Below are 55,724 nucleotides of genomic sequence, written 5' to 3'. Positions count from 1 at the left end.
ACGCCGGGGCCGGCTGGGAAGTCGGCGCATCGCTTCCCGATAATCTACAATCATATCGGTCGTGATCTGGGAGACGTCGCGGTCACCAAAGAGTTCAATAAAGCGGCGAATGGCGACCCCCCATTCGTCACAGAGCTTTCGGGATTCGCTTGGCTGCTCCGCAGTCCAAGCCTCGAAAACCTCGGAAAGGGTCCGAGCGTTGCCGGTTTGTCCCAAAATGCGCTCGCGGAGTTCGGAGTTTGGTATGGTGGTTTCAGGAACTGCGCGTGGGGAAGTCCGCTTCACTGTTTCATATTCTTTTCGCGTCGTAGAAGCCGTTGGCTGAATGAAGGCCGGGAGAGGAAACGCGGTCTTCAGCGATTCAAGATCGGGCAGGGGATGCTCGGCTAGGCGCCTTAGATAATGTTCGGCTGCGATCGCAAACAGTCGCTCGTCCGCATCGATCTCCAGGCCAGCAGCTTCAAGGGCGTCCGAGAGAAAATTGGTAGCAATGTGCCACGCCTCAATCGAGCGTGCGCGCTTGACCGCTTCAAGCCCAGGAAGAATCGCTGCGGTGCCACGAAGCTGAGCCTGACGAAGGAAGATGGCGTCCCGCTCCTCTTTCTCAAGATAGTGCGGGTAAGAACCATCTAGTAAAGGGTGAGACGTGCCCGGCGGCAGACCTAAATCCTCGGCGCACAGACACGGGATCATAGCCTTCTCCGTGACCGCGGCACATTCGAGTTCGTAGGAGACCACCTTATCGAGGCCGCCATGGCGCTCGCTCTCTGCCTGAAAGTGAGAATTAACGATCTCCCGCGCCCGGCGTCCAGCATCGACTTCGATATTCGCATCGATAGCCTCGAAACGCGCCAGCCATTTGCTCTGGTTTATGGCGCACAGCCGCCTTGCTTCGCCAATATCGGCGGTCTGAAGGGACTGCTTGATTTCGCGTTTCCCCACCGCGGCGCGATAACGCGGCGGTACCACCATGCGAAACCAAAAGAAGGAAGAGTTTGGCCGTTTCCAGGGGGAGACGAGTCGAGTGTTCATATGGACCACCTAAATGGACCACCTGATCTCAAATAAGGGTCGGACCCCCGGGGAGTACCGGGCATTCTGCGATTTTTGCAGAAATGGTGACCCCTACGGGAATCGAACCCGTGTTTCAGCCGTGAAAGGGCCGCGTCCTAACCGCTAGACGAAGGGGCCACGTGTGCCGTGGGCGGCGGAGCGGCTCACCTAGCGATGGAGCGTTCCGGGGTCAATGCCTTGCCTGCACGCTTTTGCGCGGCGCCGGCCTGGCGTCGCCAGCTAGCCGGCGCCATCCGCCCATGCGGCATCCTCCAGGTGCAGTTCGGCCCTCGGCGTCTGGTTCCAATCGTCGCGCTTGATGCGTCCGGCGACGAACAGGCGCCGACCGCCGGCATTGAGCAGCGCGGCGCCCAGCGGCGTTTCGGCGGCGCGGAAGGCGATGCCCTTCACCCGCCGTCCGTCCGCCCCGGCCAGAAGCGTGCGAACATGGCCGCTGCCGACGACGGATGCATCGATGACGGAGACGGGGCCGGCGGCGACGCGCGGGTTCGGCCAGCCCGCGCCGTAAGGCCCGGCCGCGTCCAGCTCTTCCGCCAGCGTCGGCGTCACCCCGCCCGGCGCCAGCGCCAGATCGAGGTCGAGCGTCCGCTGGCGCTGCGCATTGCGTCACCGCGCCCGACAACCGCTCGCACAGAAATTCGGTCAGCCGCGCAATGTCGGCGTCCGCCACCGTCAGTCCGGCCGCCATGGCATGCCCGCCCCCTGCCGAGATCAGCCCCGCCTCCCTGGCCGCGAGCACGCCTGCACCAAGGTCGACGCCTGCCACCGACCGGCCGGAGCCCTTGCCGATGCCGCCCTCGTCGACGCCGATGACGATGGCGGGGACGCCGAGGCGGTCCTTCAACCGGCTCGCAGCGATGCCGATGACGCCCGGATGCCAGCCCGCACCCGACACCACCGCCACCGGCATGTTCCCCGCCCGTTCGGCGGCGGCAATGGCGGCCTCCGTCACATCGGCCTCGATTCCGCGCCGCTCTGCGTTCAGCCGGTCGAGTTCGGCGGCGATGGCCTCGCAGGCCTCGTCCTCCGCACCGCACAGAAGCCGCACGCCGAGATCGGCCTGTCCGACACGGCCGCCGGCATTGATTCGCGGGCCCAGCGCGAAGCCGAGGTCTGAGGCCAGGGGCGCGCGTTCCAGCCTGGCGGCGCCCGCAAGGGCCGCAAGCCCGCGATTGCCGCGCCGCGCCATCACCTTCAGCCCTTGCGCCACGAAGGCCCGGTTGAGACCCGTTAGCGGCACCACGTCGGCGACAGTGCCGAGCGCGACGAGGTCGAGAAGACCCATCAGGTCGGGCGCCGGGCTGGGCAGGGCCCCCTGCGCGCGAAGCTCCCTCTGAACCGCCACTGCGAGAAGAAATGCCATGCCGACAGCCGCAAGATGACCGTAGCGGGAGCCCTCTGCGCTTTCGTCCAGACGGTTCGGGTTGATGATGGCATGGGCGGGGGGCAAGGCGGTCGAGGCCTTGTGGTGATCGACAACGATCACCTCCAGGCCGGCGTTCGCCGCGGCCTCCAGCGCCTCGAACCCCTGCGTACCGCAATCGACGCAGATGACGAGGTCCGCGCCCGCCCCCTTCAGCGCCACCAATGCCTCGGCGCTGGGGCCGTACCCCTCCAGCAGCCGGTCCGGGATATAATGCCCGGGCCGCGCGCCGCAGGCGGTCAGGTGACGGATCAGCACGCTGGCGCTGGTGGCGCCGTCGACGTCGTAATCGCCGAAGACGACGATGCGCTCGCCCGCCGTTACGGCCCTCGCAATGCGCGATGCGGCGCGGTCCATGTCGACGAAGATACTGGGGTCGGGCAGCAGGTCGCGGATCGTTGGGGCGCGCAGCTGCTCGATTTCGGCCTCCGCCGCGCCGCGCGAGAGGAACAGGCCGCGCACGAGGTCGGGGCCGCTGGCCGGCTCGCGCCCGCCGCGCCAGACCCACGCCCGGCCCCCGATCGAGCTGGAAATACCGAATACAGGAGAACTCATGGCGCCAGCATAGTGGCAGGAGCGCGGTATGGGAATCTGCGTCAAGCGGGAGCCGTGCGCGCGGTTGCGGCGGTGGCCCGTCGCTAACTATGCGGGGCGCCATGATCGACCAGGAGCATCGTCGTCGGCGCCCATCTGACCAGATCGGGCCGCACCCCCAATGGCTCGACAGGCACTCCGTATTGGCGGCGCTGCTCATCGGCCTCGCGGCGCCGGCGCACGCATCTTCGCCCGATATCGTCCTTGTCGAGGATCATCGGACGGTGCCGGAAAGCGAGCTGTGCCATGTGCCGGGCCGCGATCGTTTCACCGGCTTCGTCGATCTGCGGCGCCAGGACGGGTCGTTGATGCGGCAAGTGGCCTGCCGCGACGGGCAGAAGGACGGCACCGACCGTCAGTTCCACAAGAATGGCCGGCTGGCCCTGGAGCGCCATTGGAAGGCCGGAGCGCTCGATGGCCGCTACCGCCGCTGGTTTCCCCACGGCACGTTGAAGGAGGAATGGACCTATGGTCCCGCCGGCCTGGAGGGGGAGTATCGCATCTATCACGCCAACGGCCGTCCGGCCTCCATCGCGCATTGGCGCGGCGGCAAGCGTGACGGCGACTATGTCAACTCTGACGAGGCGGGGAACGTCCTCGAAACCGGCCATTATTCCAGGGGTAGGCCGGACGGGCTGACGACCGAATATCGGCCATCGGGAAAGCCGAAAAAATATCAACGCTACGATCACGGCCGCCGGGTGGGCGTTCAGGCGCTATGGGGCAGCAACGGGCGCTTGCTGCGCCGGTACGAATATACGCCGGACGGGCAGTTCGTGCAGGGTCATGTCTGGAATGCCGACGGGACGCTGCGCCGCGTCACCCGCCCCATCACCATTCCGAAATACGGGCGCGGACTGAAAATGGTCCGCTATGAAGGGTGCCTGACCGAAACGGTCATCCAGAGCGGCACGGACGATCCTGCACGACTGCCGGAGATCGGCTATTCCTTTACCCCCGGGCTTTACAAGCTGGAGACGGTGCGCAGGGGGGGCGAAATCGTCGAGCGGGTCGAGGCATATGATCACGAGCTGCTGGCGCCGGTCATCCGCAAGGACCGGGGCTGCGGGGCGGCAGACCCTTCCGCGAACCGGTAGCTGGCGGCTCTCGTCTCTAGCGTCGCGGTTCGCCCGGGGGTGCTGTCCCGAAGGCTCCTGCCTCCGGCGCCGGCGCTGACGTCGCGTCAGCCTCGGCGCTGCCACGTTCCTGCATTCTAGTGGCGCGTTCGGGGCCGCTATCCGGCACCATCCGCCAGACGGTGTTGGAAAGGTCGTCGCAGATGATCAGCCCGCCGCGCGGATCGACTGTGACACCGACGGGCCGTCCGCGTGTCATCCCGTCCTCGCTGCGAAACCCGGTCACGACATCGACCGGCGGCCCGGCCGGCCTGCCATTGCTGAACGGGACGAAGACGACCTTGTAGCCGACGGGTTTGCTGCGATTCCAGCTGCCATGCTCGCCCACGAACGCCCCCTCGGCGAAGCGTCGTCCCATGACCGCGCTTGAAAAATCGAGGCCAAGCGCCGCCACGTGCGACCCCAGACCATAATCGGGCTTTACCGCTGCTGCGACCTTTTGCGGGTCCTGGGGTCGCACACGCTTGTCGACGTTCTGGCCCCAATAGCTGTACGGCCAGCCGTAAAAGGCGCCCTCCCGCACGGAGGTCAGATAGTCGGGCACGAGATTGTCGCCCAGCTCGTCGCGTTCATTGACGACGGCCCACAATTCCTCGCTGTTCGGTTTGAAGGCCAGAGCAGTCGGGTTGCGAATGCCGGTGGCGAAGGGCCTGTGCATGCCGCTTTCCGCATCGATCTGCCAGATCATCGCCCGGTTGGCTTCGACAGCCAGCCCGCGCTCGCCCACATTGCTGTTCGACCCGATGCCGACATACAGATAGCGCCCGTCCGGGCCGACCGTCAGCGCCTTTGTCCAGTGGTGATTGATCTCCTCGGGCAGTTTGGTGACGCTGATCGGCGCCGCCTCGGCCCTGGTCTGGCCGTCGCGATAATCGAACCGCACGAGTTCGCCCTGATTGGCGACGTAGATGCGTCCATTGGCGTAGGCGAGGCCGTAGGGGGCATCGAGCCCGTCCGCGAAGACAGCGCGCCCTTCGTAAACCCCATCACCGTCGCGGTCCCTGAGCAGGGTCAGCCGATCGCCGCCTTCGACCGAACTCTTGCCGCGGCTTTTGATCTTGGACGCGATGACATCCTTGGGCGTGAGCTTCGGAGCGTGACCTCCGCTCCCTTCGGCGATGAGGATGTCGCCATTGGGAAGCACGAGGGACTGGCGGGGAATCTTGAGATCGGTGGCAATGGCACTGATCGAATAACCCTCCGGCACTTGCGGCACCTGATCCCCCCACTCTGCGGGGTTCGCGATCTCCATGTTCGGAAAAAGGCCTCGTTGCGGCTCGGGCAGGGCGGGTGTCTCTCCATAGCCCGGCTCTTCCGGCGTGTCGGAGCATGCGAGGAGGGCGACCGGCAGAAGCGCGGCGAGAATGAAACGCTTGGGCATCATGCTCTCCCTTTGGCCTTGGCTGCATAGGGACGCAGGGTTCGCAGTCCCGCCCATGTTGCCGCAGCGGACAGAAGGGCTGTGATGACCGAAAGGATCAGCGCCGCGGGCATGGCCCCCCAGGCGTCCTTTGCATGGACGAACGCGTTGACGAGGCCGATCGCGAAGGTGGCAAGCAGCAGCAGACCATAGATGATTCCGCGCCCCGCCCCCCGGATCACGTCGATCGCGGCGAGAAGCAGCGCCAGACCGCAGAAAAGCAGCGCGCCCGCATTCAGCCACGCCGCGAAGTTGGTCCATTGGACCTGATAGCTGGCGGCATAGGTCCAATCCGCCAGCGCGCAGCCGAGAAACAGGGGAAAGCTGCCGGCGAGCAAGAGCGCGTGAAGCGGGTGCGGCGGTCTGGTGGGGCTAAGCGAGAGCGTTCTGGCAGGCATTCGGCATCCTGAAAAGACGTTGCAGGGGCGGCAGTTTTCACAGCTCTTTGTCTTGAAAGCCTTCGGCCGCCTTGCGTTCCTTCTGAGGGACATAATGTGCGCCCGTGCACCTTCGTCTATGCCAGGGGCCGGGCCGGTTTCCTGTCCTCCGCCCTCGCCTCGGTCCGCCCTGCACAATCGTGTTGCATATGAGAACGACTCTCATTAGTGACGGCGGCCATCGCAAAAGGGGGTTTATGTTTAGAACGGGAAACAGCGCGCTTCTGATCGCGCTTCTTTGCTCGGCGGCACCGGTAGGCGCGCAGGATCGCGGTCAGGATGAGTCCGCTGAGGCTGCCGGACGCGACCGTACCATCGTGATTACCGCCACGGGTCTTTCCTCGGCGACCTCCACCACCAAGACCGACTCCCCGATCATCGAATCGCCGCAGAGCATCTCGATCATCAATCAGGACGAAATCGACCTTCGCGCGGCGACCACCGTCAGCGAGGCGCTTGCCTATACATCGGGTGTCCAGGCCAGCCAGTTCGGCATCGACAGCCGGACGGATGAAATTTCCATTCGCGGTTTCGGCGCCGGCGGTTTTTCCTCGAACAACAATTTCGTCGACGGACTCCGGCTTCCTGCCGGCGGGCAGTTCACCCGCTTCTCCTTCGATCCGTTCGCGCTGCAACAGATCGAAGTTCTGAAGGGGCCGTCCAGCGTGCTGTACGGCCAGACCGCGCCCGGCGGCATCGTCAACATGGTTTCCAAGCGCCCGACGTCCACCTTTCAGGGGCACCTGATCGGCCAGGTGCAGGGCTTCAGCGGGCTAGACGACTGGTCGGGACGCATCGGCGCTGACGTCAGCGGTCCGCTGAACGGGCCGGGAAGCCTGCAGGGACGTCTCGTCGGCCTCGCGCAGTCCGGCGGAACGCAGATCGAGGAGGTCGAAAACAGCCGCTATTATGTATCGCCAAGTCTGACGTTCGCGCCGGATTCCGACACCAGTTGGACGCTGCTGGGCCAGTATCAGCGGGACGAGGGCAATGCCACCTACCAGTTCCTGCCGGCGACCGGCACGTATTTCGAAACGAATGGCGGCTATATCGCGAACGACGCGAATCTGGGCGAGCCCGACTGGAACACATTCGACCGCGACCAGATCCTGATCGGCAGCTTCTTTGAACACCGGTTCGACGATACGCTGACATTCCGTAGCAATGCACGCTACACGCACATCGAATCGCTCTACCGCGTTTCCGTGCTCTCCGGCGACACCGTGCAGGACTGCGACACCGAACCGGCCGGCATCGCTGCCGGCGAGAACTGCATTCCCGGCCGCACGATCGGGCGCCGGGCCATTCAGGCGGAGGGCACCAGCGACGGGATCGCGCTCGACAACCAGTTGCAATTCGACCTGTCGACGGGTCCGATCGAACACACGTTGCTGGCAGGCGTCGACTATTTCCATACGGAATGGGAGCATTTCCGCGATCTGGTAACGCTGCCCGGTCTGCCGCCGGGGCAGGTCGACCCGCTGTTCGATATTCTGAATCCGCAGCCTCGCGGCAGCGACAATTACGAAGCGAACCTCGCCCCGCAGATCTACGGCGCGGCCGAAAGCGACCAGACCGGCATCTATTTCCAGGATCAGCTTGCGCTGGGCGGTCTTCGGGTCACCGTGGGTGGCCGCTTCGATTCCGCGACGGACGACAACCGCAACCTGACAAACGACACAGCCTACCGCACGAAGGCGGACGATTTCACCTGGCGGGCCGGCGGTGTCTATCTGTTCGACAACGGCCTCGCGCCCTATTTCAGCTATTCGGAATCGTTCCTGCCGCAACTCGTCGACCCCTCCAGCACATTGACGGGCGAACCGTTCCTGCCGACCACGGGCCGCCAGTATGAGGCTGGTCTGCGCTATCAGGGCGGCCGCGGCATCTATCTGTCGGCCGGCGCGTTCGACATCACGCAGCAGAATGTGCCGACCCGCGATCCCGGTGGAACGCTTTGCGGGCGTCTGGTCTGCCAGATCCAGGCCGGCGAGGCGCGCGTGCGCGGCCTGGAATTCGAGGGGCGCGCATCTCTGCCGACGGGCACGACCCTGATCGCATCGGCCACGCATCTCGATTCCGAGGTGACCGAGGACACCAACGAATCCATCGTTGGGAATGCGATCCCGCAGGTTGCGAAGTATCTTGCCTCGCTGTTCGTCAACCAACGTATCGACGGGGGTGCGCTGGCCGGGCTGGGGTTTGGCGGCGGCGTTCGGTACACCGGCCGCAGTTACGGCGACACGAACAATGTCTTCCACATGCAGGATTACACACTGTTCGACCTGTTCCTGCGTTACGACCTCGACAATGCCGCAGCGATGTTCGACGGCGTATCGCTCTCGCTCAACGCCCAGAACATCGCGGACAAGCGCTACGTGGTGACCTGCAGTTCGCCGCAGTCCTGCTATTACGGTCAGGGCCGCACGTTGACGGCGCGCGTACAGTATCGGTGGTGAGGGGCGCCCGCCTTCTGGCCTCCGCCGCGCTTCTCGCCGCCGCTCCGGCTGCGGCGGCGCCGTGGCAGCTACCCGGGTCCGACGTTGTCAGTGTCGAGGCGCCCGGTGGGGAGACCTACCGCGTCCTCGTCGCGTGGCCCGACGGGCCGGCGCCCGCCGAAGGCTGGCCCGTCCTTTGGCTGCTGGACGGAGAGGACCATTTCGCGGCCGCCGCCCAGACGGCGAGGCGTCTTGCGCGGGGCAGGGGCGCGCCGGATGTCGGTGCGGGTCTCGTCCTCGGCATCGACGCCGGGCCGCTTTCCCGGCGCGTGTTCGATTACACGCCGCAGATCGGACAGGAAACCATATCCGAGGGTTTCCCCGCGCAGGGATTGAAGCCCGGAGGCGTGGGCACGTTCCTGGCGTTTCTCCACGATCGCGTTCGGCTCGTCATCGCCGACCGCTGGCCCATCGACGAGAGCCGCCAGACCATCGCCGGACACAGTTTCGGCGGGCTTGCGGTGCTGCATGACCTCAGGACCGTCGGCGGCTTCAATGCCTATGCGGCGATCAGCCCCTCGCTATGGTTCAGCGACGAGACGGAGCGGGCGAAGGGGCGCGGTTCAGACTCCGTGGAGCTTCTCCTCGCAGTCGGAACCGAGGAGGGCGGCCCCTCCGGAAATTCCGTCGCCGCGGCCAGGGACTACGCTGCCCGCGCACGCGAACAGGGCGTCTCGACCACGGTCCTGACCCTTCCCGGCGCCGCGCACGGCGATACGATGCTGCATGCCATGGGGGCTATCGTCAGGCTGGCTTTCGAAGCGGCAGGCGACGAGGGGCGGACCCAGAAATGAACGGGCTGCTGGGATGCGGAATGGTGCTTGCAGCGTGCGTACTCATCTATGCGGCGGCCCCGCATCAGGAACTCGCTGGCGGCGAAATGCCCCGCAAGTCTCTCGGCCTTCTCGGCGCGGTCCTGATGGGCGCGGGCCTGCTGGTGCTCCTGACATGGGCGGGCAAGGCCACCGCGGTCTTTATCGGGCTGACCGTGGCGATGCTGATCTGGTCGCTCCTGCCGCTGGCCCTGGCCTGGAAGCGCGCACGCCGGGACGGCGCATCGTGAAGCCGCTCAGCAGCAAGGACTGGTTCGGGAAGGCGAGCGCCGCTCTTGTCCTGGGCTTTACGCTGGCGCTGGCGGTCTCGGGTCTCTTCAAGGCGGCCATGGGGCTGAAGGACACGTACTTCTCTACGCCGGGTCAGTTTTCCATGTGGATCATGGGGCCCGTCTGGGCCTTCACGCTCAGCCTGTCGTTCCTGTTCGCGTCGGGCCGGCGGGCCTGGGTCTGGCTGGCGCTCGCAAATCTTGTGCTGTGGTCGCTGCTTTGGCTGATCGGAGGAGTCGCCCGATGAAGGTCCGCACGGACATCGTGAAGATGTACAAGGAGATTCACGGATGGGTCGGAATCGTCTCCGGCCTCGCTCTCTTCATCGCCTTCTATGCCGGCGCGATCACGATGTTCGAGGAGCCGTTGCAGCGCTGGGCGACTCCGCCGGCTCAGCTTGCACCGCCCGTTCCGCTGGAACGAACGCAGGAGCTCATCGACCGCGTTCTGGCCGCGCACCCCGAGGCTGCGGATGACTACCAAGTTCACCTGCAGACCGGGCCGGAGCGACCGGCCCGCATGACGTGGGAAACCGACCTGCCGGGCGGCGGCGGCCATCATGAACATGAAATCTGGTATGCAGCCCTGTCGCCGGACGGCGCGCTGCAGGTCACGCGGCAAGGCCCGTCTCCGGTGGCCGAACTCGTCGACGTCCTGCATCAGCAGGTCGGCCTGCCCTTTCCGCACGAGGTGGCGATGCCGATCATGGGGGCTGTCGCGCTTCTCTACACCATCGCCATCGTTTCCGGCCTCATCGTGCTGCTGCCGAGCCTGGTGAAGGACCTCTTCGCCGTTCGTATCGGCAGGAACGTGAAGCGCATGTGGCTGGACGTCCACAACGTGCTTGGCCTTTTCAGCCTTCCCTTTCACCTGATCATGGCGCTGACGGCGATCATATTCGCCTTTCACGATCAGTTTTACGACGCGCAGGGCGCGGCCTTCGGGGGGGCGCCGCCGCCCGAGGCCGCGGTCGCCGGGCCCGCACCCGAGGCCGATCGCTCCGTCCTCGGACCTATGGGCGTGACGGCTCGGCTCGCCGAACAGGCCCCTGGGTTTCAGCCTGTCGAGATCGGCTACGGTGTCGGCAGGAACGGGATTCCGACCGTGCGGGTGTCCGGGCGGGACGAGCGCTATGGCCTTCGCGGTCCAACCCTGGGTTTTGCGGAGCTGGACCCCTATACCGGCGACCTGACGGGCACCGACTATATGCCGGGGCATCAGGATGGGTGGTCCGCGACCGTTACCAGCTTCTTCGCGCTCCACTTCGGCAATTTCGGCGGGGCGCCGGTGCGCTGGTCCTATTTCCTTCTCGGGATCGCCGGTGCGTTCCTGTTCTACACCGGCAATCTTCTCTGGATCGAGTCCCGGCGCCGGCGGGAGCGGAAGGCGGGGGCGGTGCAGCAGACACGGTCGACGAAGGTTCTGGCCGTGCTGACCGTGGGCGTCCCGCTCGGCTGCGTCGCCGGTATCTCGGTGACGATCGCGGCTGCAAAGCCGTTCGGGGCGAGTGCGACCGAGGGGCTGCACAGCGTGGTTTATTATGCCGTGTTCTTGGCGTTCACGGGTTGGGCCCTGGTGCGGGGAGCATCGCGCGCTGGCAGTGAACTGCTTGCAGCGACGGCCCTTGCGGCGCTGTCTGTTCCGGCGACCACGCTCTTGACCATGGGCCTTCACCCCCCGGTCGTGCCGATCGTCGATTTCCTTTCGCTGATCCTTGCGTTCGCCCTGCTCATCATGTTCCGGCGTACGGCGCTACGAGCCCGGGGCGGCCCGGCGGACAGTGTGTGGGCGAACACACCCCAGCTTGCCGCGACGCAGCAAGGATAGGGCCGACCGCAGCCTACGCGCGATCCCGTCGTGCGTCCGGCTGCGGGGGTGGGAATGAAGGGTGCCGCGGCATGGAATCGCCCAAATGTCCTTTATAGATTAACATATGAAAACTGTTGATTTATACATAGATTGGTCGTTGCGATCACTGTAACGTTACTTGTGTTGGTACAAGTGTCGACTGATTTTACACCTTCTGTGTTTGTTGCGTCTGTGTATCGTAAATTGCGGCATGTCTTCCAAAACATGGTTAACTGGCACGATCTTTGCTGCTCTTTGCTTGCTCAGTGGAGCACGCACGTTCTGAAGGGAGCAGTTCGATGAACAGGCATCTTCTCGCATTGGCAGTTTTCTCGGTTCCAGCCGCAGCGGCGGCAACACCGCTCCCCCCTGGCAGCACCGTCATTATTTCAGACTTTGCAGGAACGCTCGGCACGCAGATTGCGCAATCGAGCGAATCCCCGGGCCTCGGCGTTGCGACCTTCGAGGGTACGTTCCGTTCCGCGGTCTATCAGAACGACGACGGTACGCTCGACTTCGTGTACCAGTTCACGAACGATACCGGCCCCTCCTCCGTTCAGCGGTTGACTTTCTCCGCCTTCGACAATTTCGCTGTCGACATCTTCCGGACGGGTGCGGATATCGACGGCGCCGATGATCTCTTTACTGTCGGAAACCAGATGGCGCTCAATGCCGATCGCTCGATCAGCGGGGAAGCCATCGGCGTCAATTTCAGCGATGGGTCGTTAGCCGGCAGGATAAACCCGGGCGAGAGCTCATTCACCTATATTCTGCGAACGAGCGCGACCAGCTTCACGGACGGGGTGTTCGGTGCGATAAACGGCGGCGCCCTCTCCGTCGTTTCCTTCGCCCCTGAAGAGGCGGACGTGCCGGAACCCGGCGCCCTCGGCCTGCTCGGGCTCGGTGCGCTCGCCCTGGCGTATTCCCGCCGCGCAAAGCGCCCGATGGCGCGATAATCGGAAGCTTGCCGCGCCGGGAACCCACGATCCTGCAGGCTGGGAGCGCCTAGGCGGCCGTCCAGCTTGCAGGATCGTGCCAGCAGTCAGGGCGCTCGCTCCATGAACGGCGCCCTTCAGGCCGGGATGGGTGCGTTTTCTTCGATCAATCTTTCGCTGCGCAGGGCATTCCAGAACGCGCCGTCGATCCGCGACCGCAGGGAATTCGCGTTCTGGACGGCCTGCGTCGCCGACCGCGCTCCGGGAATGATTGCTGACACCGCCGGATGTGCCAGGGCGAAGTGCAGCGCCGCCGTCCTCAGATCGGTGCCGTGCTCCTGCGCCAGCGCTGCGATCCGCGCCCGCTTGACGCGCATCTCCTCTGGCACAGGGCCATAGTTGAAGCGCTCCTTGCCGGCCAGGAAACCGTCGTTCAGCGGCGCGCCGACGACGACGGAGGCGCCCCGCTCTTCAACCACTGGCATCAGGCGGTTGAGGGCGTCCCTGTGCTTCACCAGCGAATATTGCGTGGCCGACAACATGATGTCGGGATCCGCCACCTCGAAGGCGCGCAGCGCGGGTTCGATCGTATTGACGCCCATGCCCCAAGCCTTGATCAGCCCTTCCTCTCGCATCCGCGTGAGTTCGGGAAACGCCCCTTTGGCGGCGATCTCGAAATGTTCCGTCCAGTCCTCGCCCAGATCGGCGTTGTCGGGCGACAGGTCATGGACGAAGACGATGTCGATTTGCGCCAATCCCGTCCGTTGCAGGCTCTGCTCGATGGATCGCCGCGTGCCCTCCGCGCTGTAATCATATTCATGCCGCATGGGCGGGACCTGCGCCCAGTTCCCGACTTTGGTGCCGGCCACGCTGGCATCGGGCACCAGCACGCGCCCGACCTTCGTCGACAGGGTCCATTCGTCTCGCGGCTTGTCGTCGAAGAAGGTGCCGAAGCGTCGTTCCGAAAGACCGAGGCCGTACCAGGGGGAGGTGTCGAAATATCGCACGCCCTCGTCCCACGCCGCCTGCAGCGTCGCTGCGGCCTGCTCTGCGGGCGTGCGGAAATGATTGCTGCCGACCTGCGTGCCGCCCATGCCGAGCCGCCCTTCGGGGCGATATCTCGAGCTCTCATTGCCATTCCGCGGCAGCGGCGCCGCGCCGCCACGCTGCGCCAGGGCCGGAACGGTTAGCGCTGCCGCGATTCCTGCGGTGGCGCCCAAGAATCTACGCCGGGTGGTCATTGGATTGTCTCCCCTTAAACGCGCGGCAGGCATGCTGCTTGGACTATAAGGGCAACGGCTCAGCATTCGGCTGGTTTCAGGAGTCCGTACGAAGCCCCGGAAAGACGCGGCGGTGGCGCCCACCCGGCTCGCCGCTATCCGTCATCTCCTGCAGCAAAGCGTGCGGCCCGCGCCGCCAGTTCCGGGACACCGCTTTGTGCGCGCCCGGATAAACGCTACCGTCCCATCCGCATGGCGCGTGCGGCCGGATGGCGATGCCGGGTTCGGGTATCAACGACGTTGGGAACGGCAGCCTCTATGGCTGCATGGGGGTATGAGGATGAAATTGAAGCGTTCGATTTTGGTGATGGCCGCTGCACTTGGTGCTTTTGCGTCCACTCCCGCCCCGGCGCAGCGCGCGCGTGAGGCCGGTGTCGTCATCGGCATCCTCGACCCCGGGCCGCTCAACGCGATCACCGATGTTGATGGAGTCCAGGTCGGGCATGTGACGATCCGGGAAGGGCGTGACATCAATACCGGCGTCACCGCGATCCTGCCCCATGACGGCAATCCCTTTCGTTCGCGCGTGCCTGCCGGTTTCGTGGCGTTCAACGCGTTCGGAAAATTCATCGGCTCCACCCAGGTCGTGGAACTGGGCGAGATAGAGACGCCGATCCTGCTGACCAACACGCTGAACGTGGCCGAAGCCGCAGCGGCAGCCGTCGAATGGACGCTGGACCAGCCGGGCAACGAGGCCGTGCGCTCGGTCAACGCCGTTGTCGGCGAAACCAATGATGGCTTTCTGAACGACATTCGCCGGCGCCGCGTCACGATCGCGGACGCGCGCCGCGCGATCGAAAACGCGAAGGGGGGCCGGGTGGAGGAGGGGGCAGTGGGCGCGGGAACCGGCACCATCAGTTTCGGCTTCAAGAGCGGCATCGGAACCGCCTCCCGCAAATTGCCGGACTCCCTGGGCGGCTGGACGCTGGGTGTGCTCGTTCAGGCCAATTATGGCGGCGTTCTCGACATCGCAGGCGTTCCGGTCGGGGTGCGGCTGGGCCAATATGAGTTCAAGGATGATGTCGACCGCGGGACCGCCGACGGCTCCGTCGTCATCGTCGTCGCGACCGACGCGCCGCTTTCCGACCGGAATTTGCGCCGCGTGGCGGAACGGGCCTTCATCGGGATTGGCCGCACCGGGTCCTCCTTCTCCAACGGATCGGGCGATTATGCGATCGCATTCTCGACCAGCATGGACGTGCGGCGCGAACGCGATGAGGGGCGGATCGCGCAGATCGGCGACCTGTCAAACGCGGCGATGACGCCGCTTTTCCAAGCCGCCGCGGAAGCGACGGAGGAGGCTGCCATCAACGCGCTCTTTGCGGGCGAAACGGTGGCGGGGCACCGGGGGACTGCCGAGCGCTTGCCGGTGGAAACCGTGCTGCCGTGGTTGACGTCGGCAAGCGACTGAGCGCGCGCCGCCCCGCCTTCGGCCAGCAAGCTGGCAACGGCAATCGCTTCAGGGTCATTCTGCCCGCGCCGAAGACGCACCCTCTCCTGCGGGCAAGGCATAGGCTATGACTTCGTCACCGACGGGCGTTTCCATGAAGTGGTGGCCGCCCGCCATGATGACGACATATTGCCGCCCGTTCGCGCTGTAGGTCATCGGTGTCGCCTGGCCGCCGGCCGGAAGCGCATCCTCCCACAGCGTCTCGCCCGTTTTCAGGTCGATGGCGCGGAAAAGATCGTCCGTCGCCGCCGCGATGAAAATTAGTCCTCCCGCCGTGATGACGCTGCCGCCATTGTTGGGCGTGCCGATGTCAACGGGCAGTCCTGAGGGGATGCCGAAGGGCCCGTTGCGCCGTGCCGTGCCGAAGGGACGATCCCAGATCGTCTTTCCCGTGCGCATGTCGATGGCGCGAATGCCGCCATAGGGCGGACGCTTGCAGAGAAGGCCCGTGAACGGAAGGCGCCAACCCGCATTCACGTCGATCGCGTAGGGGGCGCCCATTTGCGGGTCGCCCGCGCCTTCCGCGCCGCCGCCCATATCGCCGCCGCGCGCTTCGCCCCTTGGCGCCCAGCCCTTTTCGTCGGCCTCGGCGCGCGGAACGAGCCGGTTGTAGTTGGGCATGTCGTTGTAATTCGCCACGATGACGCCGCTGCGCGGATCGACCGCAATACCGCCCCAGTCGGAGCCGCCATTATAGCCGGGATATTCGATCCAGCGGCTGTCCGCCGTCGGCGGCGTGTACATGCCCTTGTAGGATGCGCGGCGAAACTGGATGCGGCAGGCCATCTGATCGATGGGCGACATGCCCCACATGTCCCTTTCCGTCAGGACGGGCTTGGCGAGCGTATGATATTCGGAGAAGGGCTGCGTCGCCGCCCGTTCCTCCGGTTCGACGCCGCCCTGCGGCACGGGCCGTTCGACGACGCCCGTGATGGGCTCGCCGGTGCGCCGGTCCAGCACATAGATGTCCCCCTTTTTGCTGGCCAGGAACAAGGCGGGGCGGCCGCCGGGCAGGTCGACCAGGGTCGGCTGGGAGCCGAGATCGTAGTCCCAGACATCCTTGTGCACCGTCTGGAAATGCCAGGCCGGCCTCCCGGTTTCCGCATCCAGCGCGACGAGTGAGGTGGAATATTCATTCTCCGCAGCCGTCCGGCTGCCGCTCCAATAGTCCACCGCGGCATTGCCCATGGGCAGATAGACGAGGCCCAGGGCTTCGTCGCCGCTCGCCATCGTCCACATGTTCGGCGTGCCGCGCGTATAGGTGTCGCCGGGGGCAAGGGGAGGTTGCAGGTCCGGCGCGGCCATGTCCCAGGCCCAAACCTGCTTCCCCGTCACCGCGTCGAAGCCCTGAATGACGCCGGACGGCGCGCTCAGCTTCTGGCCGTCGAGCACCTGATGCCCCGTCACGATCACGCCGCGAACGATCACGGGCGGCGAGGTGATGGACACCATGCCGGGCACCACCGGCCCCATCCCCTCCGTAATGTCGACGGCGCCGCCGGCGCCGAAGCCGGCGCATGGCCGCCCGGTCCGCGCATCGACGGCGATCAGCCGGGCGTCGAGCGTTCCTTCGATGATGCGCTCGGCGCAGGCGCTGCCAGGTTCGGCGGCGCCTGCCGCAGCGGCGTCGAAATGGGTGACGCCCCGGCAGGCGGCCGTGTAGGGAATCCAGTCGTCGGGAACATCGGGATCGTAACGCCAGCGCTCCTCTCCCGTCGCTGGGTCCAGGGCGATCAATATGTTCGTCGCGGAGCAGAGATAAAGCGTGTTGCCGATCTTCAGCGGCGTGGTTTCCGCACCGTAACTGCTCTCCTCCGGCTCTGCCGGCATGTCGCCGGTATGCGCGACCCATGCCCGCTCCAGGCGGCCGACATTGGCGGGCGTGATCTCGGCAAGCCGGGAGAAGCGCTGCGCTGCGTCGGAGCCGCCATAGACGGGCCAGTCGGCGCTGGCCGTGGCGGCGGCGGGTGCGGTGAAATCCTGCGCCGGAAAGGCGCCGGCCGCACGCGAAGATCCGCCGTCGGCGACCGCATAGCCGCCCACGACCAATACCCCGAGGACGGCCGCCGCAACGCCGCCGGCCACCTTCATCGACACGCGTGCGCCGCGCAGCAGCGGCATGAGGAGAAGTGCCAGGAGAAGCAGCACGGCCGGTCCGACGACGCGCGGCACCAGCGCCCAGATGTCCGGTCCGACTTCCCAGAAGGCCCAGGCCAGCGTAGCCGCGAACAGGACGGCGTAGAGCCAGACCCCGGCAATCTTCTGCCGGGCCAGCAGCACACCGCTGATCAGCAGAGCGACGCCGGCGCACACATAGTAGAGGGAGCCGCCCAGCGCCGCCAGCCACGCGCCGCCAGCGGCCAGGACCGCGCCGATGATGACATAAAGGCCGCCGAGAAGGCGAGGCAGCCAAAGGCGAGCGCCTGATGGAATCTCGGTATCGTCTCTCATCGTTCGCGGCCTTCCGTTCCGTGGACACCTGAAGCGTAGAGGAGTGTTCACGCGGTGCAGCCAAGACCTGCTGCCACGCTTCTCCATCATTTCCGCCGCGGCTTCCTGTTCATCTCGGCGCTTCGCACCCATTCGGCCCAGGCGCACTTAACTGGTTTATGATAAGGGGGAACGCCGGTCTTGGCAGTCGTCTCAGGCCGGCCTCGCACGGCGCCCCTTCCGCTCTCCCGCCGGGCTAGGCACCGGGTTGCGGGTCGCCGCCGGTGGCACCGAAGACCTGGCCGGTCGAATAACTGAAGGCGGGATCGGCAAGCGCGACATAGAGCGGGGCGAGTTCGACCGGCTGTCCGGCCCTGCCGATCGGCGTGTCGGCGCCGAACTGCGGTAGGGCGTCCTTCGGCTGGCCGCCGCAGACCTGAAGCGGTGTCCAGATCGGACCCGGGGTCACCGCGTTCACGCGAATCCCGCGCGGGGCAAGCTGCTTCGCCATGGATTTGGTGAAGGTCAGGATGGCAGCCTTGGTCATCGAATAGTCGATCAACCCCTCGGGGGCCGTGGCCGCGACTTCGCTGGCCGTGTTGATAATGGCCGATCCGGATTGCAGGTGCGGCAGCGCCGCCTTGGTCAGCCAGAACATCGCGTAGAGGTTCGTCCTCATGGTCTGGTCGAACTGCTCGTCGGACAGCTGCTCAAGCCCCGGCACCCATTGCTGGTAGGCGGCGTTGTTGACGAGGATGTCGAGCCCGCCAAGCTGGCTCATGACCTGCTGGGGAAGGCGGGTCGTATAGTCCTTGTCGCGCAGATCGCCGGGAAGGGCTGCAAATCGCCGCCCCTCCTGCTCCACGAGGGCGCGGACGCTGCGGGCGTCGGGCTCTTCCGCGTCCAGATAGGCGATGGCGACATCGGCCCCCTCCCGCGCGAAGGCGATGGCGGCGGCGCGGCCGATGCCGCTATCGCCGCCGGTGATCAGCGCGCGCTTTCCCCGCAGCCGTCCGCTGCCGCGATAGGTCCGCTCGCCATGATCGGGACGCGGGTCCATGCGTTCGGCAAGGCCCGGCCAGGGCTGTTGCTGCGCCGCGTAGGGCGGCTGGGGAAAGCGGGCCGCCTGCGCCGTCATGGGCGCGTCGGTGCCCGCGGAGGCCGCCTTGTTCTGGGCGAAGGCAGGCGCCGCCGCGGCGGCGCTGCCGAACAATGCGGCGCCGGCAACGAAAGCGCGGCGGTTCGGATCATGTTGATTCACAAGGGGCCTCCACTGATCGGTTCTGCCGGACGAAGATTTTGGCAGCAGCGTCTCGCCTGGCGAGACTGACCGTCCCTCGATCCTGTGCCATGATGCACGTCCGGACTGTCGAACCAAACGCCATGTTCGGCAGCCGGCGCCATCACATGGATCAGGCCAGGAGAAACCGTCAAACCGCGGTGCGTTCGACAAGCAGTCGCTGCAAGCGGCTGTCTTCGGAGGAGAGTTGCTCCGCATTCCTCCGCAGGGCGTCCACCACGTCGCGTTTCGACAGGCGGTCGGCGACGACCAGCGCGGTTTCTGTCGACACTTCCTCCGCGGCCAGGGCCTTCCTGACTGCGCCGATCAACGCGATGTCCAAAAGGTGGCCGGTGGCGATCGTCCTGGTATCGCGACAGGCATCCGCCACGATTCCGGCCATCCAGAGGTTTTCGGCGCCGTGCAGGGAATAGTCCAGCGCTTTCAATCGCCGCAGGCGTACGGCCGCGCCGCTTTCCACGGCGCTGAGCGCGGTCCGGAGTTGCAGGCTCTGGCTTGCCTCCACCAACGCTCCAATCCGATCCGATATCTGCCTGTATCCATCGGCCAGATCCTGCAGACAGACGGCCAGAAGATCCTCGGATTTTGCAGTCAGCGGCACAGAATGGAACCTTTGGGCGAAATGCTGAGGGCTGCCTAGAGCGGGCATAGTCCCGATGCTCTCGGCATGGCCGCCCGCATCACATCTGCTGCAGGGCCTGGATATGCTGGCGGATGATCGGGACCGCGGCGTCGGCGGCCTGGCGCAGTTCCGGGGTGTCGCCGGACTCGGAATAGGTCTGATGCAGGGCCAACGCCATATCATGGGCCTGCCGTTGCTGCTGCGTGTAAAGACGGTCGAAGGCCTCGCCGGAAAGAGGCTGGAGCGCCTCCATCATGCGCTGCTGCGTCTCCATCAGGCGCGGCGGTGGCGGCGTCAGGCCGGCAGACCGCGCAGCCGTCGTCACGCTGTTCGTGGTCTGCGTATGATGATCGATCATCATTTGCGCGAAGCGCCTTACGTCGGGGCTCGCCGCCTTCTGCAGCGCCAGGCGGGACGACTCGATTTCATACATGTCGCTGGCTCCAGCGGCAGAGATATACGGCATGGCGCTGGTCGGCGTACGTTCGGCGGCGGAGGGCGCCTGAACAGCGTCGTCCATTCCGTCCGCTGCACATGCCGCGAGGCCCAAGGCCGCGCAGCCGAATAATAGAGATACCGTTTTCATGATCTACCTCCGAAGGCGTTCGGAAGTAAGAACGTGCACCCAAGTTCAGCGGTTCCTTTTACTTTGTAGAATACAAAGTTATTATAAAAAGTAAAATTGCCGCTTTAATATCTATACAGACGCCACTGATCGGCAATATTTCGGTTCGCCTATTATTGCCGCCGAAGCTTCCGAGACAGGCGCCGGTTTTCGATCTGCTGGACCGATCATCGCGATCGTTCCGATCCAAACTCCTGGACGGTGCCGCTGCGTGCGGCGCCCTGCTGATGCCGCGGAATGATCGACATCGCTCCATTCGTTTCCAGCACGACCCATCCGGCTTCGGATACATCGACGAGGCCGGCTTCTCTCAGCTTCGCCTCAACCTCCGGCAAGGCGACACGCTCCTGCCGCATGGCCTCGCGCAGATACATTCCGTTCCTGACCAGGAGGCGCGGCTCGGCCCGCACAACACGTCGAAAGCTCTGGCTTCGAAGAGCCAGATGCGTGGTCAGCCACTGGCACGCGGCGAGCACGAGGATCGCAACTGCCGCCCCTGCGAGGCTGACATTCGGCAGCAGGATTCCCGATGCGACAATCGACCCGACCGTGATCATGATGATCCAGTCGAAATTGTTCATCTGGCTGGTCGTGCGCTTCCCCATCAGCCGCACCAGCAGCACGATGAAGATGAAGAAACCTGCGCTTGATCCGGCTATGAAAAGCAGGCGCTCGACCGTGTCTGGCAGAACACCGGCCTTCATCGCGCCAGGGCTGCGGGCCGCGCGTCCCCGGCTGGCAAACCGGTCGTCGAAGCGGACATATGACACCCGTACAGCCCGTCGAGCAGCCGCGCCGATCGGGCGAAATCCTCGGCTTCGGTATCGTATCCCGCCCCCGCCGCCAGGGTGCGCGCCCAGTCGACGGCCATGCGTCCGCCCCAGTCGTCCGTCCCCTCGAACAGCAGATCACGGCGGGTGCTGTCGAACTGCTCTGCGCGGAAGTCATAGAAGCTGCCGCCGACGTTCTCCGCCGTCACCGATGCCTTGGTGCCGTGAAAGGTGGCGCGAATGACCGCATCCTGGCCAAGATTGCTGTGCCAGGAGCAGGCAAGCTGAGCGGCCACCGCCCCCTGCAGAACGATCTGCGCGAGCGCGAAATCCTCGACCGCTTCCGTTTCGGGCGTCAACGGCTGTCCCGCCGCCGACAGATGCGCTGCGATCTGCACGACCTCCCGACGGCCAAGAACGTGGAACAGCATGTCGACGAGATGACTGCCAAGGTCGATCAGACAGCCGCCACCGGACTGCGCGCGATCAAGGAACCAGGGTTTTCCCGGCCCATAGACATTGTGGAAGACCAGTTCTGCCGCATGCACATCTCCCAGCGCTCCCGACCGGACGTTTTCCGCAGCGGCCTCGAAGGCGCGGGCGCGTCGGTACGAATGATCGACGCCCAGCAGGCGATCGGCGCGCCGGGCGGCGTCCAGTACGCGCCGCACCTCCTCGGCATCCCGCCCCAGCGGCTTCTGGCAAAAGACCGCGACGCCGCGTTCCAGACACTGCAGGGCCTCGGCGGCGTGACGTGCGCTCGGTGTCGCGATCATCACCCCGTCGAGATCCGAGCCAAGCATCGCCTGCAGATCGTCCAGCCGTTCGGCCAGCGGATGGGACGCCAATGTCTCCGTCGCTGCGTCCTCGCACGGATCGCAGATCGCAACGATCTCGCAAAGGCCGGTCGCCGCCACCGCCCGCAGCCGGTCGCGGCCGATCCAACCGGTGCCCAGGGCGCCGATACGTGGTTTGCGCGATCCTCCGCTCAATCGAACGTCACCCAAGCCTTCACGAAACCGTCCGCGCGATCCCGCGCGCCATCGAGCGCATCGCCGAGCCGTTCGAGCGCATATCGATGGGTAAGGAGGGGGGCCGGATCGATCCGGCCGCTCTCCATGGCTGCAATGGCCTCCGTCACGCCGCGGCGCTGGACGGCGGGGTCCCGTTCATGCGCGTTGACGACATCGATGCCCTTCCAGTTCCACATCTGCATGTTCACCTGCCGCGGACCGTCCTGATGATAGCCCGCAACGACGAGCCTGCCGCCTTCCGCGACGAGATCTCCCGAAAGGTCGAGGCTATCCTGCATGCCGACCGCCTCGATGACGCGCGCGCAGCCCGCGCCATCCGTCAGTTTGCCCACCGCTTCGCCGATGGCGGCTCGGCCAAGGCCCAGGGATAGGACGTGGTCCGCGCCGTAGCGGCGGGCGAGATCGAGCGAGAAGTCCCGCCGCGAGATGGCGATCACGGATGCGCCGGCGTCCTTGCAGAGCCCCGTCAGCAGCGCCCCCAGAAAACCGATGCCCACGATGGCGACAGTCATGCCCGGCTGCACGTCGCTGCGGCGAAAGATGTTCATCGCGCAGCCGAGCGGTTCGCCGGGCACCGGCTGGTCGCTGAGCGCTTGCGGCAGGGGGAGCACCTCATCCTCGGCTGCAAGATCATATTCGGCGAAGCTCGAGCCGGAAAGCGTCGCCACCCGCATTCCCGCCTCGATACCGCTGACCGACGGACCGATCTTGTCGACGAGACCCCAGCCTTCATGACCCATGGCGCCGGGCTCGGTCGGGAACTCCATCCACGGCGGTCCCGCCCATGGCCCCAGATTGGACGCGCAGACGCCGCAGCCCTGCAGGCGAATACGGACCTGACCAGGCCCCGGCTCCGGCAAGGGCGCGTCGACGATCTCGATGCGCCCCGGTGCGGTCATCCTTGCCGCCCTCATGATTTGGGAATCTCGCTGCCGTTGGCGATGAAGCGCTCGACCGCGTCATGCGCCTCGCTGTCGCGCATCTGTTTCGGCGGGTGCTTGCAGAAATAGGCGGATGGCGCCTCGATCGGTCCGGACAGCCCCCGGTCGAGGGCCAGGCGCGCGCAGCGGATCATGTCGATGGCCACACCCGCGGAATTGGGGCTGTCCTCCACCGACAGGCGCAGTTCCAGGTTCATCGGGACGCCTCCGAACATCTCCCCTTCCATGCGGATGAAGCACACCTTGTTGTCATTCTGCCAGGCAACATAATCCGATGGTCCGACGTGGATGTCGTCGTCCTGAAGGCGCGTGCCGGTAACCGCCTGCACGGCTTCCGTCTTGGAGATCTTCTTTGAGGCGAGCCGCGACCTGTTCAGCATGTTCAGGAAGTCCGTGTTGCCGCCCGTGTTGAGCTGATAGGTCCGCTCCAGGCTGACGCCGCGGGCGCGAAACAGGTCGGTCAGCGCGCGGTGGACGATGGTTGCGCCAAGCTGCGCCTTGATATCGTCGCCCAGCACCGGCAATCCCGCGCGCCGAAAACGCTCGGCCCAGCCCTCGTCACTGGCTATGAAGACGGGGATGTTGTTGACCAGCGCCACGCCCGCCTCGAGCGCGCATTCGGTGTAGAACTCGGTGGCCTTCTGCGATCCGACCGGCAGGTAGTTCAGCAGGATCTCGGCCCCGCTCTCGCGCAGGACCTCTACGACATCCTCGCGCTCCGGCTCCGGCTCGTCGGCAGGCAGGAACGTCCGCTCTGGACTATGGTCGCCCATGTGCGGCGCCACGCCGTCGAGACGGCGGCCCATGCGCACCTTCGCGCCCGTCGGCCGCACCGTCTCGCAAAAGCGCGTGGTGCAGTTCGGCGGCGCAAAGATGGCGTCCGCGACGTCGCGTCCGACCTTGCGGCTGTCGATGTCCCAGGCCGCGACGACATTGATGTCACTCGGCGCATATCCGCCAAGGTCCAGATGCATCAGGCCCGCGGCGTCGTTCGCCCCGGATCGATAATAGCTGATGCCTTGGACGAGGGAGGAGGCGCAGTTGCCGACGCCGACGATGGCCACGCGAATATCGCTGCTTGCCGTCATCTTGCCGCCCCCGACCGTGCATCGCTGGTGCCAAGCGCCGCGGGTGCATAGCGCTCGATCGCCCAGCCGCAGAAATCGGCGAAACCCTGCGGTTCCCGCGCCGCGCTACTATGGTGCGGTTGCAGCCCCAGATGATCGGGCGTGAAGCAGAATGTGACCATCGTCTCGAACGGCGACAGTGCCTCTGCCTGCCTGTCGAACCAGTCGGATGCATCGGGGCGGAAACTGTCCGCCCAGGACATGCCCGTGCGCAGGCGTGTGGTGCCGAGTTCGCGCAGCAGCGCCGCGGCGCGGTCCAGACGCGGATCGTCGAAATGAAACCACTGCATCAGACCGAAGCGGCTGGCATAGTCGCGAAACCGCTCGAATGTCGGCTTCGGCGTCCCGTCCTCGCGGATCATGCCCATGTAGAAATGGCGGTAATAGCTCGATCCCTCCGCCTCGCGGTGGCGTGTCGTCGCGCCCCATGCGCGCGGCAGATCGAACAGGCTGTACCAATAGGCGCGCTCCACGCGGTTCAGCAGCAGTTCCGCCGTGCGTTCCAGGCCGAACACCTGCACTTCCTCCGCGCCGAAGGAGCTGACGCCGACCTCCGTCACCCACAGGGGCTTGTCCGGCACGACGGCCTGAATTTCGGCGATGCGATCCGGCCATTCGTCGATCGGCCAAAGGTTCCAGTCGAGCGGGAAGCCGTGCACGGCGATCACGTCGACATGGTCGAGGACGCCGAAGTCCGCCATCCGGTTCAACCAATGCGGATCGATCGGCGACATGCCGCCCAGAACACGCTTGATGGCGGGATTGGCAGCCTTGATCGCCCTTCCGGCCCGGATCGCCGTATCGGCATAGATCGACCAGTCCGGATCGATCTCCGGATCCCAGTGGGACTTGTTGTTGGGTTCGTTCCAGATCATCGCGGATTCGATCATTCGGCTCGCTCCTTCGATGGGTAGACGGCCGCTTCGCCGCGCTCGTCATAGGGGATGTCGGCAATTCGGCAGAGGTAGACCTCTTCCTCCGGGTGCTGCTCGATGCGAAACCCTGCAGCGCGCAGCATCGCTTCGCTGCAGGCCCGGTTGGGCGCCCACCAGTTCGTCCAGTCGCCCGCATATTCCCGCTCTATGAAATGCAGCCGCGGATAGCGCTCGTCGTCGAAATAGGTCGGCGGACGATCGGTGGCCGGATCGTGGAAGGGGGCATCGGCCGGCACGTCCATTACATCCGTGCTGCCCCGCTGCATGGTCTGGAACAGCAGCCTGTCGCCCGCCACATGCTCGCGGATCAGGTCCAGGGCCAGCAGCGGATGCCGCAGATGATAAAGAACGCCCATGAAGATCACGAGATCGAAGCGCTCACCCAGCTCCGCGATCTGCCAGACGCTCATCTGCCTGAACTCGCAGTCCGCGTGTCCCAGTTCCGCAGCCGCGAAGCCCGCTTGCTCCAGATAGCGGGGATCGCTGTCGATGCCGAGCACCCGCCCCGCCCCCCGGCGCTTCATTTCGAAGCTGTAGAAGCCTGCATTGCAGCCAATGTCGAGGACGGAGCAGCCCTCCAGATCGTCGGGCAGCACATGTGCGAAGCTCTCGAACTTCGACTGGGGATAGTCGCCCAGGAAATGTCCGGGCGCCGTTTCCACACCTGAGGGAAGGCGCAGGTTGTGAAACCACGGCCCAAGGTCGGCGATGCGCTGTACCAGCGGGTTGTCGGGGTCGTGTCGAGCTTCACTCATGCCATTCTTTCATTCACGGACAGGACGCGGCCGCCATGCGGCCCGGCGGAGATGCGGCTGAGGGACAGCGGGGCAACCTCGAAGTTGAGGATGCTGTCGAGGGACAGCCGCAGGAAATCGCACAGGATCGCGCGAATAATGTCGCTGTGGCTGACCATGGCGATCTGCTCGCCGGGAAAGCGGTTGGCGGCATCCCGCACGAAACCCGATGCTCTCGCCTGTGCGGCTGCCATGCTCTCGCCCGCGGGGGCCTTGGCGCTCGAACGCGCCCTGTTCCAGTTTTGCCAGCGGGGGTCGGCATCCAACTCGGCGAACGTGCGCCCCATCCACGCGCCGAAATCGATCTCGTTCAGCGCCTCTTCGCGCTCCACGGCCACGGGCTGGTCCTGAAAAAGGATGGCTGCGGTCTGCCGCGCACGCGGCAGGGGGCTGGTGAAGATGCCGGCGAATGCATCGGGCAGACCCGTCCGCGCCGTCTCGGCGCTTTGCCGCCCCGCCTGGGTCAGATCCGGATCGCCCCGTCCGGTCAGCGTCGTGCCGAGATCACCGTGCGGAGCATGCCTGATCAAAAAAATCTCTGCCTCCACCAAATACCGACCTTATCCGTGACGTTCTCTGAAAATACAGCCTTTGACAACAGCTTCAGCAGGAACAATCCTGCAGTCCTATTGTTTCATGGGCAATCGATGATAACACTTCAGGGTCCGTTGTTTTGCTGTAATTAACAAATGATACATCGCCGAGGCAAAGTTGATTAATAACCTAATATAAGGAACGTCATGGTAGAGCGAGTTTTGGTTACAGGGGGCGCTGGGTTCATCGGGCGCGCCGTAACACGAGAATTGCTTGATCGGGGTCATCAGGTTCGCGTTCTCGATAGTCTGATCGAGCAGGTGCACGGCCTCGGTGATCTCACTCCGGATTTTCCATCGGACGCCGAGTTCGTACCGGGCGATGTCCGGAACGCCGACAGTGTCGCGGGCGCATTGGACGGCGTCGACAGCGTCATCCATCTCGCGGCGGAAGTGGGCGTTGGGCAGTCGATGTACGAGGTCGAGCGCTATACCGACACCAACGATGTCGGCACCGCCGTCCTGTTCGAGCAGCTTAGCCAAAAACCCGTGCGGCGCGTCGTCACCGCATCGTCCATGAGTATCTACGGCGAAGGGCTTTACGAGGATGCGAACGGCCGGGAAGTTCATGACGCCGCCCGCAACAAGGCCTCGCTGCGGCAGGGATGGGAGCCGATCGGGGCGGACGGACGCCCGCTGACGCCGCTGCCGACGCCGGAGCGCAAGCAGCCGAACCTCAGCTCGGTCTACGCTCTCAACAAGTTCGTGCAGGAGCGTCTCACCCATATCATGACCGATGCGTATGATATGGAGGGCGTTTGCCTGCGCCTTTTCAATGTCTACGGTCCCGGCCAGGCGCTCTCGAATCCCTATACGGGCGTCCTCGCCATCTTCGCCTCCCGCATTCTGAACGGACAGCCGCCCATGGTGTTCGAGGATGGAGAGCAGCGCCGCGATTTCGTCCATGTCGGCGACGTCGCCCGTGCCTTCGCCGATGCCCTTGTCGCGCCAGATGCGGCGGGTGAGACGTTCAATATCGGTTCCGGTGTCAGCCGCTCGGTGGCGGACATCGCGCGCGAACTCGCGGCCTCGATGGGACGTGAGGACCTCGAGCCTCAAATTGTCGGGAAAAGCCGGGCCGGCGACATCCGCCACTGCTTCTGCGACACCACGAAGGCGGCGGAGAGGCTGAACTTCGAGGCGGGCAAGGATTTTCGGGAGGGACTGGCCGAGCTTGCCGAATGGGTGGGCGCACAGGATGCGGAGGATCATGTGCCCGCCGCCACGGTGGAGTTGGAGCGCCGGGGGCTGGTCGCGTGACGGATGTCGGCGCTCTCGATCCCGGCGACGATCGGCCGGTGCTGATTACCGGCGGCGCGGGTTTCATCGGCGCGAACCTTGCCGACCGCCTCGCGGCGGGCGGGCACCGTGTCCTGATCTACGATGCCCTGCTGCGGCCCGGCGTCGAGCGGAACCTCGACTGGCTGCGCGAACGGCATGGCCAGCGCATCGCCGTCAGCATTTCGGACGTTCGCGACAGCGGCGCGATCGCGGAGGCGGCCGCGCAGGCGAAGGCCGTTTTTCACTTGGCGGCGCAGGTGGCCGTCACGACCAGCCTCAGCGACCCCCGCGCCGATTTCGAGATCAACGCGCTTGGGACGTTCAATCTGCTGGACGCGCTTCGTCTGAACACGAACGGGGTCCCGCTCGTCTTCGCCTCCACGAACAAGGTCTATGGCGATCTCGGCGACGTCCCGTTGCGGGAACAGGATGGCCGGCACATGCCTGCGGACGAAGGGCTCCGCGCCGGCGGCATCGGCGAGGATTACCCGCTCGCCTTTCACACGCCCTATGGCTGTTCGAAGGGCGCCGCCGACCAGTACGTCCTGGATTATGCCCGCAGCTACGGCATTCCCGCTGCCGTCCTGCGGATGAGCTGCATCTACGGAGAGCGGCAGCTGGGCACGGAGGATCAGGGCTGGGTCGCCCATTTCCTGATCCGGGCGCTTCGGGGCGAGACGATCACCCTGTTCGGCGATGGCCGGCAGGTTCGCGATATCCTGAACGTGAAGGACGCGGTCGCGGCCTACCTTGGCGTCGTCTCGCGCATCGATGCATTGTCGGGCAAGGCGTATAATCTTGGCGGCGGGCCGGCGAACGCCGTCAGCCTTCGCGAACTCCTGAGCTATATTCAGGATCTCGTCGGCGAACCGCTCTCCGTCCGCCACGAGGACTGGCGCCAGGGCGACCAGCGCTACTTCGTTGCCGATACCGGCCGGCTGGAGGCCGCCTGCGGTCCGCTGTCCGCCACGCCCTGGCGCACCGGCGTCGCAGAGCTCGCGGACTGGCTGCGCGGTCAGGAAATTCCCCAGGATTCGGCGCGGCGTTCCGCGGCATGACCTCCGGCTTTCCGCAGATCATGCTCACCACGGACGCGGTGGGCGGCGTGTGGCAGTATACGGTCTCGCTAGCCGCCGGCCTGATCGACCGGGGGTACGGCGTTCACATCCTGACGCTGGGCCCGACGCCCGACGCTGCGCAAAGGCGGGGCGTACCGGCGGCGGCGCGGCTGACATCTCTCGACGCTCCAGTCGAATGGATGGCGGCGAGCCCTGCGGAGCTTGCCGACGTCGCAGGCCGGATCGCGCACGTCGCCGAGGCTGCGGGGGCCGACCTGCTGCAACTCCACAGCGCGTCGCTGGCTCCCCCCGCGCCGCCCTGTCCGGTGATCGCGATGCAACATTCCTGCCTCGCCACCTGGTGGCGGGCGGTTCGCGGTGACGCCCCGCCGAAGGATTTCGAATGGCGAATTGAAGCCCATGCCGCCGGACTGCGCCGCGCCGATCTCGTCACCGCGCCGAGCTCTGCCTTCGCCCAGATGACGGCGGAGGCGTATGACCTTCCCCGCAGACCCGTCACCGTCCACAATGGCCGGGCGCCCCTCGGCGTCGACGAACTCCCCCCGGGCGATTTCGTACTGACGGTGGGGCGGCTGTGGGACGACAGCAAGAACGTCGCCGTGCTGGATGCAGCGGCACGGCATCTGACTGTTCCGGTTCTGGCGGCAGGGCCATTGTCCGGGCCGAACGGGGAGACGCGCCGCTTTGATCACCTTTCCTGCCTTGGGCGCTGCGAAGAATCGGCCATTGCCGATCTGCTTTCGGCCCGCCCGGTCTTTGCCTCGACGGCGGTGTACGAGCCCTTCGGTCTTGCCGTTCTGGAGGCTGCACAGGCCGGCTGCGCGCTCGTCCTGTCGGACATTCCTGTGTTCCGCGAACTCTGGGATGGTGCCGCCCTGTTCGCGCCGCCCGGTGACGCCGCCGCCTTCCGCGCCGCGATCGACGGCCTGTTCGCCGATGCGCAGCGACGCCGTGAACTCGGTGCCGCGGCAAGGTTACGCTCCCGCCAATTCACGCCCGGGCGCATGGTCGCCGGCATGATGGATGTGTACGGCCGGGTGACGGCCGAAAGGGCGGCGGCGTGAATATCGTCTATTTCACTCACTCCCTGCGGTCCTGCTGGAATCACGGGAATGCGCATTTCGTGCGCGGCGTGCTGTCCGAACTTGCGCGGCGCGGACACCGCGTTCGCGCGCCGGAGCGAACCGGAAACTGGAGTTCGGACAATCTTCGTCGCGATCACGGAGAGGCCGCTCTCAACGCCATGCGCGCGGCCTACCCGGAACTTGTGCCGGAACTCTACGACGGCGATGCCGATCTCGAAGCCCTCGTCGACGGCGCCGACCTCGTCGTGGTCCATGAATGGAACGAGCGGGCGCTGGTTCGCAAACTCGGCGAACTGCGGCGCGCTGGCGGAACATTCATGCTGCTGTTTCACGATACCCACCACCGGGCGATCAGCGCGCCGCACGAAATCGATCAGTTCGAATTTGACGGCTATGACGGCGTGCTCGCATTCGGCGAAGCCCTGTCCGAAGTCTATCGGAAGCGCGGCTGGGGCCGGCATGTCTGGACCTGGCACGAGGCGGCGGACACCCGGCGCTTCAAGCCACCTGAAGGCGCGGAGGACGCGCAGGACCGGGAGGGCCTCATATGGATCGGAAACTGGGGCGACGGCGAGCGCACGCAGGAGCTTGAACGGTTCCTCTTCGCTCCCGCTCGGCAGGCCGGACTCCCACTCGACGTTTACGGCGTGCGCTATCCCGCGGAGGCGCGCGCGCTTCTCGACCGGTATGGCGCCGGCTATCGCGGCTGGACCGCGAATGCAGACGTGCCCGCGCGGTTCGCGGCGCACATGGCGACCGTGCATGTGCCCCGCCGCTTCTACACCCAAAGCCTGCCGGGCATTCCCACGATCCGGATGTTCGAGGCGCTGGCCTGCGGCATCCCGCTGGTTTCCGCCCCCTGGTCGGACAGTGAAAACCTGTTCCGGCAGGGCACGGACTATCTGCAGGCGAAGGACGGCGAGACCATGACGGCCCATCTGAAGGCGCTGAAGAACGAACCGGAGCTGCGCCGCTCCCTCAGCGCCTGCGGCCTGGAGACTGTTCGCCGCCGCCACAGCTGCGCCCACCGCGCTGACGAGCTTCTGGCAATCCACCGATCGCTTGCACAAAAGGAAAGGAGCGCGGCGTGAAGATCGCTTTCTACGGATCCAGCCTGCTGTCGAGCTACTGGAACGGTGCCGCCACCTATTATCGCGGTATTCTTCGCAACCTGGCAGCGCTCGGACATGATATCACCTTCTACGAGCCGGACGCCTTCGAACGGCAGCAGCACCGCGACATCGAACCCCCGGAATGGGCAAGGTCGGTTGTCTACGCGGCCAGCCCGGACGGTCTGAACGCCGCCCTTGCGGAGGCGCGCCACGCGGATGTCGTGGTCAAGGCGAGCGGTGTCGGCGTCTTCGACACGGAACTGATCGAGGGAATTGTGGAGCAGAGTCGCCGCGACGCGATCACGATCTTCTGGGACGTCGATGCGGCTGCCACGCTTGATGAGATGAGCGGTCAACCGGATCATCCCGTCCGGCGCAGCCTTCCCCGGCTCGACCTGGTCCTCACCTATGGCGGCGGCGATCCGGTGGTCGAGCGCTACCGCGAGTTGGGAGCGGCGAACTGCATTCCCGTTTACAACGGGCTGGACCGGACAACCCATTATCCCGTTCCGGCGGATGCCCGTTTTTCCGGCGATCTGGGTTTTCTGGGGAACCGCCTTCCCGATCGGGAGGCGCGGGTGCAGACCTTCTTCCTGTCCGCAGCCGAGGCCCTGCCGGAGCGGACGTTCCTCCTTGGCGGCAGCGGTTGGCAGGACAAGGCGATGCCGCAGAACGTCCGCAGATTGGGTCATGTGCCGACGGCCGACCACAATGCCTTCAATGCCGGTCCCCTGGCCGTGCTGAATATTGCCCGGGACAGCATGGCGGCCTTGGGTTTCTCACCCGCCACGCGTGTGTTCGAGGCGGCCGGCGCCGCCGCCTGTCTGATCACCGATCATTGGGAAGGGATCGAGATGTTCCTGGAGCCGGACAGGGAGGTACTCGTCGCGCGGGACGGCCGTGACGTGGCCGATTTGCTGAACGACCTGACGCCCGAACGCGCGCGCCGGATCGGCGATGCCGCGCGGCGGCGGGTGCTTGCGGATCACAGCTACGAGGAGCGGGCGAAGCGCGTCGACCGGATCTTGAAGGCGCAGGCGGCGCAGCGGAGGGACGCGGCATGAAGCTGATCGTTCTGGGCCTCAGCCTGTCATCATCATGGGGCAACGGGCACGCCACCACCTACCGCGCACTTCTGAAGGCATTCGCCGAGCGCGGCCATCAGGTGCATTTCCTGGAACGGAACGTGCGCTGGTACGCGGGCGAAAATCGCGATCTCTCCGATCCCGACTGGTGCCGGCTGTCCTTGTACGAGGGTCTGGCGGATCTGCAACGTCGCCACGCGCGAGAGATCGCCGCGGCCGATGCGGTGCTCCTCGGCTCCTACGTTCCGGAGGGCGTGGAGGTGGCGAAATTCCTCTTCGAGACGGCCAGGGGCATCGTGGCGTTCTACGATATCGACACGCCCGTGACGCTCGGCAAGCTCTCCCGCGGCGATCATGAATATGTCAGCCCGGAGGTGATTCCCGGCTTCGACATCTATTTCTCGTTCGCCGGGGGGCCGACGCTGGACCTGCTTGAACGGCAATATGGTGCGCCGCGAGCGCGGGCGCTCTACTGCGCGGTCGATCCGTCGCTTTACCATCCCTTGATTGCCGATCGCCGCTGGAACCTGGGCTATCTCGGCACGTACAGCCCGGACCGGCAACCAAAGGTCGAACGCCTGCTGTTGGAGACCGCCCGGCGCATGCCGGATCGCCGCTTCGTCGTGGCCGGCCCGTCCTATCCGGACTCCATCGCCTGGCCCGCCAATGTCGATCGGATCGACCATGTTCCCCCGGCCCGTCACGCCGAATTCTACAGCGCCTCTCGCGCAACGCTGAACATCACGCGACAGGACATGGTCGCAGCCGGATGGTCCCCGTCCGTCAGGCTGTTCGAGGCAGCCGCGTGCGGCGTTCCGATCCTCTCCGATCGCTGGGACGGCATCGAGGACCTCTTCGATCCCGGCAGTGAGATCAGCCTCGTCGAGGATGCCGACGAGGTCGAGCAGGCTCTGAAATCGCTGGATTCCATGCAGGGTGTCCGCGCCCGCTCCCGAATTCTCCGCCATCACAGCGCCGCGCACCGTGCGGAGGAACTGGAGAGCGAGCTGCTCGACGCACGTCCGGGCAGCCGCAGCAATGTACCGAACAGGGAAAGGAGCGCCGCATGATGAAGGCCGCAAAGCATGTCCTCGTGGCGGGGGGTGCCGGGTTCATCGGTTCGCACCTTTGCGCCGCCCTGCTGGAACGGGGGCACACCGTCACATGCCTCGACAATATGCAGACGGCGCGGCCGGAGAATCTTGCACGGCTGAAGGCATCGCCCCGCTTTTCCTTCGTGCGCGCGGACGTGACAGCCCCGCTTCCCGATGACGTGACGACTCCCGCCCGGCCGTTCGACAGGATCTATAATCTCGCCTGCGCCGCCTCTCCGCCGCAATATCAGCGCGATCCCGAACATACGCTGCTGACCAGCGTGGACGGCACGCGTAGCCTTCTGCGCCTGGCCGAAAGGATGGGCGCGCGGTTTCTCCTGTCCTCCACCAGCGAGGTCTATGGCGATCCCGACAGCCATCCGCAGGCGGAAGACTATCGCGGAAACGTGAACTGTATCGGCCCGCGGGCGTGTTATGACGAGGGCAAGCGAGCCGCAGAGGCGCTGACCTTCGATTTCGGACGCTTGTCTCGGGCGGAAGTTCGCGTCGCGCGCATCTTCAACACCTACGGTCCGCACATGCACCCCGACGATGGGCGGGTCGTGTCGAACTTCCTTTGCCAGATCCTGCGTGGGCAGGACATCACCATCTATGGGAGCGGTGAGCAGACGCGCAGCTTCTGCTACGTTTCGGATATGGTGGCCGGCCTTCTGGCGCTTATGGAGGCTCCAGGACAGGTGGTGGGGCCCGTGAATCTGGGCAATCCGAACGAGATCACCATCGCCGAACTGGTGGACATCGCGTTCGCGGTTACCGGTTTCGATGTGCCGGTCCGTTACGAGGCGCTGCCGGAGGACGATCCACAGCGCCGGCGCCCGAACATAGATCTCGCCCGCAAGCTGCTGAGCTGGGAACCGCAGGTTCCCCTGCAGGACGGACTCCGGGCAACCGCGGACTATTTCGCCGACCTTCTGAGTCGATCGAATGCGGCGAGGAGTAGCCCGGTCAAGACCGAGCGGCGAGAGGATCAGGTCGCCTTTGTGGCTCAGTAGTGCCGGCTGGTGCCGGAAAGCGGGGCGAAGGCTTAGATCGCGAGCATTCGGCTCCCGCTCTTCTTGACAGGAAATTCTTCAGGAGCAGCTTCGGCTGTCCGTTTCCTCTCCGGTTCCGCGTTCTGCAGGGATGATGCTTATGCCGGAATCCGTTTCCAGCACGGCATGCTTGATCTGGTCGAGGCGTTCGATCCCATGCTGGCTTCTTGCCGCGACGAGAAGGTCGGCGGTGTCGACGCGCGCGCGCCGGAGAGCCCGGTGATCGACGGCTCCATTGTGCATGAGGAGGGTCGGCTGGCCGTCGAGAAGTTTCGCCACGCCGGGCGAAGACCGCTTGAGATACGAAAAACCGATATCCACCACGAAAAGCGTGACGATCAGGACGACGGAGTTCGTGATCGAAAAATCATCGCCCAGGAGAGCCTGCTGCGTGGTTTCGGCGACGATCAGCAGCAGGACGAAATCGAACGGCGTCATCTGCGCCAGCGTCCGCCGCCCCGACGCCCGGCACACCAGCAGGAGGATCAGATAGACGGCAAATCCGCGAACGACACTTTCCATGACGACCTCAGGGCAGAACGATGGAGGTGAAGGAAAGGCGCGCGCCGTCTATCGTCAGGTGCATTTCCTTCGGAAGAGACGGCTTTTCCGGCCGAACCATGATCGACACGGTTCCGGGCGCGCCCGAAGATTTCCCGAACGTCAGCAAAACACCGTCACTGCGTGCCTGGGTCGATTTCGGCTGCGGCGTCATACTGGACACGGAAAAGCTGTCGAGAAAGCCTCTTCCCAGCAAAAGCTGACTTTCGGACATGGCCGATGGGGCCAGGGATATCTCCACCCGTTCCGCACGCTGCCATCTGGCGATGCGCGGATATTCGACGGACGCGCCCATCCCGGATGTCTTGCCCGCGGCGAGCGAACCGCCAGCACCGGTCGCGCCGAGAAGCGCCGCGCACACAAGCCCGAACATCACGAGCCAGCAGACGCGCTGCAAAGTCCAAAGACGCTCCTGGAAACGGCGGTCGCTTTCGATCTCGATGGCCTCGCCCGCGGCCTGTCTGTTCTCGCCCATCCAACGCCTTGCGTCTGTTTCGATCCGTCATCTGAAGGTCTGCGCGGATGCTAGGGGCAGGGATGCGAAAGCCAAAGCGCTTTTCCTTGAAGGCGGGACGCCGCAGGTCGACCAGCAGTAGGCCGGGATATCTCTCGCTACTGATGGTTGCGGCGGCTTCGCCAGGCGTATGGCTTGGCGGCGGGCGCTGGTGTCGCACCAACAATCGGCCGCGGAGCCTTGATTGCGTTGACCCGCGTGATCGCAACACAGCGATGTCTGCCGGGTCATTCCTATCGATCTGCAAGGTCGAAGGCTGGAATGGCGATCACCAAACCGGTTTATCCAGGCGCAGCCACGCCCGAAGAGCGAAGCCGCCCGCGATCTCGGCCCCTGCCACTCCGATGGATGCCAAGACTCATCAGGCTTCTTTGGAACGACAAGCGGGTAAGGGCGCTCGTTCAGCCGCGCTCGCACGAGGCGGATAAATCAAGCGTGAATCACGCATCCGATGGCCTGTTTGATCTTGGCCATGTCGATCGGCTTTTCGCACCGGGGCCTGTCGGCAAAGCGGCTCGGGATTGCCCCTTCGTCGTATCCCGTGGCGAATACGAACGGCACCGCCCGCTCGGCGAGCAGGTCGGCGGCGGGAAAGATCGATTTTCCCCGCAGGTTGACGTCCAGGATTGCGCCGTCGATCCGCTGCTCCGACTGGATGAGATCGAGTGTGTCCTCGACAGTTCCCACAGGACCCAGCGTGACAGCCCCCGCATCGCTGAGTTCGCTCTGAAGCTCGGCTGCAAGCAAGTATTCGTCTTCGGCCACGAGGATGCGGCAATCGCGGAGCGTTCGTTCAGGCATTTTCGTCCCCCTCCACTGTTCTGCTGGCCGAGACCGGGATGGGAATCGTGCAGTGTACGCCATCCGGCCCCAGAGCGTAGGTGGTTTTTGCACTGAGCTGGTAGGGCAGCGCAAGCTCGATCAGTCCGCGGCCTTGTCCTGTTTCGGTGGCAGGGGCACCGGGCGGCGGCATCTCGACGGCACGGACGCTCGCCGTGACGCAGGTTTCTGCCGGCTCACAAGTCTTCAACAGCATCAACACTCTGCGGGTTCTGGGCCGCTGGATACGGATGTTCATCATTCCCGATCAGTCGGGCTACTCAAACCTCAGGGTTTCGGTTGCCGAACAAGAAGGTCCGGCCGGTAGACCGATCTGATCCAGGCGGGGAGGACGGCCTTTGCATAGGTTAGCCGGCCATTGGCAAAGGTAAGGCAGTGCTGCGGCGGGCGATTGAGCCGGGAGTTGTCGTAGACCATGCCCCGATCCGCTTTTCGTACCGCCTCCCGGATGAGAGCCGCGCCGCGATCGTACCGCGCGCGGACCTTCTCTTCAGGCACGGCGTGTCCCCCCTCTCTTACCCTGACTTCGACGCGCTCGACTGACAGGTCCGGCGAGTCCACGCCCACATGCATGAGAATGACAGTGTAGCCGTGCGACCGGGCTTCTTCGATCAGGTCGAGCTTCGAGGGATGGGAGAAGACGGTTTCGGTAACGAAGTCCCTTCCATCTTGGATGAGTTCTGCGCGGCGAGACGAAGCAATACGGGCAGCTTCATAGGACGCCGCCGGGGACGCATCGCCCATGTCATCGCGCTGGATGACGTTGGCGTTTACGAATGGTCCTGCAAAGCTCGGTGCTACTCGGGTTGCATGAAGCGTCGACTTGCCAGCCCCGTTCGGGCCAGCGAGCACGATCATCGTAGGCTTCATGCAGCTTCAGGTTCGTTCTCGTAGACCAGCTTGCCGGATTCATCGAGACCAACGCCCATTCCAAGTCGACGGCGGTTCGCGAAGAACGCCTCTTCGCCTGCCGACGGCTGGCCCATCTTCTCGACGAATGTGTCCAGCCAGACGTCCTTTTCTTCTTCGCTAAGGTGCCGCGTTTCGAGTTCACCAGCGAGCGCCGCCGAAAGCCGCGCGTGGTCGAAATTTCCGGACCTTTCGATCGCGCGCCCAATTCGCAGCCAGTAGGTAATCTGGCCTGCGACTGACCGGCTTTGCAATTCTGACTCGCGCCGAACGATTTTCATCACGTCGTCGCCGAGTTTGACGGACTGCGCCATTGCCTTATCTCCTCAGGCGAAGGGTAGCATTTTGCCACCTCCCGTTCAAGCAGTCAGGAGGGCGGTAAGCCCGTCCACCGGCGGTGCGCTTCGCAGCAGCGTGGCCGGTATTGTGAGATGGCAGGATCATTGCAACGCGGCTGCGTGCCGGTTCGTTCATGGCTACGGACAACGCTGGAGGACGAAATGGCAACACCCAAGAGCAATCGTACCGATACCGGAACCAACCGCAGCCCCGAAAAGAGAGAAACGGTTCGGGATCAGCAAGACGGCAAATCGCAAAAGCGGACCGAACCTATCGCTGATGAAGAGGCGGATTAAGGGTCCGGCCCCTTCATGACCCTCGGCCGGGAGGTGCGATGCCGCCCGGCCCAGGGACGCGTGTTCCTGGGCCGATCGGCATCGTGCCCAGCGGCCGGCCGCGTTTCGCCTCCTAGTAGGACCAGTTCAGAAAGCGGTCCTGCGACGGCGCGAGAAGCTCTTCATATTCCGCCTCGGGATAGCCGTATGCGTCACCGGCCCTCTCTTCGAGACCTCTCCTGTCGCGAACGATGATGCAGCCACGTTCCGCGCGAATCAGCATCTCTCCTTCGAGCGCATGCAACGCCGTCGTCACACTCGGGCGCCGGACAGCGAGCATGAGCGACAGGAAATCGTGCGTGATGGCGAACTCGTCATCGTCAATTCGGTCGTGGATCATCAGAATCCAGCGTGCGAGCCGTTCCTCGATCACGTGAACGGCATTGGAAAGTGCTGTCTGGGCGATCTGCACAAGATGCGCCTGGACATAGCGCAAAAGGACGGAGCGTGCGGCTTCATTCTTGGAAAGGTCGGAAAGGAACGGTGCAGCCGGTATCCTGTATCCGAACCCCGGCATTTGCATGACCGCGGAAAAGCCCGGCGCCTTAGCGGTCAAGACCGCCGCCACCGGCGCAAACCCCTCGCGCCCGAACAATCCGTTCTCCGCTTCCCTTCCCTTTATCGGTCCAATGATCGAGCCGACGCCGCTTTCCAGGAAGCATACATATTTGATCGGTTCATCGGCGCTATAGAGATCCATTCCCTGAGGAGCGTCGAAGGACTGCAGATCGGGTTGGATGCTCTGATAAAATGAGGGGGGAAGCAGCCGTAGGATACGGTTTCGCAAACGGCTTTGCCCGGCGTCGTCTATACAATTCCTCCTCTGAACTGCTCTCCATCAGTGGAGAAACATAATTAACCAAAAAAAGTAAAGAGCGGAAGCCGAATAACACCTTAACAAGGGTTAAGTAGCGATCCGGTCAAGTCTTTGCTTCAACCGAATGTGAGACGAAAGATCTTCGACCCTTCCGCTGGCATGCGAAACGTGCCGCCGGCCGCCAGAATGAGCTTGCGGGCAAAGAACAATCCGCCGGTGCGGCTGGTCATGTTTTCCGCAAAGGGGAAGGGAACTCCGTCGTCCGCGACCTCGATCAGAAGCTTTCCCGTCGTGGTGGTTCCGACCGAGACAGTGATACGCCCCCCAGAGGTCGGAAAGCCATGCCGAACCGCGTTCGTGACGAGTTCGTTGACAGCCATTCCGGCCGCAAGCACCGACTGCGATCCGATTGCCGGCAAGTTGTCGAAGGCGGGCCAGTGCCACGACAATATCTCTTGGTTCGGCGGATCTCACATGCGCGGCGCAGATGTCGGAGAGCACGGACACCAAGGCTGACTTGCTGTTCCCGTCGAAGGTCCGGCGCGCCCGGGCCAGCGCGATCACGCGCTCTCCCAGTCCATTCAGCACCTTGCGGGTGCCGTCATCGGTACATCGCCGGCCTTCGAGCCCAATCAGGCTCATCACGACCTGAAAATCATTGTGTCGGCTGTGCTCGGGCGGGATCGCCGCGACCCTGCCCGGCCGCGTCGCGGGAGCGAAGTCGGTGAGGGATGGGACTGCGCTCGCCATCTCAGAATCGGCCCGATGCCGCAGCATCCTGCGGTTCGGCGGTCCGCTTGTAGGGATGAAGGTAGTTGGGGCTGAAATTGGCCTCGCGCCAGGCTGCCGCTGGATTGAGAAGGCGCCATTTCTTCTGTTGGCGCGCGACCATGCCCTCACTGATCAGCGTCTGGATGGTGCGGTTCACATGCACCGGCGTCAGGCCCAGAAGATCGGCAAGCTGCGCCTGGGTGACGCCGATTTCGAACGAGTCTCCCAACCCCCGCGTCGTCTCCTCTTCAAGCGCATGGCTGCGATATCCCGTTTCGCAAAGAAAGAGTAACAGCCGCTCCCGCGCGCTGAGACGGGCGAGCGACTGAACGCGTTCACCCAGCATCATATTCTCCGCCGAAATCAGCCAGCCGAAAGCCACGGCGATGTCGGGCTGTTCCTTCAGCACATGATGCAGTTTCGACGCTGACAGGCATAGCGACCGGGTCTGGCCCAGCGCGAACATCCCGTAGTTTACCTTGTCGAACCAAAGCAGGCCCAGATTGGCGAATTCCCGCGGAAGGCCCAGCCATACGATCGTTCGCCCTCCCTCCATCGTCGTCTTGTACCGGGCCATGCCCCCGCTGACGATAAGATGGATGGTATCGGAGGGCTGCCCCTCCAGCAGGATATTGGCCCCAGGGCGGTGAACGCGGGCCGACATGACCGTAGAGGCGATGGCGGAGAAAGCGAGTTTCGATGCGTTCGGAGCGAAACCGATCAGCGAATTTCTTAAAGTACGTAAAGAATCAACTTTCTCGTCGGCAAGACTCGGTTTTGCCGGTGCCGAGTCGTTCTTCTCGACCTCCCTATCGTTTAACCTTTTGTAAACCTTCTGATTTGCCTGAGAAGCTTGCATCTTTCGACCCCAGTTCCGTGTCCGAACATTGGTTAAGATAACATACAGAAAACCGTTTCGGGTTGCTCGTACGGCAACGTACGACGACGGGAGGGGACGGAACCAATTAATGCCGAACCTGTTTGCCCCGAATAGCGAACGCATCACAGTCTTGATCATCCGCTGTTCGCAAAATACTCGGTCCGGCGGCGATTGGATAAAGTCCGGCAAGCCCATAGGGTATGGGGGTCGTTGGCGGAAATAAGGTCGATCCCGATGGAATCGCTGACTGTGCAAACTGAATGGCGGTTCGTTCGGTGACATGACGTCTCAGGTCGATCATCTCTTTAACGCGTCTCTCGACTTGCTTGCCGTTGCGTCCTTGCGGACGGGCGCCTGGCTGCGGATCAATCCGACCTTCGAACGGGTCCTGGGATGGAGGTGCAGCGATCTTGTGAGAAGGTCCGGGCTGCACCTCGTGCATCCGCGTGACCGGCGCGCCACGCTGGAGGCCGTCAAGACGCTCAGTGCCGGACATGCCTTGAAGAACTTCGAAAATTGCCTCCTTTGCCGCGACGGCAGCGAGCGGGTCTTCCAGTGGAACGCGGTCCCGCAGCGCGATCGAGGCGAAATTTACTGCGTGGCCCGCGACGTGACCGACGAACGTACGGACCAGCGTTTGCGAAGGGACGAGGAGAGAGCGCAGGCGGTTCTGACGGAACTTTGCGTCCGGTTGGACCCCGCAGCGGATCCGGCGAAACTCATGGACAGGGCGTCCCGGCTGCTCAAGACCGCGCTGCAAGCGGAAGAGGTTTCGTTTTCGCTGATCGCGAACGGGCCTGACCCGGATCGGGCAAACCACGACGACGGCACTTCGGGCGATCCCGACGCGCCTCCAGTCAAGGCCGGATCAGCCTCGCGAGGCGGGAGCGAGGCCGAGGCCGAACCCTCTTCGTTGGCGCAGGCGCCGGCAGCCCGTTTGACGCATATATTTTATGAGGATGGCGAGGCCATTGGATGCCTGCGCGCTACGTCGAAACCGTCCCGCCGCTGGAGCGCCGGCGATGAGCGGCTGTTCAGCAGCGCCGCGGACTATATCGGCGATGCTCTGCAAACGGCGCGGAAAGAACAGGAGCTTCGCGAGGCACGAGACCGGCTGGCAACGCTGGTGGAGGGCGCGCCGCATCTTGTGTGGCGGGCGGTCCATAACGGCTTCTGGACATGGTGCGGGCCGCAATGGACTGCCTTCACCGGACAGGACTCGAATGATTGCCGAGCGTTCGGGTGGCTTGATCCTGTTCATCCCGAGGACCGGGGCCCGGTTCGAGCCAAATGGGCGGCAGCAGCGAATGGGGGCGTTCTCAACGTCCAGTTTCGCCTGAGAAACCAGGACACCGGTGAATATCGCTGGTTCCAGACACGTGCGGCGCCTGTTCGCGACGAACATGGCGGGGTCTTGGAATGGCTCGGTACGTGCACGGACATTCATGAGTTGAAAGACTTGCAGGGCCGCCAACACCTGTTGGTTGCCGAACTGCAGCACCGCGTTCGCAACATGCTGTCGGTCGTACGGTCCGTTTTCACGCGGACGGTGGAGACCAATTCGGATATCGAACAGGTCACGGATCATTTCAGCGGGCGACTGGAGGCCTTGGCTCGCACGCAGGTAATCGTAACCCGAAATCCGGGGAACGGCGTCGATCTTGAATCCCTCATCAGAGACGAGTTGACGAGCGTCGCTGCGGGAGAGGATCAGGTGAGCATCTCTGGTCCCCCGGTCGATCTGCCGATCCAGTCGGTGGAAAGCATGGGCCTGGTTCTCCATGAATTGACCAGCAACGCCATAAAATATGGCGGCCTCAGAATCGCGGGCGGTCGTCTCGACATCGCTTGGCACGTCGAACGCGGCGAGGGCTCTGCGGACAGGGCGGCCAATTGGCTGCACCTGACATGGGCGGAGACGGGCGTGCCGGCCGTTCCGGTCGAACCCGGCCGCAAGGGGTTCGGTCTTGAACTCATCGCCGAGGCGCTGCCCTACAGGCTGGGCGCAAAAACCACTGTGGAATTCAAGGGCGGGGGGATCGTCTGCACGATCGCCCTGCCGCTCGTGGATACGGCATCGGTGTGGAGTGCGGAGGTATGACGGCGGGCCGCAACATCTTGCACGGCAAACATATTCTGGTGGTCGAAGACGAATATCTGATCGCGTCCGATCTTCGGCGGACCCTTTCGCGGGCGGGCGCGGTTGTCGTCGGTCCTGCCGGATCGCTTTCAGAGGGACTGGCCCTGGCAAGGTCGGAACCCCTTCATGCCGCCATACTCGACATCAAGCTTCAGGGGCGAAGCTCCGAGGAGATTGCCGCCGTGCTGAAGAAGCGATCGGTGCCGTTCTGCATCCACTCCGGGTACGATCAATGGTCTCTGTCCCCGGAAAGCCAGCCGGTTCTCCGGATCGCCAAACCCTGCACGCCGCATGCGTTCTTGACGGCCGTCAGGCGGCTCGTGGGCAGCTCCGATAACGTGCTCTGACGTCACCTGCCGGGGCGGGTATCCATCGCGGTGCAGACTTCATCCACGGCGCGGGGATGGTTAATAACCTGCTTTGGCGAAACCACGGCGACTCGACATTACCGTCCCGGGAACGATGAAAGATTATTCGAGTGCTTCTCGCGACGTCGGACGGCAGGTGCGTCCGCAGCAGCCGATCCCTCAAACCAGGAAGGTCGGCCGATGAGCAGGATAGGGCTCAGCCTTGAGAACGTGCGGGTTCTTGTGCTGGAGGACGATTATTTTCTGGCCACGGATCTGGAGGATGCCCTGACGGCAAAGGGGGTCATCGTCCTCGGACCCTTCCCGGACATGGCGGGCGCCGTCCGCGCGCTTGCAGCGGAACGTCCGGACTGCGCCCTGGTCGATATCAATCTCGGCAACGGCATCTCGTTCGATCTGCCGCGTGAACTTGCGCGCCGGTCCATACCCTTTGCGTTCGTCACTGGATATGACCGCGCCGTCATTCCCGATGAATTCGCGGACATGAGGCGGATGGAAAAGCCCGTGGCGGCGGGCAAGGTGATCGAACTGGTCGAGGGGCTGCTGGCCGCCGAACCGGCCTGATCTGCCTCCTGACTCGCGGCCGCTTGGGGGAGTCCCGGCAATAACCTGCGTTTCCAAGCTGCTATAATGAAATAGCGGCTGTCGGGCACAGAATAAGGAGGGCGAGCAGGGGGTCACATGCCCCAGGAAACCTGACTCCCTCCTCGCTTCAACCGACCCGATCGACCTGTCGGGATTCGAAAACTGAGCACGGCGGCCATGGCTCAGTGCTCCTACCCGCATTTTCCCGTCAAGAGGGCAAAAAAAGGCCGCCACGACGGGTGGAGCCCATCATGGCGGCGCATAATGCAGTGATGGCGGGGCCTACCAGCCCATGCCGCCGTAATAGCTACGGATATCATTGCTGTAGTTGCGGTCGTATCGGACGTTCTGTCCCGCACGATGGCTCGGAGCCTCTTCCAGGTCCTGTTCCGTCACGTTGACCACATAGCCACCCTCGTCCTGGTCATAGGTAAGTTCGTCCCAGGGAAGCGGGTAGTGGCGATCGCCCATCCCCAGGAAGCCGCCGAAGGAAAGGATGGCGTACTCCACGTGGCCTGAGCGCTTGTCGACCATGAAATTCTCGATGGTGCCAAGCCTGTTGCCGCGGCGGTCGTAGACACGCGTGCCTTCGACGCGGTCAGACGCGATAAGGCGGTCGCCGCTCACCCGGCCACCGCCGCGCCGGCCACGACTCTCATCGTCATCCCAGTCACGTCCGCGATTACCGCGGCGCCCGGAACCCCGACCGCTCATGTCGCGGTCGCGGCCGCCATAGGGATTGTAGCCGCCACGACGGTCCGTATCGGATCCAAAGAAATCAGCCATTTATACATTCTCCTACCGATGGAAACGTGCGGATCAGGACGTGCTGCCGCTTTTGTTGGAGGAAGAAGAGCCGGACCGTCCGCTCGACGAAGCCGACGAACCTCCGCTCTGGCTTCCGCTGCTGCCTGAGCCGGACGCGCTTCCGGAACTCTGCTGTGCGCTCGTTTTGCCGGATTGGGACTGATCCTGCTGGGCGCCGCCTGCGCTGGCCTGTCGGTTTCGACGCCACTCGTCGAATTCCTCTCCCATCTGATCGCTACGATGACGGCGATACTCGTCATAATCGCGGTCGAACTCGTCCAGATGGCGCTGGCGGAGGGTGTGATAGTGATCGTCCTGATAGGACCTGTTGCCCGGCGATCCGCCGCCCGACGACCGGCCACTTTGGCCGGAATAGCGATCCCGTCCATAATCGCCCTGCGAGCCATAGGATGGATTACCCCCATAGGCCTGTTCGTAGTCGCCGCCGCGGCTCATGGCTCCAAAATCGTCGCCATAGGAGCGGTCGCTTCCGTAGCCTCGATCCTCGTCATCCCGCGACGAAGATCCGCGCCCGCCGCCGTAAGACGAGGCGGAACCCATGCCGCCGCCGCGCATCATGTCCCGGTCCGAGCCTCTGCCCCAACCGCGACGGCTCTCATCATCCTCATAGGACCGCCGGCCGCTCGAGAAATCCTGCTGATCTTGTCCGTAGCCGCGATTTTCCGACCATCCGCCGCGGCGATACCGACTGCCTCGCGAACCTTCGTTGCTGCCCCGGCCTTCGCTGCCGCGGCCTTCGCCGTATCGTTCATATGCCATTTCTCAACTCCCATTGGATAGCACGGCCGCTAAACTCGGCATGTGCATCTAAGCGAACAGAGAAAATAGCCACAGGTTCCTGCTAAAACAGAGTTTTAGGGTAGGAAAGATTTATATACTATTTGATTGATATAGAATGTTGCAAGTAAACGCGTCCAAAGAGCTTTTGGGGTACATAGACGCGGGCCGGGCCTGTCTAACGCCGAGCTCGCATGGTTTGGCCGCCACCATAGGATGTCGCGGCTGACTCAGTTCTGCAAAAGTACAGCATGTCCCTAGTCGACGGGATACTGCTCGGGACGGGTTGCGCCGTTGCAACAATGATGACGCTCGGCGGGAGTCTTGGAGACGATCAGGGATCGGACCGACACCGCAGCAGAAACGAAGATAGGGCCCCTCGTCTCTCGATCGCGACGGCAACAGTGACGAGGCGAGTCACCCGAACTGGCGCAAGGAAACCCGCCGCGCGAATTCCTGCGAATTGAGTATAGTCCAGAGAAATCTGGATGGTGCGGTCGAGAAGACTCGAACTTCCACGGGCTCTCGCCCACAACGACCTCAACGTTGCGCGTCTACCAATTCCGCCACGACCGCACATCGGGCTTCGCCGGGACCATTCGCATCCCGGCGGAAAGGAGCGGCGCGCTTAGCAAAGGGCTTGCGGGGCCGCAAGCAGGCAGCGGACAGAAAATTGCACGCCTGCGCAGAATCGGGTGGGGCTCCGCTTTCCGAAACGAGAAGGGGCGGCGCCCACCATGCCGGCAGGCACCGCCCCCTTTTTCCGCTGTCCAGATTTGCGAAGGGCCTCAGGCCGCCTTCGCTTCGGTGCCGGTCTCGCCCTTGGCATCGGCTTTCGCGGCCGGCTTGCCGCCGGTCTTCTTGACGAGAACGCCCTCGATCTTCTCCTGCGCCTGGGTCTCGTCGGTACCCTCGAGCGCGGCGAGTTCGCGCGCCAGCCGGCCGATCGCGGCCTCGTAGATCTGCCGCTCGGAATAGCTCTGTTCCGGCTGGTCCTCGGCGCGGTGCAGATCGCGCACGACCTCCGCGATGGACACGAGATCGCCGGAATTGATCTTCGCCTCATATTCCTGCGCGCGGCGCGACCACATGGTCCGCTTCACCTTCGGCTTGCCCTTCAGCGTCGACATGGCATCGGCCAGCGTCGCCTGGCTGGACAGCTTGCGCATGCCGACCTGCTCGACCTTATGTGTCGGAACGCGCAGGGTCATTTTTTCCTTCTCGAACCTGAGGACGTACAGTTCGAGCGCAGCGCCCGCGATTTCCGTTTTCTGAATTTCCATGATCCGACCAACGCCGTGCTTCGGGTAAACCACGAAATCACCAGCGGAGAAACTCAGCTTCTTGGCTGCCATATACTACTCCTGTAAGCGCCCCGGCGGTCCTCACAAGCCATCCGGCTTCCGTCGCGGGAAGTCGGCGGCGATGCTGCGGGGCTATCCGCGCTTGTTACCCTTCGATCCGCCCCGCCTGCGGACGAGAGCAGGGGAGATCTGGCCACAAGTTGCTGCAATTGGCGGGAAAAGACCCGGCAACGGCATCAACATGGCAATATTGTAACATAAAATGGGCCGCAGTGCTATGCCAAAGGCACAGCGCGGCCATGGGGCCCTTGCAGGGCCGGTGCGAAGGGAGATCCCGGACTGCGACTCACTGGAAATTCGCCTTTCGGCTTCGAAGTGTAACGCGGACGGGTGCCTGTGGCTACCGGCCGCGTCGACCCTCAGCCTTCTCCGGGCTCGGCGGAGAAATATTTGTCGAACTTGCCCTCTTCGCCCTTGTGCTCCTCGGCATCGGCGGGCTCGGGCTTCTTCGTGGTGATGTTGGGCCATTCGGCGGAGTAGGTGTTGTTGATCTCCAGCCACTTCTCCAGGCCGTCCTCGGTGTCGGGCAGGATCGCCTCCGCCGGGCATTCCGGTTCGCAGACGCCGCAGTCGATGCATTCGGACGGATTGATGACCAGCATGTTCTCGCCCTCGTAGAAACAGTCGACGGGGCACACCTCCACGCAGTCGGTATATTTGCATTTGATGCAGGCTTCGGTGACGACGTAGGTCATGGGGGCAATCAGTCCAGGTGGATGGTAACGGTTGGGTTCCCGTAAACACCGTGCGGCGCAGCCGTCAATGCTCCGAAAGGTCGGAATAGAGGAGGCGGGCGCTTGCGAACGGCCCGCGCCGCTGTGCCAGCGCCTCGACCCGGACGATGCGCACGGCGCCTGCACGGGTGAAGGCGACGACGTTTCCGGGTCGCACCAGCGCGCTCGCCCGCTCGATGACCCGCCCGTCGATGCGCAGCCGCCGACTGGCCGCAAGTGCCTGCGCCTCGCTGCGGGTTTTGGTCAGGCGCGCGAACCAAAGGAATTTGTCGATGCGCTGCGCATCTCCGTTCGCGCCATCCTCGGGCGCGCTCAGCGGCTCTCTCCCCGCCGTGTCAACTGCGCGAGGGCGGCGAAGGGGGAGTCCGGATTGACACGCGGCGCCCGTTCGGCCCGCCCGCGCGGACGGCCGCGTCCCTTCCATGCAAAGCCAGACGCTTCGCCCACTTTCGCGCTGCGATAGCCGAGCCCGCGCATCAGCTGCGCGAAATCCTCGGTGCCGAGGCCGAGCATGTGCTGCCAGTTGGCGTCGGGCACGAAGGGCGCGCCGCCCTTCCGGGCCTTGTGCATCGCCTGCGCCAGCCGTTCCACCATGTCGAGTCGCACGGCGCGCCCGCCGAACACGCCAAAGCCCGCCGTTTCGTAGAAGCCCGGCGGCACGCCTCCCTCCGCCGGGACGGAGGTCAGACCGGGCGGCGGCAGGTCCGGCAGGCGATCGAGCCCCCGGGCGAGCGCCCAGAGCGCCAGGCGCCAGCGCGTCGGCTCCGGCCGCAGCAGCGCGGGCACGAACAGGTGCGTGACGCCGATGACGACGCCCGCGCGCCGCAACAGCCGGCGGTCCGCGTCCTCCATCGTGGCCAGCAGGGCGGCGGCATCGCCGCGCGCCAGCACGCCGAGCGCGCCCATAAGCTGCACCGACAGGCCGCGAGAGGCGGCGCTGACATCGTCCCGGCCGGCGGCGTCCGCGATCGTGGCGAGCGGCTTTAGCCTGCCCTCGATCTGCGAGGCCAGCCATTCCCCGAGGCGCGCGCCGACGCGTTCCCGCTCATGCGGCTCCAGCCCGCCGAGCGCGCGGTCGAGCGTTAGGGCGGGGGAGAGGGCGTCGCGCCCGGGGGTCAGCCGCGCCACGCGCGCGCCGCGCCACAGGATGCGGGCGGGCAGGGTGCCCGAAAGCGTCAGTTCGAACTCCGCGTCGGGGGCCTTCGACAGCGACGCGACCCGCTGCGCATATTCGCGCGGCAGGTGGCGTTCGGCCGCCGCGATCAGACGCTTCTTCTCGCCAGCCCGCGCGGCGGGATCGGCGCGAAAGCGAAAGCCGGTCAGCGTGCCGATCGCCTGCCCGCCGACCACCACCTCGCCGCCTGCCTCGATCTCGACCGGCAATTGCATCGCGTTGCCGGCCAGATCGCGCATCAGAAGGGAGGTGCGCCTGTCGACGAAGCGCTGCGTCAGCCGCTCGTGCAGCGCATCCGACAGCTTGTCCTCCAGCGCGCGGGCGCGGCCCGCCCATTCCTCGCGGTCCGCCAACCAGTCTTGCCGCTGCGAGATATAGGTCCAGGTGCGGGCGGCGGCGATGCGGCCGGAAATCGCCTCAATCCCCCCTTGCGTATCGTCGAGCCGCGCCAGTTCGGCGGCGACCCACTCCTTGGGCAGCGTGCCCGCCCCTTCGGTCCGGTGCGTGTAGATGCGGCCGGCAAGGCGCGCATGCGCCTGCGGACCCGTCTTCCTGTAATCGGGCAGGCTGGCGACATCCCACAGCAGGCGAATACGGTCCGGCGTGTCCGCGCGCCCCGCAATAATCGGATCGGCAGCGAGCGCCTTCAGCACGGCCTCGTCCGTCGCGCGGCGCGTGCGCTGCAGCTCGTCGCGGCCGGATGTCTCCTCCAGCGAGGCGATCAGGCGCGGCACGCTGCCCCAGTCGAGGCGCGCATTGCGCCACACCAGCTTCCGTACGCTCTGGAACTCATGCCCCTCGACGGCGGCGATCTCCTCGGGGGTGAGGACCGGCCCGCCTTCTTCCCCGAACACCAGGGTTCCGAACGTGCCGTCGCGTTGGTAGCGGCCTGCGCGCCCGGCGATCTGCCCCAGTTCGGCCGGCATCAGCCGCCGTTGGCGCTGGCCGTCGAATTTCGACAGGGCGGCAAAGGCGACATGGTCGATGTCCATGTTCAGGCCCATGCCGATCGCGTCGGTGGCGACCAGATAGTCGACCTCACCCGATTGATAGAGCTCCACCTGCGCGTTGCGCGTACGCGGGCTCAGCGCGCCCATGACCACCGCCGCGCCGCCCTTCTGCCGACGCAGCATTTCGGCGAGGCCGTACACCTCGTCGGCGCTGAAGGCGATCAGCGCGGCGCGGCGCGGCAGGCGCGACAGCTTCTTGGGGCCGGCATAGCTCAGCGTCGAAAAGCGCGGCCGCTCCTCGATATAGGCGTCCGGCAGCAGCCGCCGGATCAGCGGCGCCATCGTCGCGGCGCCCAGCAGCATGGTCTCTGCGGTCCCGCGTCTGTGCAGCAGGCGGTCGGTGAAGACATGTCCGCGCTCCGGGTCCGCCGCCAGCTGGATCTCGTCGAGCGCCAGAAATTCGGGGTGCAGGTCCGCGGGCATCGCCTCGGCGGTGCACAGCCAGTAGCGCGCGCCCTCCGGCACGATCTTCTCCTCGCCGGTGACGAGGGCGACTTGCGGCGCACCTTTGATCGCCACCACCCGGTCATAGACTTCCCGGGCCAGCAGTCGCAGCGGAAAGCCCATCATGCCGCTGGCATGGCCGCACATGCGCGTCACCGCCAAATGCGTCTTGCCGGTATTGGTGGGGCCGAGGACGGCCGTCAGCCTGGCGCTGGACATGCTGTCCTGACTGCCAGCCTGTGCGCCGCCTTGCAAACGGAATGCGCGGACCTGGTACGCGGTGACGCCGATACGGCCGCGCCTCGGCGCCAAAAATGAGCGGAACCTTTCGCTGGACGGCCGGATCGACGGATTCTTGCGGCCCTTCGCCCGCGTCAGCGCCGCACGTCGCCGGCCGGGCGGGGCGGCCCCTCGGCTCACCGCCTCCATCCTGCGCTTCACCGCAAGGATCGCCGATCGTGCAAATCGTTCAATTGACTTTAACCGTTTCGCGCAACAATCCAGAATCTCGAAGTAATCCGGCATGTTGGGCTTTGGTTCGCATGGCCGGGTGTCGGGCAGGAAATTTTCGGGGTCTGCAGACACAGTGACGATCAACGCGATTCTTTCATCGGCAACGGACAGGCTGGCGGATGCTGTGCGCACGGCGACGCGCTCATGGTCGGCCGCGCCCGGCGGCAAGGTTCCCTTTCTGGCCCTTGCCTCCGCCGGGTCGGCAGGCGGGGGGGGCGCCCGGGCCGCTGCCGCGCCGAAGGGCTTCGTCGTCGATCTTGGCAGCGATATCGGGACCGCCGCATGGTGGCGCGGCCTCGGCAGCCTGACCGCCATGACCGCCGTCCTCGGCTGGGTCGCCCTCTCCCCCGCGAAATTGCCGGTCTTTGCCGCGCCGGCGCTCGACGACCAACAGTTCGCCGCCCTCGATAGCGTCTCGATCGCGCCCCTGTCGCAGGGCGGTCATATGGGTCCGGCGGCCGCGCCGACCGCGCTCGTGCAGCCGCTTGCGGAGGCGCCGGAGCGGCCGCGCCTCGAATTGGTGGCCGAGCTGCGGGAAATCGACAGCTTCGGCGCCGCGCTTCGCCGTGCGGGGGTCAGCAACACCGATTCCGCCGCTGCCGCGGATCTGATTGCGCCGCACATCGACATCGCGGCGCTGCAACCCGGCACCGAATTCGCCCTCGTGCTTGGACGCCGTCCCGGAAAGGGAAAGCCGCGCCCGCTGGAGGAACTCAGCTTCCGCGCCGCCTTCGATCTGCGCCTCGACCTCGTCCGCGGCAAGGACGGTGAACTTCGCGCCCGGCCGGTGCCGATCCGGATCGACGAAACGCCGCTGCGCATCAGCGGAATGGTGGGCGACAGCCTGTACAAGTCCGCGCGCGCCAACGGCGTCTCCAGCCGCGTCGTCGCCAATTTCATCCGCGCGATGAGCCCGCGTCTCAACTTCCAGCGCAATGTCTACGCATCCGACCGCTACGACATCGTCGTCGAGCACAAGGTGGCGGAAACGGGCGAGGAGCAGACGGGCGATCTTCTCTATGCCCGCGTCGAGGGGAACGGAAAGGACCTCGAGATCGCGCGGTGGGAGGTCGATGGAGAGGCGAACTACTTCCTTCCCGACGGCCGCAGCATCAAGGAAGGCTTCTCGACGACGCCCGTTCCGGGCGCGCGCCTGTCGTCCGGATTCGGCCTGCGCCGGCATCCGATCCTGAAATCCAGCCGCATGCACAAGGGGCTGGACTATGCCGCGTGGTCCGGTACGGCCATTCAGGCCACCGCGCCCGGCACGGTGATCTTCGCGGGCCGCAATGGCGGTTACGGCAATCAGGTGCGCATCCGCCACAATAACGGCATCGTCACCAGCTACAGCCATATGAAGGGCTTCGCCTCCGGCATCCGCTCCGGCGCGAGCGTAAAACAGGGCGAGAAGGTCGGCTTCGTCGGCACCACCGGGCTGTCGACCGGGCCGCACCTTCATTACGAGGTGCATGTGAACGGCCGCGCCGTCGATCCGCGCGGTCAGGATCTGCCCACCGGCCTGGAACTCGCAGGCAGCGACCTCGCCGCCTTCAAGCGCAAGCTGGAGGACCTGCGCGCCATCACGCCGCGCGAATCCGACGTGGAACTGAACAAGATCTAGGGCAGGGCGCGACCCTCCCCTAACCTCTCCCTCGCCAGGGAGGGGAACGCACTTTTTCTCCTCTCGCTTGCGAGGGGAGCGCACGTATCTTCTCCCCTCCCTGGAAAGGGAGGGGCCGGGGGAGGGTCGCCCCGCGCAACTGGTCAGAACACGCACACCCCCGCGCGTTCCTCGCCCCGCACTGCTATACCCACCCGGCCATGACCGCCCCCGACGCCCCCCAGCGCAAGATCATCCATGTCGACATGGACGCCTTCTTCGCCAGCGTTGAGCAGCGGGACAATCCGGACCTGCGCGGCAAGCCCGTCGCGGTCGGCGGATCGAAAGCGCGCGGCGTCGTCGCGGCGGCCAGTTACGAGGCGCGCGTCTTCGGCGTCCGCTCCGCCATGCCCTCGGTTACCGCCCAGCGCCTTTGCCCGGACCTCATCTTCGTAAAGTCCCGTTTCGACGTCTACCGATCGGTATCGCAGCAGATCCGGGAAATCTTCGCACGCCACACGGACCTGATCGAACCGCTCAGTCTCGACGAGGCGTATCTCGACGTCACCGCCTCCGGCCGTCCGGCGACGGAGATCGCGCGTGAGATTCGCGCCGAAATCCTCAGCACCACACGGCTGACCGCGTCCGCCGGCGTCAGCTACAACAAGTTCCTGGCAAAGCTGGCCAGCGACCAGAACAAGCCCGACGGCCTGTGCGTCATTCGCCCGCACGAGGGCGCGGCGTTCGTCGCCGGCCTGCCGGTCAAGCGCTTCCACGGCGTCGGCCCGGTGACGGCGGCGAAGATGGAACGCTTCGGCATCCGCACCGGCGCGGACCTCGCGGCGAAAAGCCGGGAGTGGCTGCAGGGGAATTTCGGCCGCTCCGCCGATTATTATTACGGCGCTGCGCGCGGCATCGATCACAGGCCCGTGCGCGCCAGCCGGGTGCGCAAGTCGATCGGCGCGGAGCGGACCTTCTCAGAGGATTTCCGAACCCGCGCCGATCTCCTCGCCGCGCTGGAGCCGGTGATCGAGGCGGTGTGGGAGAGGATCGACCGCGCGGGGGCCGCCGGCCGCACCGTCACCCTGAAAATCAAGTTCGCGGATTTCCAGCAGATCACGCGCGCGCGGTCCTTCGAAACACCCGTCAGCGACAGGGGCATGTTCACGCGCATCGGCCACGACCTTCTGGAGCGCGAACTTCCCGTGCCGAAGGGCGTGCGCCTTCTCGGCCTGACGCTTTCCGGCCTGACCGGGCGGGGCGAGGCCGCGCCGCGTGCCGCCGCGACGCAGCTCGGCCTCGATCTCTAGGGGCTCAGCGCAGCCGCAGCCGCCACAGCCGGTCGTCGTCGGCCTGATCGCCGACCATGAAGACGACTTTGCCCACCTCCTCGAACCCATAGCGGGCATAGAAGCGCTGGGCGCGGACATTCTCCGAATAGACGCTCAGATACATGTCGTCATGATCGCCGCTGCGCGCCACCTCCAGCGCCCAGTCCATCAGCGCCTGCGCCGCGCCGGTGCCGTGCCAGTCCTTCAGCACGTAAAGCTGGCGCAGCTCGATCTTCTTTCGGCCGTCGTCTGGAACCGGCAAATAGGATGGTCCCGTCTTCGCAAAGCCCGCCAGCACGCCGCCGGCATCGACCACGCGAAAGCGAAAGGCGGGATCGCGGAATTCCGCCGGCAAACCGTCCGCCCCGAAACTCTGCTCCAGAAAGGCGGACAGATCCTCCGGCCGGTAAAGATGGCCAAAGGTTTCCGTAAAGGTGCGCCGCCCAAGCGCGGTCAGCGCATCGAGGTCGGCCTCGCCCGGCCGCCGGATCGTCCAGTCGGTCACTGCGACTCCTCCGGCAGGCCGCCCGGCGCGGGCCAGTCCGGCGCGGCAATCCCCAGAACCTTGAACAGCGCACCCATCGCATCCGGCGCGCTCAGCCGCCGCGCCGCCTCCGCCACGGCCGTCCGCGCCGCTTCGTCCTTGCCGCGCATCAGCGTTTCGGCCCGCAGCCCCAGGCCCAGGCTGCTGAGGAACGCGACCTGACTGACGGGCCCGTGCGCGCGGCAGCCCGCCAGTTCGGCGGCGCGCGCGACAGCGGCGAAATCGACATGCACCGTCACGTCGGCCTCCCCCGGACAGGCGAGCGGGTCCACGGTCTCATGTGCGCGCACCGCCTGCAGCGTGTCGCCCTCCTCGCCTCCGGCATAGCCATAGTCGATGAACAGCGCCGCGCCGCCATCCGCCGCCAGGCGTGCGGCCACCTCGCCGACCAGCGCCTCGGCCGCGCAGGCCCTTTCCCGGATGCGATCCCCCGCGGGGGTAAAGGCGAGCGTGCCGCCCTCCTGCGCCATCACCATCCGTTCCTGCCAGCCCGCCGCCGTCTCCACCTGCTGCTGCACGGGCAGGGCGTCCAGAAACTCGTTGGCGATGAACAGCGTCGGCGCGCCGGTCGGCACGTCGGCGATGCCATCGTGATGCACCGCGCTTGGCACCGCCGCCGCCTGTGCCCGGCGAAGCACGGGGCTGGTTTCCACCATGTGCACCTCGGCTGCCTCGGCAAAGCCCGGCACTTGCCCGGCCGCGCGAAGCAGGTCGCGCATCAGCGTGCCGCGCCCCGGTCCCAGCTCGACGAGGCGCAGCGGCGTCGGCGTTCCGGCGCGCAGCCACAAATCGGCCGCCCAGGCGCCGATCAGTTCGCCGAACATCTGGCTGATTTCCGGCGCCGTGGTGAAATCGCCCGCCGCGCCCAGCGGATCGCGCGTCGCATAATAATGCGCGTTCGAACGCTGCATATAGTCGTGCACGCTGATGCCGCCCGCCGCGGCAATCTCCGCCATCAGGGTCTCCGCGAAGCTCACGCCGCGGCGATGTCCCGCCGGGCGTGCCGGCCGGGTGCCGTCGCGATCAGGTACAGGCCGCCGGCGATCATGGGCAGGCACAGCGTCTGGCCCATGGTCAGGCCCCAGTCGAGCGTGCCGAGCTGTGCATCCGGCGTGCGCACGAACTCGACCGCGAACCGGAACAGGCCGTAACCCAGCAGGAACGCGCCCGTCAGCATGCCCGGCATCAGCCGCGCGCGCGTGCGCCAGAACATGTAGGCCAGGATGGCGAACAGCACGAGGCCCTCCAGCGCGGCCTCATAGAGCTGGCTTGGGTGGCGCGGCACGCCCATGGGGTCGCTGGGAAAGATCATCGCCCATGGCACGTCCGTGGGCCGGCCCCAGAGCTCGCCGTTGATGAAGTTCGCGCAGCGGCCCAGAAACAGGCCGATGGGAACGACGCACGCGACATAGTCGGCCATGCGAAGCCAGTCGAGCTTCTGGGACAAGCCGTAGGCGATGATGGCGATGGCGACGCCCGCCGCGCCGCCATGGAAGGACATGCCGCCCTCCCACACCCGAAACACATTAGCGAGGCTGCCTTGCGGGCCGAAGAACTCGCCGCCGTCATAGAAGATGACATAGGCCAGCCGCCCGCCGATGATGATGCCCAGCGTCACCCAGGTGACGAGGTCGTCGGCGTGGCGGCGGGCCAGCGGCGATCCCGGCTGCGCCACCAGCCTCAATATGTACCACCAGCCGAGGACGATGCCGCCGATATAGGCCAGGCTGTACCACCGTATGGGAATGGAGAAGCCCTCGAAGGGGGTTGGAATCGTGAACCATACGGGGTCGATTTGCGGATAGTCGATCAGCACCGATGCCCCGGGCAGCAGGGCGCCGCGGGACAGCGGCGCGATCAGGGCGGTCATGAGGTCTGGCAGCACGGTCATGGGGCGGGGCGTCTCCTCGGGGCGCGGGCGGGCCGGGACGGCGCCTGGGCCTCGCGCTCGTTTGCACCGGGCTTTTGCGGGCGCAGCGGCGTCAGGGCAAGGGGGTGCGCCCCGGCGCCGCGTGAAAAGGCGCGGATTGCGGCGGAAACCTGTCTGTTTCGCCGTTTGCCGCTTTTGCACGGCCCTCCTACAAAAGAGGCCGCGATTCGCATCATCTTGCATTCCTGGGGAGGAACGTCCGTTTCATGCTCACCGATCTCGACAAGGCCTTCGATGCGGAAATTGCCAATCTGACCCA

General features: G+C 65.1%; 55 protein-coding genes, 2 tRNA genes and 2 pseudogenes (2 of these 59 running past the window's edge). 23 read left to right on the top strand and 36 right to left on the bottom strand.

Going from position 1 to position 55,724, the window contains the following annotated elements; translation table 11 throughout:
- The 3 genes and pseudogenes from C725_RS05940 to recJ all read right to left on the bottom strand — a co-directional run.
- Positions 1-1,032, bottom strand: partial view of a site-specific integrase gene (locus C725_RS05940; RefSeq protein ID WP_008600932.1) — the 5' portion only. Its footprint begins 912 nt before the window's first position; the window shows 1,032 of its 1,944 coding nt (coding positions 1-1,032); it begins with the start codon at positions 1,030-1,032; the stop codon falls past the left edge of the window.
- 84 nt (positions 1,033-1,116) lie between these two features.
- Positions 1,117-1,191: transfer RNA gene (locus C725_RS05935), tRNA-Glu, on the bottom strand.
- A gap of 102 nt (positions 1,192-1,293) precedes the next feature.
- A pseudogene (gene recJ / locus C725_RS05930) lies at positions 1,294-3,052 on the bottom strand (single-stranded-DNA-specific exonuclease RecJ).
- Between the two features lie 101 nt (positions 3,053-3,153).
- On the opposite strand from recJ, the gene C725_RS05925 reads away from it, so the two are divergent.
- On the top strand, positions 3,154-4,188 hold the full coding sequence (locus C725_RS05925) for a toxin-antitoxin system YwqK family antitoxin (RefSeq protein WP_160165715.1): 1,035 nt from the start codon (positions 3,154-3,156) through the stop codon (positions 4,186-4,188).
- A 16-nt stretch (positions 4,189-4,204) separates the two neighbouring features.
- On the opposite strand, the gene C725_RS05920 is transcribed toward C725_RS05925, so the two are convergent.
- Positions 4,205-5,611 carry a PQQ-dependent sugar dehydrogenase gene (locus C725_RS05920; protein ID WP_008600926.1) on the bottom strand — a complete coding sequence of 469 codons (1,407 nt, stop codon included), beginning with the start codon at positions 5,609-5,611 and terminating at the stop codon, positions 4,205-4,207.
- Positions 5,608-6,045 (bottom strand): DUF2231 domain-containing protein, encoded by a 438-nt coding sequence (locus C725_RS16485; protein ID WP_038281929.1) that lies wholly within the window; start codon positions 6,043-6,045, stop codon positions 5,608-5,610. The genes C725_RS05920 and C725_RS16485 overlap by 4 nt, the downstream gene beginning before the upstream one ends.
- 236 nt (positions 6,046-6,281) lie before the next feature.
- Here C725_RS16485 and C725_RS05910 point away from each other — a divergent pair, with 236 nt between their 5' ends.
- The 6 genes from C725_RS05910 (at position 6,282) to C725_RS05885 (ending at position 12,489) form a co-directional block, all read left to right on the top strand.
- Positions 6,282-8,543 carry a TonB-dependent siderophore receptor gene (locus tag C725_RS05910; RefSeq protein WP_008600922.1) on the top strand — a complete coding sequence of 754 codons (2,262 nt, stop codon included), beginning with the start codon at positions 6,282-6,284 and terminating at the stop codon, positions 8,541-8,543.
- Positions 8,540-9,376 (top strand): alpha/beta hydrolase, encoded by an 837-nt coding sequence (locus C725_RS16370; RefSeq protein ID WP_008600920.1) that lies wholly within the window; start codon positions 8,540-8,542, stop codon positions 9,374-9,376. The genes C725_RS05910 and C725_RS16370 overlap by 4 nt, the downstream gene beginning before the upstream one ends.
- Positions 9,373-9,645 (top strand): hypothetical protein, encoded by a 273-nt coding sequence (locus tag C725_RS05900; protein ID WP_008600918.1) that lies wholly within the window; start codon positions 9,373-9,375, stop codon positions 9,643-9,645. The genes C725_RS16370 and C725_RS05900 overlap by 4 nt, the downstream gene beginning before the upstream one ends.
- Complete coding sequence (locus C725_RS05895; RefSeq protein ID WP_008600916.1) at positions 9,642-9,932, top strand: hypothetical protein; 291 nt, start codon at positions 9,642-9,644, stop codon at positions 9,930-9,932. The genes C725_RS05900 and C725_RS05895 overlap by 4 nt, the downstream gene beginning before the upstream one ends.
- Positions 9,929-11,512 (top strand): PepSY-associated TM helix domain-containing protein, encoded by a 1,584-nt coding sequence (locus C725_RS05890; protein ID WP_008600914.1) that lies wholly within the window; start codon positions 9,929-9,931, stop codon positions 11,510-11,512. The genes C725_RS05895 and C725_RS05890 overlap by 4 nt, the downstream gene beginning before the upstream one ends.
- 320 nt (positions 11,513-11,832) lie before the next feature.
- Positions 11,833-12,489, top strand: coding sequence for a PEP-CTERM sorting domain-containing protein (locus C725_RS05885; protein WP_008600913.1), 657 nt, complete (start codon positions 11,833-11,835; stop codon positions 12,487-12,489).
- 116 nt (positions 12,490-12,605) lie between these two features.
- Here the strand turns inward: C725_RS05885 and C725_RS05880 are convergent, their stop codons facing one another.
- Entirely contained in the window at positions 12,606-13,709 is a 1,104-nt protein-coding gene (locus C725_RS05880; protein WP_008600911.1) for an aldo/keto reductase, read from the bottom strand.
- A 313-nt stretch (positions 13,710-14,022) separates the two neighbouring features.
- On the opposite strand from C725_RS05880, the gene C725_RS05875 reads away from it, so the two are divergent.
- A complete protein-coding gene (locus tag C725_RS05875; protein ID WP_008600910.1) occupies positions 14,023-15,159 on the top strand; it encodes a P1 family peptidase in 1,137 nt (378 codons plus the stop codon).
- A 54-nt stretch (positions 15,160-15,213) separates the two neighbouring features.
- Here the strand turns inward: C725_RS05875 and C725_RS05870 are convergent, their stop codons facing one another.
- The 11 genes from C725_RS05870 to C725_RS05820 form a co-directional block, all read right to left on the bottom strand.
- Entirely contained in the window at positions 15,214-17,649 is a 2,436-nt protein-coding gene (locus C725_RS05870; protein WP_008600908.1) for a membrane-bound PQQ-dependent dehydrogenase, glucose/quinate/shikimate family, read from the bottom strand.
- 235 nt (positions 17,650-17,884) lie between these two features.
- Positions 17,885-18,889, bottom strand: coding sequence for an SDR family oxidoreductase (locus tag C725_RS05865; protein WP_008600906.1), 1,005 nt, complete (start codon positions 18,887-18,889; stop codon positions 17,885-17,887).
- 169 nt (positions 18,890-19,058) lie between these two features.
- Complete coding sequence (locus C725_RS05860) at positions 19,059-19,529, bottom strand: DUF892 family protein (RefSeq protein ID WP_008600904.1); 471 nt, start codon at positions 19,527-19,529, stop codon at positions 19,059-19,061.
- 79 nt (positions 19,530-19,608) lie between these two features.
- Positions 19,609-20,070: a DUF4142 domain-containing protein gene (locus C725_RS05855; protein WP_008600903.1), complete on the bottom strand. Its 462-nt coding sequence runs from the start codon at positions 20,068-20,070 to the stop codon at positions 19,609-19,611.
- 272 nt (positions 20,071-20,342) lie between these two features.
- Positions 20,343-20,879 (bottom strand): DUF421 domain-containing protein, encoded by a 537-nt coding sequence (locus C725_RS05850; protein WP_008600902.1) that lies wholly within the window; start codon positions 20,877-20,879, stop codon positions 20,343-20,345.
- Positions 20,876-21,937, bottom strand: coding sequence for a Gfo/Idh/MocA family protein (locus C725_RS05845; RefSeq protein WP_078056160.1), 1,062 nt, complete (start codon positions 21,935-21,937; stop codon positions 20,876-20,878). Before C725_RS05845 ends, C725_RS05850 begins: the two co-directional genes overlap by 4 nt.
- The gene (locus C725_RS05840; RefSeq protein WP_008600899.1) at positions 21,934-22,878 is read right to left on the bottom strand and encodes an MDR/zinc-dependent alcohol dehydrogenase-like family protein; all 945 of its coding nucleotides are present in this window, start codon (positions 22,876-22,878) and stop codon (positions 21,934-21,936) included. Before C725_RS05840 ends, C725_RS05845 begins: the two co-directional genes overlap by 4 nt.
- 11 nt (positions 22,879-22,889) lie before the next feature.
- The gene (locus tag C725_RS05835) at positions 22,890-24,008 is read right to left on the bottom strand and encodes an inositol-3-phosphate synthase (RefSeq protein WP_008600898.1); all 1,119 of its coding nucleotides are present in this window, start codon (positions 24,006-24,008) and stop codon (positions 22,890-22,892) included.
- Complete coding sequence (locus C725_RS05830; RefSeq protein ID WP_008600896.1) at positions 24,005-24,937, bottom strand: glycosyl hydrolase; 933 nt, start codon at positions 24,935-24,937, stop codon at positions 24,005-24,007. The genes C725_RS05835 and C725_RS05830 overlap by 4 nt, the downstream gene beginning before the upstream one ends.
- A complete protein-coding gene (locus C725_RS05825; protein ID WP_008600894.1) occupies positions 24,934-25,737 on the bottom strand; it encodes a TIGR04290 family methyltransferase in 804 nt (267 codons plus the stop codon). Before C725_RS05825 ends, C725_RS05830 begins: the two co-directional genes overlap by 4 nt.
- Entirely contained in the window at positions 25,734-26,306 is a 573-nt protein-coding gene (locus C725_RS05820) for a histidine phosphatase family protein (RefSeq protein WP_160165714.1), read from the bottom strand. The genes C725_RS05825 and C725_RS05820 overlap by 4 nt, the downstream gene beginning before the upstream one ends.
- Positions 26,307-26,516: 210 nt before the next feature.
- Between C725_RS05820 and C725_RS05815 the strand changes: the two genes are divergently transcribed.
- Genes C725_RS05815 through C725_RS05785 form a run of 7 tightly spaced genes read left to right on the top strand, consistent with a single transcriptional unit; the run spans position 26,517 to position 34,118 of the window.
- Positions 26,517-27,629 (top strand): NAD-dependent epimerase/dehydratase family protein, encoded by a 1,113-nt coding sequence (locus C725_RS05815; RefSeq protein WP_051051237.1) that lies wholly within the window; start codon positions 26,517-26,519, stop codon positions 27,627-27,629.
- A complete protein-coding gene (locus C725_RS05810; RefSeq protein ID WP_008600887.1) occupies positions 27,626-28,708 on the top strand; it encodes an NAD-dependent epimerase/dehydratase family protein in 1,083 nt (360 codons plus the stop codon). The genes C725_RS05815 and C725_RS05810 overlap by 4 nt, the downstream gene beginning before the upstream one ends.
- Positions 28,705-29,793: a glycosyltransferase family 4 protein gene (locus tag C725_RS05805; RefSeq protein WP_008600886.1), complete on the top strand. Its 1,089-nt coding sequence runs from the start codon at positions 28,705-28,707 to the stop codon at positions 29,791-29,793. The genes C725_RS05810 and C725_RS05805 overlap by 4 nt, the downstream gene beginning before the upstream one ends.
- On the top strand, positions 29,790-30,905 hold the full coding sequence (locus C725_RS05800) for a CgeB family protein (protein ID WP_008600885.1): 1,116 nt from the start codon (positions 29,790-29,792) through the stop codon (positions 30,903-30,905). The genes C725_RS05805 and C725_RS05800 overlap by 4 nt, the downstream gene beginning before the upstream one ends.
- Positions 30,902-31,990 carry a CgeB family protein gene (locus tag C725_RS05795; RefSeq protein WP_008600884.1) on the top strand — a complete coding sequence of 363 codons (1,089 nt, stop codon included), beginning with the start codon at positions 30,902-30,904 and terminating at the stop codon, positions 31,988-31,990. The genes C725_RS05800 and C725_RS05795 overlap by 4 nt, the downstream gene beginning before the upstream one ends.
- The gene (locus C725_RS05790; RefSeq protein ID WP_008600883.1) at positions 31,987-33,081 is read left to right on the top strand and encodes a CgeB family protein; all 1,095 of its coding nucleotides are present in this window, start codon (positions 31,987-31,989) and stop codon (positions 33,079-33,081) included. Before C725_RS05795 ends, C725_RS05790 begins: the two co-directional genes overlap by 4 nt.
- Entirely contained in the window at positions 33,078-34,118 is a 1,041-nt protein-coding gene (locus C725_RS05785; protein WP_008600882.1) for a UDP-glucuronic acid decarboxylase family protein, read from the top strand. The genes C725_RS05790 and C725_RS05785 overlap by 4 nt, the downstream gene beginning before the upstream one ends.
- Before the next feature lie 78 nt (positions 34,119-34,196).
- Here the strand turns inward: C725_RS05785 and C725_RS05780 are convergent, their stop codons facing one another.
- The 4 genes from C725_RS05780 to C725_RS16140 all read right to left on the bottom strand — a co-directional run bounded on the left by C725_RS05780 (position 34,197) and on the right by C725_RS16140 (position 36,268).
- Complete coding sequence (locus C725_RS05780) at positions 34,197-34,679, bottom strand: DUF421 domain-containing protein (protein WP_008600881.1); 483 nt, start codon at positions 34,677-34,679, stop codon at positions 34,197-34,199.
- A 7-nt stretch (positions 34,680-34,686) separates the two neighbouring features.
- Positions 34,687-35,193: a hypothetical protein gene (locus C725_RS15265; RefSeq protein WP_008600878.1), complete on the bottom strand. Its 507-nt coding sequence runs from the start codon at positions 35,191-35,193 to the stop codon at positions 34,687-34,689.
- 468 nt (positions 35,194-35,661) lie between these two features.
- Entirely contained in the window at positions 35,662-36,033 is a 372-nt protein-coding gene (locus tag C725_RS05770; RefSeq protein WP_038281912.1) for a response regulator, read from the bottom strand.
- Positions 36,026-36,268, bottom strand: coding sequence for a hypothetical protein (locus C725_RS16140; RefSeq protein ID WP_008600874.1), 243 nt, complete (start codon positions 36,266-36,268; stop codon positions 36,026-36,028). Before C725_RS16140 ends, C725_RS05770 begins: the two co-directional genes overlap by 8 nt.
- On the opposite strand from C725_RS16140, the pseudogene C725_RS16135 reads away from it, so the two are divergent.
- A pseudogene (locus C725_RS16135) lies at positions 36,216-36,326 on the top strand (arsenical resistance protein ArsH); the annotation flags it as partial. The gene C725_RS16140 and the pseudogene C725_RS16135 overlap by 53 nt on opposite strands.
- 13 nt (positions 36,327-36,339) lie before the next feature.
- On the opposite strand, the gene C725_RS05760 reads toward C725_RS16135, so the two are convergent.
- Both C725_RS05760 and C725_RS05755 read right to left on the bottom strand, forming a co-directional pair.
- Entirely contained in the window at positions 36,340-36,942 is a 603-nt protein-coding gene (locus C725_RS05760) for an ATPase (protein ID WP_038281908.1), read from the bottom strand.
- On the bottom strand, positions 36,939-37,295 hold the full coding sequence (locus tag C725_RS05755; protein WP_008600871.1) for a TA system antitoxin ParD family protein: 357 nt from the start codon (positions 37,293-37,295) through the stop codon (positions 36,939-36,941). Before C725_RS05755 ends, C725_RS05760 begins: the two co-directional genes overlap by 4 nt.
- A gap of 186 nt (positions 37,296-37,481) precedes the next feature.
- Between C725_RS05755 and C725_RS16810 the strand changes: the two genes are divergently transcribed.
- Positions 37,482-37,616: a hypothetical protein gene (locus C725_RS16810; RefSeq protein WP_008600868.1), complete on the top strand. Its 135-nt coding sequence runs from the start codon at positions 37,482-37,484 to the stop codon at positions 37,614-37,616.
- A gap of 112 nt (positions 37,617-37,728) precedes the next feature.
- Here C725_RS16810 and C725_RS05750 read toward each other — a convergent pair whose 3' ends face one another.
- The 3 genes from C725_RS05750 to C725_RS15675 form a co-directional block, all read right to left on the bottom strand.
- Positions 37,729-38,355 carry a Crp/Fnr family transcriptional regulator gene (locus tag C725_RS05750; protein WP_008600866.1) on the bottom strand — a complete coding sequence of 209 codons (627 nt, stop codon included), beginning with the start codon at positions 38,353-38,355 and terminating at the stop codon, positions 37,729-37,731.
- A gap of 233 nt (positions 38,356-38,588) precedes the next feature.
- Positions 38,589-38,852 carry an ATP-binding protein gene (locus C725_RS05745; RefSeq protein WP_149864562.1) on the bottom strand — a complete coding sequence of 88 codons (264 nt, stop codon included), beginning with the start codon at positions 38,850-38,852 and terminating at the stop codon, positions 38,589-38,591.
- A 371-nt stretch (positions 38,853-39,223) separates the two neighbouring features.
- Positions 39,224-40,261: a Crp/Fnr family transcriptional regulator gene (locus C725_RS15675; RefSeq protein ID WP_160165713.1), complete on the bottom strand. Its 1,038-nt coding sequence runs from the start codon at positions 40,259-40,261 to the stop codon at positions 39,224-39,226.
- Positions 40,262-40,403: 142 nt separating this feature from the next.
- Here C725_RS15675 and C725_RS15255 point away from each other — a divergent pair, with 142 nt between their 5' ends.
- From C725_RS15255 to C725_RS05725, 3 genes are all read left to right on the top strand, one after another.
- Positions 40,404-42,224, top strand: coding sequence for a PAS domain-containing sensor histidine kinase (locus C725_RS15255; protein WP_008600858.1), 1,821 nt, complete (start codon positions 40,404-40,406; stop codon positions 42,222-42,224).
- The gene (locus C725_RS05730; RefSeq protein ID WP_008600856.1) at positions 42,221-42,610 is read left to right on the top strand and encodes a response regulator; all 390 of its coding nucleotides are present in this window, start codon (positions 42,221-42,223) and stop codon (positions 42,608-42,610) included. The genes C725_RS15255 and C725_RS05730 overlap by 4 nt, the downstream gene beginning before the upstream one ends.
- Positions 42,611-42,811: 201 nt before the next feature.
- On the top strand, positions 42,812-43,195 hold the full coding sequence (locus tag C725_RS05725) for a response regulator (RefSeq protein WP_038281898.1): 384 nt from the start codon (positions 42,812-42,814) through the stop codon (positions 43,193-43,195).
- A gap of 303 nt (positions 43,196-43,498) precedes the next feature.
- Here the strand turns inward: C725_RS05725 and C725_RS05720 are convergent, their stop codons facing one another.
- The 7 genes from C725_RS05720 to C725_RS05690 form a co-directional block, all read right to left on the bottom strand.
- Positions 43,499-44,002 carry a PRC-barrel domain-containing protein gene (locus C725_RS05720; RefSeq protein WP_008600852.1) on the bottom strand — a complete coding sequence of 168 codons (504 nt, stop codon included), beginning with the start codon at positions 44,000-44,002 and terminating at the stop codon, positions 43,499-43,501.
- Positions 44,003-44,035: 33 nt separating this feature from the next.
- Positions 44,036-44,803 carry a hypothetical protein gene (locus C725_RS05715; protein ID WP_008600849.1) on the bottom strand — a complete coding sequence of 256 codons (768 nt, stop codon included), beginning with the start codon at positions 44,801-44,803 and terminating at the stop codon, positions 44,036-44,038.
- A gap of 507 nt (positions 44,804-45,310) precedes the next feature.
- Positions 45,311-45,397, bottom strand: a tRNA-Leu gene (locus tag C725_RS05710).
- A gap of 212 nt (positions 45,398-45,609) precedes the next feature.
- On the bottom strand, positions 45,610-46,176 hold the full coding sequence (locus C725_RS05705) for a CarD family transcriptional regulator (protein WP_008600847.1): 567 nt from the start codon (positions 46,174-46,176) through the stop codon (positions 45,610-45,612).
- 368 nt (positions 46,177-46,544) lie between these two features.
- Positions 46,545-46,880, bottom strand: coding sequence for a ferredoxin FdxA (gene fdxA, locus C725_RS05700; protein ID WP_008600846.1), 336 nt, complete (start codon positions 46,878-46,880; stop codon positions 46,545-46,547).
- A gap of 64 nt (positions 46,881-46,944) precedes the next feature.
- Entirely contained in the window at positions 46,945-47,343 is a 399-nt protein-coding gene (locus C725_RS05695; protein ID WP_078056188.1) for a S4 domain-containing protein, read from the bottom strand.
- Positions 47,232-49,766, bottom strand: coding sequence for a helicase-related protein (locus C725_RS05690; protein ID WP_038282123.1), 2,535 nt, complete (start codon positions 49,764-49,766; stop codon positions 47,232-47,234). The genes C725_RS05695 and C725_RS05690 overlap by 112 nt, the downstream gene beginning before the upstream one ends.
- 367 nt (positions 49,767-50,133) lie before the next feature.
- Between C725_RS05690 and C725_RS05685 the strand changes: the two genes are divergently transcribed.
- The gene (locus C725_RS05685) at positions 50,134-51,681 is read left to right on the top strand and encodes a M23 family metallopeptidase (protein WP_008600841.1); all 1,548 of its coding nucleotides are present in this window, start codon (positions 50,134-50,136) and stop codon (positions 51,679-51,681) included.
- Positions 51,682-51,881: 200 nt separating this feature from the next.
- The gene (gene dinB / locus C725_RS05680; protein ID WP_008600839.1) at positions 51,882-52,970 is read left to right on the top strand and encodes a DNA polymerase IV; all 1,089 of its coding nucleotides are present in this window, start codon (positions 51,882-51,884) and stop codon (positions 52,968-52,970) included.
- A 4-nt stretch (positions 52,971-52,974) separates the two neighbouring features.
- Here dinB and C725_RS05675 read toward each other — a convergent pair whose 3' ends face one another.
- Genes C725_RS05675 through lgt form a run of 3 tightly spaced genes read right to left on the bottom strand, consistent with a single transcriptional unit; the run spans position 52,975 to position 55,426 of the window.
- A complete protein-coding gene (locus tag C725_RS05675) occupies positions 52,975-53,496 on the bottom strand; it encodes a GNAT family N-acetyltransferase (protein ID WP_008600838.1) in 522 nt (173 codons plus the stop codon).
- A complete protein-coding gene (locus C725_RS05670; protein ID WP_008600836.1) occupies positions 53,493-54,512 on the bottom strand; it encodes a class I SAM-dependent methyltransferase in 1,020 nt (339 codons plus the stop codon). Before C725_RS05670 ends, C725_RS05675 begins: the two co-directional genes overlap by 4 nt.
- The gene (lgt, locus tag C725_RS05665; RefSeq protein WP_008600833.1) at positions 54,509-55,426 is read right to left on the bottom strand and encodes a prolipoprotein diacylglyceryl transferase; all 918 of its coding nucleotides are present in this window, start codon (positions 55,424-55,426) and stop codon (positions 54,509-54,511) included. Before lgt ends, C725_RS05670 begins: the two co-directional genes overlap by 4 nt.
- 245 nt (positions 55,427-55,671) lie before the next feature.
- Between lgt and C725_RS05660 the strand changes: the two genes are divergently transcribed.
- On the top strand, positions 55,672-55,724 hold the start of the coding sequence (locus C725_RS05660; protein WP_008600831.1) for a class I adenylate-forming enzyme family protein. 1,666 nt of this gene lie beyond the right edge of the window; 53 of the gene's 1,719 nt are visible here — the first part of the coding sequence; it begins with the start codon at positions 55,672-55,674; the stop codon falls past the right edge of the window.

This window comes from Pacificimonas flava (assembly GCF_000342165.1).
In the GTDB taxonomy this organism is placed as follows: domain Bacteria; phylum Pseudomonadota; class Alphaproteobacteria; order Sphingomonadales; family Sphingomonadaceae; genus Pacificimonas; species Pacificimonas flava.
This window is presented reverse-complemented; position numbering and strand designations above follow the sequence as displayed.

Excerpts from the sequence above, each read along its gene's own strand:
- C725_RS05755 (WP_008600871.1), bottom strand. The coding sequence starts at position 37,295 with ATGGCGCAGTCCGTCAAACTCGGCGACGACGTGATGAAAATCGTTCGG.
- lgt (WP_008600833.1), bottom strand. The coding sequence starts at position 55,426 with ATGACCGTGCTGCCAGACCTCATGACCGCCCTGATCGCGCCGCTGTCC.
- C725_RS16485 (WP_038281929.1), bottom strand. The coding sequence starts at position 6,045 with ATGCCTGCCAGAACGCTCTCGCTTAGCCCCACCAGACCGCCGCACCCG.
- C725_RS05790 (WP_008600883.1), top strand. The coding sequence starts at position 31,987 with ATGAAGCTGATCGTTCTGGGCCTCAGCCTGTCATCATCATGGGGCAAC.
- dinB (WP_008600839.1), top strand. The coding sequence starts at position 51,882 with ATGACCGCCCCCGACGCCCCCCAGCGCAAGATCATCCATGTCGACATG.
- C725_RS05855 (WP_008600903.1), bottom strand. The coding sequence starts at position 20,070 with ATGGACGACGCTGTTCAGGCGCCCTCCGCCGCCGAACGTACGCCGACC.
- C725_RS05890 (WP_008600914.1), top strand. The coding sequence starts at position 9,929 with ATGAAGGTCCGCACGGACATCGTGAAGATGTACAAGGAGATTCACGGA.
- C725_RS05750 (WP_008600866.1), bottom strand. The coding sequence starts at position 38,355 with ATGGATCTCTATAGCGCCGATGAACCGATCAAATATGTATGCTTCCTG.
- C725_RS15265 (WP_008600878.1), bottom strand. The coding sequence starts at position 35,193 with ATGGGCGAGAACAGACAGGCCGCGGGCGAGGCCATCGAGATCGAAAGC.
- C725_RS05835 (WP_008600898.1), bottom strand. The coding sequence starts at position 24,008 with ATGACGGCAAGCAGCGATATTCGCGTGGCCATCGTCGGCGTCGGCAAC.
- C725_RS05725 (WP_038281898.1), top strand. The coding sequence starts at position 42,812 with ATGAGCAGGATAGGGCTCAGCCTTGAGAACGTGCGGGTTCTTGTGCTG.
- C725_RS05850 (WP_008600902.1), bottom strand. The coding sequence starts at position 20,879 with ATGAAGGCCGGTGTTCTGCCAGACACGGTCGAGCGCCTGCTTTTCATA.
- C725_RS15255 (WP_008600858.1), top strand. The coding sequence starts at position 40,404 with ATGACGTCTCAGGTCGATCATCTCTTTAACGCGTCTCTCGACTTGCTT.
- C725_RS05695 (WP_078056188.1), bottom strand. The coding sequence starts at position 47,343 with ATGGAAGGGACGCGGCCGTCCGCGCGGGCGGGCCGAACGGGCGCCGCG.
- C725_RS05825 (WP_008600894.1), bottom strand. The coding sequence starts at position 25,737 with ATGAGTGAAGCTCGACACGACCCCGACAACCCGCTGGTACAGCGCATC.
- C725_RS05815 (WP_051051237.1), top strand. The coding sequence starts at position 26,517 with ATGGTAGAGCGAGTTTTGGTTACAGGGGGCGCTGGGTTCATCGGGCGC.
- C725_RS05840 (WP_008600899.1), bottom strand. The coding sequence starts at position 22,878 with ATGACCGCACCGGGGCGCATCGAGATCGTCGACGCGCCCTTGCCGGAG.
- C725_RS05720 (WP_008600852.1), bottom strand. The coding sequence starts at position 44,002 with ATGGCTGATTTCTTTGGATCCGATACGGACCGTCGTGGCGGCTACAAT.
- C725_RS05745 (WP_149864562.1), bottom strand. The coding sequence starts at position 38,852 with ATGGCTGTCAACGAACTCGTCACGAACGCGGTTCGGCATGGCTTTCCG.
- C725_RS05780 (WP_008600881.1), bottom strand. The coding sequence starts at position 34,679 with ATGGAAAGTGTCGTTCGCGGATTTGCCGTCTATCTGATCCTCCTGCTG.
- C725_RS05875 (WP_008600910.1), top strand. The coding sequence starts at position 14,023 with ATGAGGATGAAATTGAAGCGTTCGATTTTGGTGATGGCCGCTGCACTT.
- C725_RS16810 (WP_008600868.1), top strand. The coding sequence starts at position 37,482 with ATGGCAACACCCAAGAGCAATCGTACCGATACCGGAACCAACCGCAGC.
- C725_RS05830 (WP_008600896.1), bottom strand. The coding sequence starts at position 24,937 with ATGATCGAATCCGCGATGATCTGGAACGAACCCAACAACAAGTCCCAC.
- C725_RS05910 (WP_008600922.1), top strand. The coding sequence starts at position 6,282 with ATGTTTAGAACGGGAAACAGCGCGCTTCTGATCGCGCTTCTTTGCTCG.
- fdxA (WP_008600846.1), bottom strand. The coding sequence starts at position 46,880 with ATGACCTACGTCGTCACCGAAGCCTGCATCAAATGCAAATATACCGAC.
- C725_RS05805 (WP_008600886.1), top strand. The coding sequence starts at position 28,705 with ATGACCTCCGGCTTTCCGCAGATCATGCTCACCACGGACGCGGTGGGC.
- C725_RS15675 (WP_160165713.1), bottom strand. The coding sequence starts at position 40,261 with ATGATCAAGACTGTGATGCGTTCGCTATTCGGGGCAAACAGGTTCGGC.
- C725_RS05705 (WP_008600847.1), bottom strand. The coding sequence starts at position 46,176 with ATGGCAGCCAAGAAGCTGAGTTTCTCCGCTGGTGATTTCGTGGTTTAC.
- C725_RS05920 (WP_008600926.1), bottom strand. The coding sequence starts at position 5,611 with ATGATGCCCAAGCGTTTCATTCTCGCCGCGCTTCTGCCGGTCGCCCTC.
- C725_RS05730 (WP_008600856.1), top strand. The coding sequence starts at position 42,221 with ATGACGGCGGGCCGCAACATCTTGCACGGCAAACATATTCTGGTGGTC.
- C725_RS05900 (WP_008600918.1), top strand. The coding sequence starts at position 9,373 with ATGAACGGGCTGCTGGGATGCGGAATGGTGCTTGCAGCGTGCGTACTC.
- C725_RS16140 (WP_008600874.1), bottom strand. The coding sequence starts at position 36,268 with ATGCTGTTGAAGACTTGTGAGCCGGCAGAAACCTGCGTCACGGCGAGC.
- C725_RS05715 (WP_008600849.1), bottom strand. The coding sequence starts at position 44,803 with ATGGCATATGAACGATACGGCGAAGGCCGCGGCAGCGAAGGCCGGGGC.
- C725_RS05885 (WP_008600913.1), top strand. The coding sequence starts at position 11,833 with ATGAACAGGCATCTTCTCGCATTGGCAGTTTTCTCGGTTCCAGCCGCA.
- C725_RS05690 (WP_038282123.1), bottom strand. The coding sequence starts at position 49,766 with ATGTCCAGCGCCAGGCTGACGGCCGTCCTCGGCCCCACCAATACCGGC.
- C725_RS05925 (WP_160165715.1), top strand. The coding sequence starts at position 3,154 with ATGATCGACCAGGAGCATCGTCGTCGGCGCCCATCTGACCAGATCGGG.
- C725_RS05760 (WP_038281908.1), bottom strand. The coding sequence starts at position 36,942 with ATGAAGCCTACGATGATCGTGCTCGCTGGCCCGAACGGGGCTGGCAAG.
- C725_RS05770 (WP_038281912.1), bottom strand. The coding sequence starts at position 36,033 with ATGCCTGAACGAACGCTCCGCGATTGCCGCATCCTCGTGGCCGAAGAC.
- C725_RS05785 (WP_008600882.1), top strand. The coding sequence starts at position 33,078 with ATGATGAAGGCCGCAAAGCATGTCCTCGTGGCGGGGGGTGCCGGGTTC.
- C725_RS05870 (WP_008600908.1), bottom strand. The coding sequence starts at position 17,649 with ATGAGAGACGATACCGAGATTCCATCAGGCGCTCGCCTTTGGCTGCCT.
- C725_RS05880 (WP_008600911.1), bottom strand. The coding sequence starts at position 13,709 with ATGACCACCCGGCGTAGATTCTTGGGCGCCACCGCAGGAATCGCGGCA.